30 protein-coding genes are annotated in these 42,687 nt (G+C 33.7%); 29 read left to right on the top strand and 1 reads right to left on the bottom strand.

Going from position 1 to position 42,687, the window contains the following annotated elements; all coding sequences use genetic code 11:
• The 7 genes from ACKI30_RS00850 to ACKI30_RS00820 all read left to right on the top strand — a co-directional run.
• A partial coding sequence (locus tag ACKI30_RS00850) for an Ig-like domain repeat protein (RefSeq protein WP_407409070.1) occupies positions 1-3,244 on the top strand: 3,244 nt, incomplete at its 5' end.
• Between the two features lie 31 nt (positions 3,245-3,275).
• On the top strand, positions 3,276-5,963 hold the full coding sequence (locus ACKI30_RS00845) for an Ig-like domain-containing protein (RefSeq protein WP_407409068.1): 2,688 nt from the start codon (positions 3,276-3,278) through the stop codon (positions 5,961-5,963).
• 23 nt (positions 5,964-5,986) lie between these two features.
• Positions 5,987-9,214 carry an Ig-like domain repeat protein gene (locus ACKI30_RS00840; protein WP_407409066.1) on the top strand — a complete coding sequence of 1,076 codons (3,228 nt, stop codon included), beginning with the start codon at positions 5,987-5,989 and terminating at the stop codon, positions 9,212-9,214.
• A gap of 42 nt (positions 9,215-9,256) precedes the next feature.
• Positions 9,257-19,723: a hypothetical protein gene (locus ACKI30_RS00835; RefSeq protein ID WP_407409064.1), complete on the top strand. Its 10,467-nt coding sequence runs from the start codon at positions 9,257-9,259 to the stop codon at positions 19,721-19,723.
• A 258-nt stretch (positions 19,724-19,981) separates the two neighbouring features.
• Positions 19,982-20,116 (top strand): hypothetical protein, encoded by a 135-nt coding sequence (locus tag ACKI30_RS00830; protein WP_407409072.1) that lies wholly within the window; start codon positions 19,982-19,984, stop codon positions 20,114-20,116.
• 38 nt (positions 20,117-20,154) lie between these two features.
• Positions 20,155-20,607 carry a hypothetical protein gene (locus tag ACKI30_RS00825; protein WP_407409062.1) on the top strand — a complete coding sequence of 151 codons (453 nt, stop codon included), beginning with the start codon at positions 20,155-20,157 and terminating at the stop codon, positions 20,605-20,607.
• Positions 20,608-20,615: 8 nt separating this feature from the next.
• Positions 20,616-21,257 carry a DUF116 domain-containing protein gene (locus tag ACKI30_RS00820; protein ID WP_407409060.1) on the top strand — a complete coding sequence of 214 codons (642 nt, stop codon included), beginning with the start codon at positions 20,616-20,618 and terminating at the stop codon, positions 21,255-21,257.
• 64 nt (positions 21,258-21,321) lie between these two features.
• Here ACKI30_RS00820 and ACKI30_RS00815 read toward each other — a convergent pair whose 3' ends face one another.
• A complete protein-coding gene (locus ACKI30_RS00815) occupies positions 21,322-22,332 on the bottom strand; it encodes a hypothetical protein (RefSeq protein WP_407409058.1) in 1,011 nt (336 codons plus the stop codon).
• A 121-nt stretch (positions 22,333-22,453) separates the two neighbouring features.
• Between ACKI30_RS00815 and thsA the strand changes: the two genes are divergently transcribed.
• From thsA to argH, 22 genes are all read left to right on the top strand, one after another.
• Positions 22,454-24,103 carry a thermosome subunit alpha gene (gene thsA / locus ACKI30_RS00810; protein WP_407409056.1) on the top strand — a complete coding sequence of 550 codons (1,650 nt, stop codon included), beginning with the start codon at positions 22,454-22,456 and terminating at the stop codon, positions 24,101-24,103.
• Positions 24,104-24,524: 421 nt separating this feature from the next.
• Positions 24,525-28,583 carry a pseudomurein-binding repeat-containing protein gene (locus ACKI30_RS00805; RefSeq protein WP_407409054.1) on the top strand — a complete coding sequence of 1,353 codons (4,059 nt, stop codon included), beginning with the start codon at positions 24,525-24,527 and terminating at the stop codon, positions 28,581-28,583.
• Between the two features lie 175 nt (positions 28,584-28,758).
• Positions 28,759-29,472 carry an iron dependent repressor, metal binding and dimerization domain protein gene (locus tag ACKI30_RS00800; RefSeq protein ID WP_407409052.1) on the top strand — a complete coding sequence of 238 codons (714 nt, stop codon included), beginning with the start codon at positions 28,759-28,761 and terminating at the stop codon, positions 29,470-29,472.
• Between the two features lie 92 nt (positions 29,473-29,564).
• A complete protein-coding gene (gene endA, locus ACKI30_RS00795) occupies positions 29,565-30,080 on the top strand; it encodes a tRNA-intron lyase (RefSeq protein ID WP_407409050.1) in 516 nt (171 codons plus the stop codon).
• 98 nt (positions 30,081-30,178) lie between these two features.
• Positions 30,179-31,276 (top strand): tryptophan--tRNA ligase, encoded by a 1,098-nt coding sequence (locus ACKI30_RS00790; RefSeq protein WP_292741974.1) that lies wholly within the window; start codon positions 30,179-30,181, stop codon positions 31,274-31,276.
• Positions 31,276-31,893 carry a stage II sporulation protein M gene (locus ACKI30_RS00785; protein WP_407409049.1) on the top strand — a complete coding sequence of 206 codons (618 nt, stop codon included), beginning with the start codon at positions 31,276-31,278 and terminating at the stop codon, positions 31,891-31,893. The genes ACKI30_RS00790 and ACKI30_RS00785 overlap by 1 nt, the downstream gene beginning before the upstream one ends.
• A 46-nt stretch (positions 31,894-31,939) precedes the next feature.
• Complete coding sequence (gene thrC / locus ACKI30_RS00780; protein ID WP_407409047.1) at positions 31,940-33,136, top strand: threonine synthase; 1,197 nt, start codon at positions 31,940-31,942, stop codon at positions 33,134-33,136.
• Between the two features lie 254 nt (positions 33,137-33,390).
• A complete protein-coding gene (locus ACKI30_RS00775) occupies positions 33,391-33,591 on the top strand; it encodes a histone family protein (protein WP_292741980.1) in 201 nt (66 codons plus the stop codon).
• A 467-nt stretch (positions 33,592-34,058) separates the two neighbouring features.
• Positions 34,059-34,427 carry a 50S ribosomal protein L7Ae gene (gene rpl7ae, locus ACKI30_RS00770; RefSeq protein WP_292747298.1) on the top strand — a complete coding sequence of 123 codons (369 nt, stop codon included), beginning with the start codon at positions 34,059-34,061 and terminating at the stop codon, positions 34,425-34,427.
• Positions 34,428-34,461: 34 nt separating this feature from the next.
• Positions 34,462-34,668 carry a 30S ribosomal protein S28e gene (locus ACKI30_RS00765; RefSeq protein WP_116669816.1) on the top strand — a complete coding sequence of 69 codons (207 nt, stop codon included), beginning with the start codon at positions 34,462-34,464 and terminating at the stop codon, positions 34,666-34,668.
• Between the two features lie 14 nt (positions 34,669-34,682).
• A complete protein-coding gene (locus ACKI30_RS00760) occupies positions 34,683-34,844 on the top strand; it encodes a 50S ribosomal protein L24e (protein ID WP_004034240.1) in 162 nt (53 codons plus the stop codon).
• Positions 34,841-35,293 (top strand): nucleoside-diphosphate kinase, encoded by a 453-nt coding sequence (gene ndk, locus ACKI30_RS00755; protein WP_292747301.1) that lies wholly within the window; start codon positions 34,841-34,843, stop codon positions 35,291-35,293. Before ACKI30_RS00760 ends, ndk begins: the two co-directional genes overlap by 4 nt.
• 34 nt (positions 35,294-35,327) lie before the next feature.
• Entirely contained in the window at positions 35,328-37,118 is a 1,791-nt protein-coding gene (infB, locus tag ACKI30_RS00750; RefSeq protein WP_407409043.1) for a translation initiation factor IF-2, read from the top strand.
• A gap of 38 nt (positions 37,119-37,156) precedes the next feature.
• A complete protein-coding gene (locus ACKI30_RS00745) occupies positions 37,157-37,540 on the top strand; it encodes a 30S ribosomal protein S6e (protein WP_292742375.1) in 384 nt (127 codons plus the stop codon).
• A gap of 62 nt (positions 37,541-37,602) precedes the next feature.
• Positions 37,603-38,817 (top strand): translation initiation factor IF-2 subunit gamma, encoded by a 1,215-nt coding sequence (locus ACKI30_RS00740; protein WP_292742376.1) that lies wholly within the window; start codon positions 37,603-37,605, stop codon positions 38,815-38,817.
• A gap of 10 nt (positions 38,818-38,827) precedes the next feature.
• The gene (locus tag ACKI30_RS00735) at positions 38,828-39,220 is read left to right on the top strand and encodes a PIN domain-containing protein (protein ID WP_407409041.1); all 393 of its coding nucleotides are present in this window, start codon (positions 38,828-38,830) and stop codon (positions 39,218-39,220) included.
• A 35-nt stretch (positions 39,221-39,255) separates the two neighbouring features.
• Positions 39,256-39,840 (top strand): DNA-directed RNA polymerase, encoded by a 585-nt coding sequence (locus ACKI30_RS00730; RefSeq protein ID WP_407409039.1) that lies wholly within the window; start codon positions 39,256-39,258, stop codon positions 39,838-39,840.
• Positions 39,837-40,013, top strand: a complete 177-nt coding sequence (gene spt4 / locus ACKI30_RS00725) for a transcription elongation factor subunit Spt4 (RefSeq protein ID WP_292742379.1) — start codon at positions 39,837-39,839, stop codon at positions 40,011-40,013. The genes ACKI30_RS00730 and spt4 overlap by 4 nt, the downstream gene beginning before the upstream one ends.
• Before the next feature lie 10 nt (positions 40,014-40,023).
• On the top strand, positions 40,024-40,533 hold the full coding sequence (locus tag ACKI30_RS00720; protein WP_407409037.1) for a GTP-dependent dephospho-CoA kinase family protein: 510 nt from the start codon (positions 40,024-40,026) through the stop codon (positions 40,531-40,533).
• A 19-nt stretch (positions 40,534-40,552) separates the two neighbouring features.
• Complete coding sequence (locus tag ACKI30_RS00715; protein ID WP_407409035.1) at positions 40,553-40,867, top strand: 30S ribosomal protein S24e; 315 nt, start codon at positions 40,553-40,555, stop codon at positions 40,865-40,867.
• A gap of 9 nt (positions 40,868-40,876) precedes the next feature.
• Positions 40,877-41,029: a 30S ribosomal protein S27ae gene (locus tag ACKI30_RS00710; RefSeq protein ID WP_407409033.1), complete on the top strand. Its 153-nt coding sequence runs from the start codon at positions 40,877-40,879 to the stop codon at positions 41,027-41,029.
• A 70-nt stretch (positions 41,030-41,099) separates the two neighbouring features.
• Positions 41,100-42,521: an argininosuccinate lyase gene (gene argH / locus ACKI30_RS00705; RefSeq protein ID WP_407409031.1), complete on the top strand. Its 1,422-nt coding sequence runs from the start codon at positions 41,100-41,102 to the stop codon at positions 42,519-42,521.
• Positions 42,522-42,687 lie beyond the last annotated feature (166 nt).

Below are 42,687 nucleotides of genomic sequence, written 5' to 3'. Positions count from 1 at the left end.
TGTTGTTTATGGTAATGATGTTGTTATTCAGGTTGTTGCTGATGTTGATGGTGTTTATACTCTTGATTTGAATGGTGAGGTCACTGAAATTGAGGTTGTTAATGGTAAGTATTCCAGATCATTGCGCCTGGCTCCTGGTAAGTATTATGCTAATGTGACCTTTGATAACGAAAATTATTCTAATGTTATTACTAATGCCGTGTTTGAGGTTTATAAGGCTGTAAATAATGTTAAAGTCATTGCTAATAATGTTGCTTATGGAAACGTGGCTGTGATTTATGTTTCTGCTGATGTTGACGGTGTTTATACTGTTGACGTTAATGGCACTATTGAAACAGTTAACGTTGTAGATAATATGGGTAACTTTACATTGTCTTTAGGTGTTGGAAGGTATTATGCTAATGTGACCTTTGATAATGGTAATTATTCAAATGTTATTACCAATGCTGTATTTGAAGTTTATCCTGTTGAAAATAATGTTAAAGTCATTGTTAATAGTGTAACTTACGGAAAAGATGTTGTTCTTCAGGTTGTTGCTGATGTTGACGGCGTTTACACTCTTGATTTTAATGGAGAAATCAGTACAATTAATGTAGTTGACGGCAAATATTCCAGAACAATGCGTCTTGCTGCAGGCAAGTATTATGCTAATGTAACCTTTGATGACGGTAATTATTCTAATATTATTACTAATGCCGTATTTGAGGTTTACCCTGCTGTAAATAATGTTAAAGTTATTGCTAAGAGTGTTACTTATGGCAAAGAAACTATGATTATTGTTTCCGCAGATGTTGACGGTGTTTATACTGTTGATGTCAATGGAACTGTTAAGTCAGTCAATGTTGTAAATAATAAGGGTAACTTTACATTGTCTTTAGGTGCTGGCAAGTATTATGCTAATGTGACCTTTGATAACGGTAATTATTCAAGTGTCATTACCAATGCAGTATTTGAGGTTTATCCTGCTGTGAATAATGTGAAAGTTGTTGTAAATAATGTTATTTATGGTAATGATGCAGTGATTTTGATTGGTGCTGATGTTGACGGTGTTTATACTGTTGATGTGAACGGCACTATCAGAACTGTTAATGTTGTTAATAAGAGAGGTAACTTTACCTTGTCTTTAGGTGTTGGAAGGTATTATGCTAATGTGACCTTTGATAACGGTAATTATTCAAATATAATTACCAATGATGAATTTGAAGTTTATCCTGCTGTAAACAATGTTAAAGTCATTGTTAATAATGTTGTTTATGGTAATGATGTTGTGATTATGATCGGTGCTGATGTAGATGGCGTTTACACTGTGGACGTTAACGGAACTATAAGGACAGTTAATGTTGTTAATAAAAGAGGCAGCTTTAAATTGTCCTTAGGTGCAGGAAGTTATTATGCTAATGTGACCTTTGATAACGCCAATTATTCAAGTGTCATTACCAATGCTTTGTTTGAGGTTTATCCTGCTGTGAATAATGTTAAAGTCATTGTTAATAGTGTAACTTACGGTAAAGATGTTGTGATTATGGTTGGTGCTGATGTAGATGGCGTTTACACTGTGGACGTTAACGGAACTATAAGGACAGTCAATGTTGTTAATAATAGAGGTAGCTTTACCATATCTTTAGGTGTTGGCAGGTATTATGCTAATGTGACCTTTGCTGACGGTAATTATTCAAATGTCATTACAAATGCTGTGTTTGAGGTTTATAAGGCTGTAAACAATGTTAAAGTTACTGCAAATAGTGTCACTTATGGTAATGATGTAGTTCTTGAGGTTGTTGCTGATGTTGACGGCGTTTATACTCTTGATTTGAATGGCGAGATCACTACAATTGAAATAGTCAACGGCAGATATTCAAGGACTTTGAGTTTGGATGTCGGTGAGTATTATGCCAATGTGACCTTTGAAAACGATAATTATAATACTACAGTTACCAATACAGTGTTTGAGGTTTATAAGATTGTGAATAATGTTAAAGTTATTGCTAAGACTGTTACTTATGGCAATGATGTGGTTCTTAAGGTTTTCGCTGATGTTGACGGTGTTTATGTGCTTGATTTAAACGGAAATATCAGTACAATCAATGTTGTAAACGGAATATACTCCATTTCATTGAGCCTTGATGTGGGCAAGTATTATGCTAATGTTTCATTCGCTGATTCACACTATGATTCAATCATATCAAATGCAACATTCAGTGTTTTGCCGGCTGAAGACTATGATATGATTGCTGGTGCAACATATAACAATGAGCTTTGCGTTTATGTCATACTTCCAAATCAAGCAACCGGAACCGTAACAATAAATGTTGCAGGTAAAGATTATTCCAAAGAGCTTAATAATGGAATTGCATTGTTTACAATTTCTGATGTGGCTCCTGGTGATTATAATATTTCAGTTCACTATTCCGGTGACAGTCACTTTGCTCCAAAAAGTACAAATTTCACTTTCCATGTTAAAAAGATAATGATTGATGCATATGATGCCAAATACGGATGGGCTAATTCCGTTACCTATTCAGTAAAATTGATTGATGAATATGGAAATGCTGTTTATGATAAAGATGTATTGTTTTCCATTAATGGAAAAACATTTAAATCAACCACTGATGCAAACGGTATTGCTAAGGTTACATTATCCTTAGCTATTGGAACTTATGATATCAAAATTTCCTGCCAGTCTGAAAATGTTACCAGAAATATTACTATCGTTTCCAGATTCAGCGGTAACAAGAACATCAACATGTACTACTTCGATGGAACCAAATACTCTTTCAGAGTTTACGGCAATGACGGAAATCCTGTCGGTGCAAATCAGAAAGTTGTAGTTACATTAAATAAAAAGACTTACACTGTTAAAACAAATGTAAATGGATATGCAAGTCTTCAAATTCCAAATACAGTGTATAAAAAAGGATCATACACTATTACTGCAACATACAAAGGACAGACAGTTAAAAATGTAGTGAAAATAAAAGAAATTCTGAATGGCAGAAAGTCAGTCACTGTTAAAAAGACAGCCAAACAGTTGGTATTGAAAGCAAATCTTAAAAAGAAACTTAAAGGTAAAACAATCGTGTTCAAGTTCTATGGTAAAAAATATACAGTAAAAACAGATAAATACGGTAAAGCTAAAGTTAAAATTACTAAAAATGTTATTAATAAGCTCAAAAAAGGTAAAAAATATACCGTGCTAATATCCTACTATAAAAGGAGTGTTAAAACAATCGTTTATGTTAAATAATTAATTATTCAAAATGATGGGAGGTAAATTTATGAAAATAATTAATACATGTTTGATGGCATTTCTGATTCTGTTGTTGGGAATAGGTTTTGTTTCCGCAGCAGAAGATGGAATAAACAGCAATATTGATGCTACGGTTTCAGATGTTGCAGAAGTTGAAGGTATTTCTGCAAATGGAGCTGATGATGTACTTAATGCAGTAGATGATGAGGAGGTTATTGGTGAAGTTAAAAGTCATGTTGAAGTGAATTCATACGATTTGGCTGACTTGAATCCTCATTCTGTTAATATAAATAATGATTCTGATTATGTTGCTTATGTATATGCACCTAATGAATCTGGAGGAAGTGTTTCTGTTGTCATTGGTGAAGATGACGATGCAGTGGAGATTTTTAATAAAGATATTCAATCCTTAGATAAGAAAGCTGATGAAAATGATAAGGAGTATTCTTATTTCTTTATCAGACCTACCGACATTAGCTATTCCATAGCTCCGGATTTATATTATGTCACTGTCGTATATAAGTACGGCTTAACATTAAGTGAGACAAATGACGGTCTTGTTCGTTTTGTTGAAAATGCAGATCATGTAACTGTTGATGTTCCTCCCCAAATAGTTATTGGCGATGCATTTGACCGATTTATGAGTATACATGTTGAAGGCACTTTAGGAAACCTTCGCGTTTTAATAGATGGTAAAGAGATAATGAACGGACCGGTTTTTGATTTAAAATATGATGAGGAATCAAACGAATTAAAACAGGTTATTCTAGTTGATTTGAATGACTTGTCCATAGGTCAGCACACATATGAAGTTTCGTATTATGACGGTAACTGGGAAGATGTAACCTTCAGCGATAAATTTAATGTCACATATCTTTTTGACGTTGCTGTAGGTGCGGACAATGTTTATTATGGTGATGAAGTTAATTTCACAGTTGCTTTGCCTAAGGATGCAAGCAGTAATGAGATTAAAGTTAACAATGAAATTCACAGTATTGATTTGGAAAACGGCCTTGCAAGCTTAACATTATCAGATTTTAATTTAGGTGAAAATGTCTTGAATTTCACTTATAATGATGTTAAATATGGTGAAAAAACATTCCAGATGGAGTTAATTGTCAATCCTGCAATATATGTTCCAAGCAGTGTGAGATATGGCAGTGATGAAAAAATCAGAGTTGATTTCCCAAGTGATGCTCAGGGCAAATTGCGCATCTTTTTAGATAATATAATAATTGCTGATCTTGATGCTGCAGACTCTGTTGTTACTTACTCATTGGATTCATTGCAAGTCGGTTCACATAAAGTTGCACTGCTGTATGATGATGAAAAGTATTATGTTAACAAGGAAGTTACTATTGACGTCATTCCTAATGTCGAGTTTAAGAATGTTTTGACTATTGGCGAAGACGCTTTTATTAGTGTTGATGTAGGTGCAGAAGGCAATGTTACTGTATTTTGCAATGGCCAAAATATATCAACCGAAAAACTTGTAAACGGTAAAATGAGCATTTCAATTCCATCTTCCAGTCTTCATTTAGGTGAAAATATCATCACACTGAAATATGACGGTGATGAATTTGATAAAGATCCATTTTATTATTATGATAACGAAACCGGTGAGAATGTCGCATATCAATATAAAGTAACCGTGGGTCCAAACGACTTGGAAATTCCAGACGAATTTTCTCAAGATGGTGAAGGTAATATAATTTTGGGCCTGCCTGAAGGATTTGACGGCAATGTTAAAGTTTACGTTAATAAGAAGCTATTGTCAACCAATGCTGTTTTAGGCGGAATAAATAACATTCCTGTATCCGGTTTAAATCCACAATCCAATAACGTAAGTGTCGTTTTAACTGATAGTGCGGGAAATTCTTTCGAGACCAATAAAGAGGTTTATGTTCCAAAAATTGAACCTCAAGTTGATATTGTATCTCCGGTCGTCAGTACTGTTCCAACATTCACTATTGTCATGCCGGATGATGCCACTGGTAGGATTCTGGTCATATTGAATAATTATTCTACAGTAGAAGATGCGGAAAATGGAAATATAACTGTGACAATTCCTGGTTTGGAGGATGGAGTTTATAATTCTACAATTTTATATGAAGGAGATTCCAAATACTCAAGTTTCATTAAAAATGTCATTATAACAATCAGAACTGTTGAATTAAAGAATCCTCAATTGAAAATATCCGTTCCAAGCAATTATCTGGGTCAAAAATCAGTCATTACAGTTACTACTAACAGCGCTTTTACAGGCATTGTTAAAGTTAAAATCAAGTCCACTACATATTCTGTTAGTGTAGTTAACGGTAAAGGAACCAAATCAATTTCAGGCCTTAAAGTAGGCACATATAGTGCAGTCGCTACATTTGCGGCTAACAGTGTTTTCAAATCCGATACAAAATCTGTTAGTTTTAAGGTAAATGAGAATGTTAAGTTAACTCTTGGTGCGGTTACAGTTAAAAAATCAGCCAAAAAGTTAGTTATTAAGGCTTCTTTGAAAATCAATGGTAAAATAGCTAAAAGTAAGACTATCAAGTTCAAATTCAACAATAAAATTTATAAAGCTAAAACCAATAAGAAAGGTGTTGCAAGCATTACAATTAAGAGCAGCATACTCAATAAGCTTAAAGTAGGTAAAAATATAAAATATAGTGCAACTTACAGTAAAAAAACAGTTCAAAAAACAGTCAAGGTTAAAAAATAATTACAATTAGTTAGGTGAGAGAAATGAAGAAATATCAAATCATTTTAATATCATTTGCAGCATTGCTGCTGATAATGGGTGCGGCAAGCGCAGCCGAAGTTGATGATATTACAAATGACACAATAGTTAGTGACATAAGTGTTTCTGATGATATTTTATGCGCTAATAATTATTCGGATGTTGTGAGATTAAATAAGGAATTTAACGGCAATACGTTCTCAGAACTTCAAAATGAAATTGATGGCTGTAGCGATAGTGATACAATTATATTGAATAAGGATATTATTCAGGATGAATCAAATAAAATTTCCATTAAAAAGGCATTGACCATTAATGGAAATGGACATACTATTGATGCTCAGCAAAAATCTGGCATTTTCTACATAGAAGGTGCAGCAGAGGTGATATTGAAAAATATTACCTTTAAAAACGCTAAAGAAAATAATGGAGCAGTGATTCAAGCTACTTCCGGAATTTTGCATGTGGATAATTGTACTTTTATGGATAATGTAGCTGAAAATTACGGTGGCGCCATTTATACACAAGCTATTTCCTATATAACTGATTGTAATTTTACCGGCAACTCCGCTAAATACGGTGGAGCAATTTATAGTGACGGCGCTGATGAAAAATTATATTTCAACAATTTTATCAATAACACTGCTAAAAATGACGGTGGAGCAGTATTTTTAAACTCATTGAATCAGAATGACATTGAATACAATTCATTTATCAATAACAGTGCCGATAAAGGCGGAGCATTGTATGTCAATAATTCTAATGCTGATATTGTTTCAACCCTCTTTTTGAATAATACTGCAGTAAAAGGAGGTGCAATATCTTCCATCAATTCAACTTGCATGGTGGAATATTGCGATTTTGAATATAATTCCGCTGATGAAGGTGGTGCAATACTTTTAAATAATTCACAAGGCAGTATTGACGGTTCATATTTTGACTTTAACACTGCTTACAAAAAAGGAAGTGCAATTTATTGGGCTCCGTTAACTGCTAATTTGAATTGCAGCGTAACCGGTTCTGAATTCTTTAACAATAAGGTAAAATCCTACTCTTTAAAAGCAAATTTGACTAAAGGCAGTTTATTTTTAGAGCTGACCGGATGGAATAATTTCTTTAATGCAATTTATGCAGATTCAGATATCAAATTTAGAGATGTGAGATATTGGAACGGCAACAGGACCAACAGTGATTTGGAATCATATCATACCGGTGCTAGCGGGCAGAATATTACTTTAGAAATTTATGATTCCAAGAAAAATCTTTTAGTAAATACTACTTTGACAACAAACGTTTTTGGTCAACAGTATTATAATATGTTCCTTTTCAATGATGCAGATTACACATATAAGGCATATCTTTCAAATGAGGATTATTATACCTATATTGCATGCAGCGGTAAATTTACATTAAAAAGGTTTGCAAGTTCAATCAGTCTAAATATCTCAGATTGTGAGGAATTTACATACGGTAAGTGTGTTGTGCCGTTTGATGTTGTTAACCGTACTGATGTCAGAGCGGTCATTACAAATGAGGATGAATCAGTTGTTTATTTCAACAGCACTGTCAATGAATATTCAAGACGTGTACTTGTTGATTTGCCTGCCAGTGATGAATACTATAAAATCACTGTCTATAATCTTCCAAATAGCAGAAATCTGGGAAGTCAGGATTCCAGACTGTTCAAGATTTCAAGGACATCCTCATCAATTTCAATAGACCCTATAAAAGATTTTAATTATGGAAGAAGCCCTGTGGTTTCATTCAATGTGGAAAACATGACTTATATTCTTGTAACTGTCTATGATGAAGACGGAAGAGGCGTTTATGCAACAACCGCAGATACAGATTATATTTTTATTCCAGTATTGAATGTAGGCAAATATAATTTATATGCGGAAAATATGAAAGATGAAAACATATCCAGTTCAACCAGTTCTGCTACTTTCAATATATTAAAAGAGAAAAATTGGATTAATGTTTCTGCAAATAAATCCGATTATGGAAATCGTGTTATTTTAACCGTTAAGGCATGGGTTGACGGTAAGTATACTATTGATGTTAATGGAACTTTAATGAATGTTAGTGTAGTTAGAGGTAATGGTGAAATCAGTTTGTATCTTCCTGCCGGACAATATTATGCAAATGCAATTTTCAATAATCCGAATTATGATACAGTTATAACAAATGCAAATTTCACTGTTCTTCCAGAGAGCAATATGCAAGTGGACTATAATGAAGATGTTGTCAATGGTGAAAGCATAACATTTAATGTGGCTGTTAATAACGGCGCAACAGGCAACATAAAACTTTTATTCGGCAATGATGAGTACACAGCAGCTATTGATAACGGTAATGCTGTTATTGAAGTTTCAAATGTAAGTTCAGGAAATCATGATGTGTCAGTCATATATGAGGGTGACGAAAATTATGCTGCCGATAAAATCGACAATAGTGTTCATGTCAAGACATATGGCATTATGCTTGGCGCGATGCAATCAGATGAATGTTCAGTAAGATTATATGATGAGGACGGAAATGGCGTTTCCAATAGGGAAGTGCTGTTTTCCATTGACGGACAAACTTTAAAATCAGTCACTGATAGTGAGGGTATTGCAAGTATTAATCCTTATTTAAACCCAGGATTCCATACTATTGAAGTTATCTACCTCACTTTAAATATAACTAAGCATATTTCTGTTGCACCAGCATTCAGTGGAAATAAAAACATCAATATGTACTATTTCGATGGAACCAAATACTCTTTCAGGGTTTACGATGATAATGGAAATCCTGTTGGTGCAGATCAAAAAGTGGTAGTTACATTAAATAAACAGACTTATACAGTCAAAACAAATGCAAATGGATATGCAAGTTTACAAATTCCAAATACTGTAAAGACTGGAACTTATACTATTACTGCGACATATAGAGGAGAAACTATTAAAAATACAGTTAAAGTAAAACAGATTTTAAGTTCTAAAAAGACAGTTAATGTTAAAAAGACAGCTAAAAAGTTAGTGTTGCAAGTTAAGCTTTATAAAAAACTTAAAGGTAAAAGCATATCTTTCAAATTTTATGGTAAAACCTACAAAGTGAAAACCGATAAAAATGGAATTGCAAAGGTTACAATTAAGAAAAGTGTGATAAATAAACTCAAGAAAGGAAAATCATATACAGTTAATATTTATTACTCTAAAATCAGCTTAAAAACCAAGGTTAAGGCAATATAAAAACGGTGATACAATTAATAACAATTTAGACGGGGATTGATTATGAATAAGATGTATAAATGTTTATTTGTGTTTATGATATTGTTGGTAAGTGTGGGCGCTGCCTATGCATCTGACGATATTGCATCGAATAATGAAACTAGCGTTTTAAGTATTGATGAAACTGCTAGTGTTGTTAATGATGCTTCAGAAATCGAAGAAAATGATACTTGGGAGGGTTTGCCAGGAGATTTAGATGAGCAATCTCTGGTGAACTCTTCAAATATAAAACATTATGAAATTATTACAGGTGATATTTCCAAGTATGATTTCCATGATAATTATAAAGTTAAAGTAGTTAATGAATCAGGAATAGCTGTTTATGGGGGGCATGTTGATTTCTATGTAAATCACAAGCTTGCAAATACAAGCAAAGTTGATTATTTTGGTTATGCCTCTTTTAACTTAAATTCATATATAACATCTAACGGAACATATGAGATATCTTCAATATATTCAAATGATGATGACTATGGAAGTGCTGTAACCCGTCAAAGCATAGTTGTCGATGATGTTCCTATGAATCAACGTGATGTCCAGATTATATTTGAAAATATCAAGTTATATGAGTTGGGTGAAAAATACAGCGTTAAGGTGTTAAATAAAAATGGCACTCCTGTCCGCAAGGGTAATGTTGTTTTTATTGCTTATGACAGGATTATTTTCGCTAATATTGATGAAAACGGTATTGCCAGTTTTTATCTTCCAAGTAATTTGAATATTACAGGCAACTTGATGATTTGGACTATGTATTCAGATGGTGAGTTCACCGATTTGTCTGCCCGTGAACAGATTACCGTCGGTACCCGTACTATTGCTGCTCTAGACAAAAGCAGTTTAGGCGCCCGTATGATGCATAGCTGGAACAATTATAATTTTACTTATCACGAAGAAGGAAAGTATATTGCTCCTATCAAGGATAATGTTTATCTTGTATTGGATGTATTTGGTAAATGTTATCTTTTGTATGAAAACACTATCAATAACAGTGCTCAATTGTCAAATCAGTTCTCTTCTTTAGGCTCATCTTTTAATTATGATGTTGTTAAGCTTAATCTTGTAGAGGGCACTACCTACACTTTAAAAGATCAGGTATGGGAAGATCAGGAATGGTATTATGCAAGCAGAATTGCCAACGGTCAGCTGATTGTTAATGGTAACGGTGCTACTATAACTCCTCATGAGGATGCCAGTGATCTGTTGAATTTCATGTATATCGGTAGAGAAGCCAATGTCAATTTTGTTAATGTTAACTTAAATAAGTTTAATCATGTTTTCATCAATCAGGGTAATCTTTTGTGTGAAAACTGTATTTTTAGAGAGAATAGGGCTTATAAACTGGATGTTAAACTCTCAGGCTCAGGTACAATAGTTCATAATTACAACACAGTATTTTTTGATAACTGCGGATTTTATGATAATAAAGCTGAGTATTGGGGTTGGTTCACTCAGGAAATGGATGCTTCCATTTTATATGCAGAACCGTATTCTGTAAATATTTTCAATGGATTTTACGGTAAATTCCAATCAGATTCATTATATTGCTGCAATTTCACCACTACAATCTTTTATGGTGTTGACAATAATTTGGTTAAGGATAAATTGTCTGATTCAGTATTTGCTCAGAATTCATATTTTGCAACAGTAGACCGTGAGCTTATTAATGAAAACAAGGAATTGATTATTGATGTCCACTCCAAATCAGAGTTAATCAATGCATTTTACATGTTAAACACATTTATCACTGCAAACAAGGTAACTATCAATCTGGCCCATGGAACATATGAGTTCAACACTGATGATTATAATAAAATTAGGTCTTATAACTACAGGCATATGGAACAAGACCCTCCAGGTCCAGATTATACTCCTGTTCAAGATCAGTATCTGCTGGATGTAGGTTATTGTCCGGTAATAATCAATGGTAACGGTGCGACTATTAAGATGACAGGTAATGATGACGATGATGATTATCATTTAGCTTATATAGGTAAGTATGGATCTTTGAAAATATCTGGTTTAGTTGTTGAGAGGTTCAATACTGCATTTTTCGTTACAGGTAGTTTTGAGGCATATACATCTACTTTTGTGGATAATGTCATAGATTATTCTACTGTTAACGGCGATTATGGTGGAGTATTCCGCTCACATGGTGGTAAAGTCACATGTCACAGTTGCTGGTTTAAAGGTAACAGGGCAGATAATATCGGTGATTATTCAACTTCCGATTTTTATGCGGACATGTCATCTTCAGTTGATTTAAGAATTTGTAACGGTAAACCTCAAGGTTACATGGCTGGAAATTCATATCTTAAAAGTGACGCTTTCTCAATGCAAAATGTTCATGGATATACTTATTATGAAAAATTTGAAGAGAATTATCAGACTGATGATTTTAAAATTTTCAATGTAAGTGATACCAACTCCTATAATAATCTTAGAAACTATTTCAGTAATCATAAGGTTAAGAGTTTGTATATTAATTTCACAGGAGATTATGATTTTGATTTACATCCTGTTTTTGATAGGGCTATGGCTATTGTGTTCAACAGCAACGGTCATAAAGTCAAATTCAACAGGATGACAATTGAATCTCCGAGTACCATGACTTTCATCGGATTTGACTTCGAAAATCTAATGGTTAATATTAAGGGGTCAGTTACTTATATCGATTGTAAGTTCCACAACAATAAGCAAGGAGAGGATTACTTCTTCTCAAATGAGGGTTCATGTACATTAGTTAACTGTGACTTTTATGATAATGAGGGTGATGATTCCATTATCTATAATAAAGGGTCTTTAACAATTTATGACAGTTCATTTAGGAATAATGAATTCGATGATGATTATGGTGTTATTTATAATTATGGCGGGTCTGTCAACTGTATAAATACTACTTTCAGCGGCAACACTGAAGGTAAATATATTTTCAATTTCGAAAGTGGAAACTGTGCATACAGCGGTTCAGGCATTACTTCATCTAATGTTGAGTTTGATGAGGCATGGGCTAATTGGAAAGCCGGTCTTGTTCAAGGCGCATTTTTGGTTGCTACTGCTGCACTTACTTATGGTGCAGGTACAGCTATTGGTTCAGTTATGCCTGGTGTTGCAGGACTTGTTGTTTCTAGTATTGCAGGTGCAGGTATTGGTGCTGCCAGCGGTTTAACTTACGGTCTTATAGAAGGTAATGTTTATCATGATTACAGCAATGTCTGGAAACATACATTGACTTTTGCATTTATAGGTTTAGGTTTAGCTCAGTCAGGATTTGCAGCTCAAGCTAATTTCATAAGACAGGTTGATCAGGCTTTCAATAATCGTGCAAACCCTGGTGATGGTGGTGTAGCTCCACAAAACCCTCCGGCTCCTAGAAATCCTCAAGGAGGTCAGGGTGCTGGTGGTCTGGATGCTCTAAATGAGAATCCTGCTTTCCAGGCTCAATTGAAAGGTTCTCTTGAGGCTGATTTAGAAGCTCTCATAAACTCATTTGGTAATCAGTATAATCAGTTTATTAATACAATTAGAAACGTTTTACCTACATTGTCAGGTCCTAATGTTAATATGCAAGAAGTGTTAGCTTTATATTCTACTATGCAAACTATTTTAGCTAGACAACAAGTTCTGGCTCCGGATGAGGTTCCGATTAATATTATTGACAGGGTATCAAATAATCAAAATCCTGTTGCGGAAGGCGAACGATTGCCTCCTGCTGCTGATATTGTTCCATTGGATGCAGGAAATGTATTCATTAATAATATAATTGATCCGAATGGATATATTCTACGCACTATTGAAAATAATCCGAATGTTAATTATATAAGGAATATGCTTAGTTTGAATTCATATAGATTTGCTAATAATAATCAGACTCATGCTGAGAGGGTTATGAATTTGCTTATTAATTTCAATACCTTGTATAATCGTGCTCGTAATTTGGGTTGGAATCAATTAAGTCAAAATATGCGTAATTACATGGAGTTCTACAATCAAAATATAGGTCCTCAGGGTCATGCTCGTACTGTTAATGCTCTGTTTAACTATAATATTAATCACATGTCAATTACAGCATGGGAGAACATTTATGAAAGTGCTTCAAATGAATTGAATAGACTTATAAATTCGTCCAATATAGGCGGATTTGATTTGGACGGTCAAGTTAACATTACTGCTCAGATTGAGTCACGTATTTCAAATCTTATTAATCAGTTGGATAAGAAGTTTGAAAATGACCCTGATAATCTTGACAAATATAAAACTTTAATTGACCTTTATAAAAATAGCGATCATAATGACCTTGAAGTAATGTTGAAGGTTTATGCAGGATTATCTAATCTGACCAAGTTTCCTAAAATGAATATGAGTGAGTATTATGATGCGATTTCATTTAATTATCCTGACTTAATTAAAACTAACGTATATTACAGCGTTTTCAGTAGGATTAATACTTTTAATAACAGAGCGGATTTCTATGATATGCTTAATGATATTGAAAAAGAGCTGAAGTTATTGCGTGAAATCAACGTCACAGTATATAATGAGGTTATAAGCAGCGTATTTGATGGAAAAGAATATAATGCTTGGTATAAAAGTATGAAGAAACTGTATGACTCAAATCCTCAAACCGCTCTAAAAACTGCAAAAACAATATATCAGCAGGCTTATGATTACTTTAACTTATATCACAGAGATGTAAAATTAATAAATGAAGCCCATATTAATACTTATTATGTTAAAAATTTATTCACTCATTATATGCATGTGTATAATGCTCTAAGTGATTCCAATAAGATAATTCTTAATAGGTATTTCTATGACCAGTGCTGTGAGCTCATTAAAAGCTTCAATGGTATTCATATATTCCATGGAATATGGGATGAAACTGAGAATTTAAATAAATTAAGTAATATTAGTGATACCTCCGAAAGATACTTTGAAAGATTAACTGAACTTTACGTAATATTGATGGAATCTAAAGACATTGATAATATATTTAATAAGGATATATCTGGTTTAAATTCATCTCAACTCGCTGACATGATAATTGAAGACCTGATTAAATATTATAAAGGAAATTACCAACGTTTGGATCCGTCTGCTAAATTCTTGGGACAGCAAACTCCAAATTTCAATCTATTGGTCAGAATTTTGAATTGGGCTGGTAATAATTCAATTGATACTCTCCAATCATTTTACCATACTATGGCCTCTTTTAGAGAGGAGCTTCAAGCGGTATATGCTCTAGAAAGGCAGTTATTCTTTGATCAACCAATCGACATTGACTTATATCGCAGTAAAATACATAATGTTGACATTAGTCGTACATGGATATCATTTGAATTCGGGCGCAGGGTTTCATATTTGTTCAATTTCACAAATATGATGGATTATGTTGTTGCGAATAAAGATTATGTTGTGAGATGGTTTATAGACCAGCTGGATCTTCCTGGCACTCGTGCGGAACAAGAACTTCAAAGGCTTCACAGAAGAACTATACTTTATATGACAGTTTTCAATAAGTATTATTTGAAAGATAGCAGTATAGATAAAACAAGATTGAATCTAATAGATCTGCTGTTAGCTGAAGCATCTTCTACATATTCATTTAATAAGGCATTCGGTGATCAATATTCATCTCTTATCAATTTGGAATTGGGTATTGATCTGGAAACTGCAAAGCAAATGCAACGGAATAAAGAACCTAGTGATCAGTTTTCAGATATTGATGTTGCTAATATAACACAGAAGTTAAAATTACTTAAGACTTCATCTCCTATTGCATATTGGATTTTAATGGACCAATACCGCGAAAAGTATGACGTGCCTTTGATAAGTGAAACTAAATGGACATTTAATAATAAGGAAAGTCAGTATTACGTTAAGGATGCTAACGGCGTATCTGTATCTTATTATGATTTCGCCACAAGTGTTGTGAATTCCATTAACGACATTCTTTCAAGGATTGGTGTTATTGAGGGAAATCAAATAATATTAAAAAGCATGAATACTAATATTGCCAGGTTGGTGGATAATGCCAATATTTATAACAATATTTTCAACAAGAAGGCATATTACAATCAGATGGAACTAACCGATGCCAATGTTAAACAGATGATTAAGGATATAGAGTATGACTTTAATTATCTCAAGGCTCATGATACTATCACATATGACGCAATAATCAATTCACTTTTTGATGGAAAGGAGTTTCCTGAAGTGGCAGATGAATATGATGGTCAAAATCTTTTAATCATGTATAATATAATATTTGATGCTTTAGAGGAATATAGGAATAACACAAAAGTATTGGAAAATGAAGTTAATGTGATGATTAATCAATTGAATAACAATACTGTTAAGAATTTAAAAAATAATAACCTGACAAGCCAAATACGCTCTAATCTATTATATTTCATCTTCTTCTGGGAGTATTTACACAAAAACAAAGATGAAAACAACCTTATCTTTTCTGATGGAGACCCTGGACTTATAATGTCATATCATTTATTTAATGCTCCTCTTCAGGATATTTACAACAGATACAATGAAATATTAAATAGAATAATATTCTTCAGCGTGTTTAATGATGATGTGGATTTAAATGCGTTAAACCTCACTGAAATGAAAGATCTGTTCAATAATAATCTTTATAGGGCATATCACAGTCCAAACAGATATGCTGAGGTTTTCGAATATCTCAATACTCAAAGTGTAGATTTCAGAACTTTCCAACAAGGCAACGATTTCAGAGCTTATGAGAATTATATTAATTCCATCAATGACAAAGCTCTTTTAATCAAATGGTATAACGCTATTCACAATAAAATCCATTATAATGGAAATGCAAATGTCAATCCTAAGCCTAATCCTATACCTGTTTCAGGTCCTGTTCTGACTCCTGAAATATTGAAAGATATTGAAAAGATTATCCGTGATAACAGTATTTACGATAATGATCCTAGTAATATCTACAATTCCCAAGAACAAGGATATTTCATGGGTTCCTGGAAAGCATTTGTTGAAAAATATGGTGAAATTTCCAACATTGTTTTAAAAGACCTTATGAAAGGAGATTTGGACAAGTTTATAGATGATAACGAATATAATTTCCCTGATATTCGTCAGGCAATTGTTAATTTCCTTAAAAACTACAAACCAGGTAATAATCAACCTGCTGAAGAAGATTCCAGTATAACAAAATCCCAGTTTGAAGACATTAAAAAGATTATGGAAAACACAAATCTTGAGCCTGAAAAACAATATGATATAATCAATCCATATATGGTAAGGCTGTATGGTTCCTGGGAAAAGATAGAGGATAATTATCCTGTTGTTTCTAAATTTGTATCAGAATTTTTATTTAATAATGTTGATTTGGCGACATATGCCAATAAGCATGGTGACTTTAAAAATAACTATAAAAATATCAGAGAAAACATCATCGAGTTCATTCGCCTTAATCTTTTAAAAGAGGATGCGCCGAATGTAGTGGAAATAAAGAATATTGAAGACGTTAGTAAAGTGGATATTTTAATCAACGGTAAAAAAGTTTCTGAGTGTAATATTGAAGAAATAAATGCATATACTATCAAAAAGATTCAAACAACCAATATTGACTCTGCTTTAATGAACTCACTTGTACTTAAGGCAACAGCTATTTACCAAGGTTACCTACAATATGTTGACAGCATGAAATCTGCTAACGTACCTGAAAATGAGTATACAAAAGGATTTAATCAATTCAAAAATAGATACGTTGATATCTTAAAACAGATTAATTCTAAGGATTTGAATACTTATGGAACTTTAATTGTTATTACAGCTATCTTAAAGGATAACTCTCTTCAGCCGGATGAAATAATGACTGATATTTCAGAGGAGTATCATAAATTTTTACTTTCCTGGATTAAACTTGAAAATGAGTATCCTGATGTTGCAAGATTTATTCTTGAAACCAATTTCCAAAATGATATGAATAAGATGAAAGAATTCTATGAAAGATTCAGTACTGATGAAAAGGCCCGTTTGAAATTTGCTGAACTTGCTCAGAATTATTTCTATAATAATCCTAATTCAAATGCAAATAATAATTATATTTTGATTGAAAAGGAAAATGTTAAAGATGCTTCTTTAGATGACGTTATAGGTTATATGCAAAATACTCTTGAAAAGGCAAACGGTTATGTTGAGCAGATTAGAAAAGAAGATCCTAAATCAGCTGATTCATTGAAAAATAAAATTGATGATTTATATGAGGAATATATGATTAAAATTACAACTTATTCCCATAAATTACATTATATTATATTTATTGATGAATTAAATAAATTGTTTAAAGACAAAAACATTAAAAATCAGCCTGTAAATGAAAATCCTCAAAAAGAAAAATACCATATTCAAAAAGATAATGTAATCGTATTAAGTCCAGTAAAAGCTGCACAATTAATGCTAAATGCTATGGATTCTGTTAAAAGCAATGTGGATAAAATAATGAAAACCAATAAAAAGCTGGGTCAATGGGTATTGGACAAGGCTTCAGAATTGGCTAGCAAGTATAGTGACGGTATTAACGCTGGTGACATAGAAAGTTACACTAACTTTATAAATGAATTAAATAAACTCTTTAAGGATTCAGTCGGATTTTCCAGTCCGGTTAAAATTCAGGATGAAGTACTGAAAACTATGGAAAATGAGGATATTAAAAATTTAATAAGGTTGAAATTCCATTTAAATCCTGATTTAGAATTTTCACAACAAATCCTGGAAAATCTGGATAAACCGAATTTAACTAAAAATGATTTAATAAATATTTATAATGTTGCAAACCAGTATATAATCAAAGAATCAAATATAAAAACTAAAAATAAGATTTTGACTACAGGTTCCACATTCTTTAAAATTAAATCAAGTGATTTATCCGATATAAACAAAGTGAAAAAGTCCATTAGCACTAATTTAAATGTTCTTAAAGTCTTTTTCCCTAATGCATATTACAGTATTTCTAAAGTATTCCAGAATGATTTAAGCAGATTATCAGAATTATCTCTTGATGAATGTGTTAATTTGAATAACCGCTTATCCGTTTACTCTAAAAATTACTTTAACTTATTCAAAAATTCAAATTCTTTCCAAGAGGAATATGAATCAAGAAATGATATGGACGATGATACTCATAATCATAAAATTCGCATATTAGAGGATAATACATTTAAATTTTTCGACAGCAGCTATGTTAATTTCCTTTTAAGTCTTGATAATAGTAATGCTGAAACAATCAAAACTGTAATTGAAACTGAAATGTTTTACCTTGGTTTGACAAACAGAAACCTGCATGAATATTATTTGAATAAATATTTTGAAGGTTTATCCCCGGAATCATATTTCGAATCTGTCGAGGGCAACATTTCACCGGATAAGAAAGATAAATTTTTCCAAGATTTCTATAAAAATATTCTAAATGATTTTAACTCCCTGAGGAAAACTCTTGACGTTATCGATAATCTCAGAACCGATAAGGAGAAGAAAGATTATTACATTAAAAGTTTTGAGAAGACCTATGGTGTTGACTTAAGTTCAGATGCAGCCAAATTTACAAGGACTTTGGTATTTGCATTAATGAACCTCCATATGGAAAATCAGTATAATTTCACACAATACCTTATTTATGGATTAAATGAGGATGGCAGTCTTAAAGAGGATATTAAACAAAAGATACTCAACAAGATTTGCAGTGAATTATTCGTCGCATTTGATGGTATTTTCATTTTAAATGAAGCTGATTTCGAAATGCTTGTTGACATCATGACTTTAAATTACCAACAAAGTTTCAATATCCAAATAATGAATGATTTCAATAAGCTCGTTTCTGATGAAGGAGGTAAAGTTACCCAGGAAACTAAAAATCTGGCCAGATATAATTTAATATTGTCCTTGATCTTAAAGAATAAAATATTGTTTGACAATGAAAATGCTGTATTATATCCGGAAGAACTGGATTTATTAAATAACTTAAGTGCCCTTAAGTGTTATAACCTTATAAGTCAGATTCTACAAATGAAACTCAGGAGTGAATTTTCAAATAAAAACACTGTTGTAGAAGGACTCATTCCGGGACTTAATAAAATACTGAATTCAATGGAATATAAACTTTTAAATCACATGAAAGCTAAAGCAGGCGATCCGCATATAACACAGTATTATACTATCTTTAATAATGCTAATAACCTCCCTGATAATCTACAGGACATGATTAATTTCATGGAAAATGAGTTAGCACAGTTGAGAGAGTTTGATGCTAACTTGCACCAGGATATTCTGGTTAGATTCTTCATGGGAAGGACTCTTTCAGACCTTCAGGATGAATATGAAGGTAAAATTACATTAGGCGGATTGAAAAAAACATATAAGGATATTATGAACTGGTTTGACTTTTGGAGGAACAAGGCCATTTTAAATGAGGTGATAAAGGTATAATTTCAAAAGTATTGTGCATTTACTTAAATGAGTTTAACAGATTGATTTCAATGAACAGTTAAAGATAACTGCATGATGAGGTCAATCATAAACTTATTTATATTATTTTTAACTACAATATAATTGTTGAAATATTAACAAACAGGAATATAATCTGGGATAACTTGGAAATTCTCACTAATGTGAGTATAACATGCCAAGAATTATCACTAGATATTTCTAAACAGGTGATTTAAAATGTGTTCTAGTGGAGGGCCAATGGCTGATATTGATTTGAAAAAATTGAAAACAAAAAAATACCGTTGCAACGACTGTGGAAATACCTTTAAAGGTATCGGAAGAAAAGTAGTTTGTCCTTCTTGCCAAAGTGACAACGTTGAACTTGCAGAGTAAATAAAATTTACTCTATTTTTTATTTTTTTAGTGATTTTATGAACATTGATTTTAAAAACGATGAAATTCTATTTATTGAAGGCGAAACCGGAATGGTAGGTGTCGTTAAAGTGGCCTATGAAAATAAAATGCTATTTATAGCGACCCAGGACAACGAGGAAATAGTTCAGTTTTTGGAATCAGACGACATTATTGCAGTATCAAATTTCAAGAAAGACAAAAGGGCAATACGTTCACAGGCTTATCTTAGCCGTGAAGAGTCATCCCCTCTAGTAATTTTAAACAAGGATCATCCGTCAACCAAACGTTTGGAAACTGTCATATCAATTGGAGATGAAGTTAATCTGAATTGCAACATAACTCCAGGAACCCATCCTGAACAGAATGTGCTGTGTTCCTGTGATAGTCTGTCAGGACTTGAAATTGTAAAAACACCGACCGGAGTTAAATTAAACCGTCAATTCGATGATTATTCAATAGAAAAATTTTAGGTTAAAAAATGTTATTTGTTGACTCATTTTACATGTTTTTAGGGCAGTTAGTGGTTATTGTAGTTGGTATAATACTCATTTTACTGATTATTGTGCTTATTTTAGGAGTCCTGATTGCAAAGAAAAACCAGATAAAATTCCCGAGATTCCTTTTGTATATAGTTGATTTGCTATATTCTCCACTGAAGACAATAGCTCACTTTTTAAAATTGGATGACAATATCATTGATGACATTGCCATAAAAGTCCGTGATGAAATCAACAAGGAAAAATTCAAAGAGATTCCCGCTGAAAAAACACTTGTATTCCTGCCGCATTGCCTTAGACATGGAGATTGTCCTGCAACACTTCAAAAGGAAGGTCTTAACTGTACCGAATGCGGATTATGTTCCATAGGTGTCATCAAAAAGAAATCCGAACCTTTGGGCTATAAGTTATATATCGTTCCGGGTTCAAGTTTTGTCAAAAAGATAGTTATGGAAAACAAATTTCAGGCTGTGCTTGGTGTGGCATGCCATGAAGATTTAAATCAGATGATGATGCTTTTGTCTGACTTTTGCCCTCAAGGGGTATTGCTTGAAAAAACAGGATGTTTTGAGACAAAAGTAAATGTTAAAAAAGTATTTGAAAAACTGGATTCCAAATACTGATCTGACATTCTTTTTTTGATTCATTTTTACTATTAAATAAATGATTTGCTGTCATTTGTAAAGACTACAGCAGGTCTTGAATATTTTTGATTTTTTCATATGTTTCCTCATCCTTTAAAATGTCAAATTTGATATTCAGGAAATACAGTTCCTGGCTAAACAGCTTATTTTCTTCATATTCTTCAATAAGTTTATCCAATGTGGTTAAAATGAATGGATTCAAACCAATCTGGATATTTTTATTCTTAAGAATATCGATACTTTCTTCCAGGGTCAAATCGACTTGAGGATTTTTGCTTTTGATGTAGTTGATTTCGGAATATGCCATTGGGCTCAATTCAAAGTTCATGCTGTATCTGAAGAGTGCAAATGCGGTTTCAAGCTGGTCTTCCTCTACATAATAATACCCAAGTGTCCTGTAGCATCTTGCAATGTCTTGAGGGTAATATGCATATTTAAGGGCATCAGTTGCATGCATGTAATATTTATTGTATGTGTAGGTGTGCACTTTGTAAATCTCGCACAGCTCCAGTATTACTCTTGAAGAAACAGGGTTTATCTTAATGGCTTTTTTCAGGTATATCTCAGCTTCTTCGTATTGTTTCGCTTCAAGAAGTAAAAATCCGTAGATGTAGTATAAATCCAGCAGTGGCTGATTGTCCGGAATGTATCTTAAAGTCTTTTCAGCCCCAATATATGTGTTGAATAATATTTCTTCTAAAGGGTTTGTGAAAAAGTGATATTCGCTTACTTTGTCATCTTCAAACATTCCAGGAAAACTTTCCATGAAGTTGTCTAATTTTTCCAATGCGGTGTCATATTCGCCACCTTCTATATCATAGGAAATGTCATTCAAAATATCGATTATTGGATTTTCCTTATCGGATATTTCAATAAATTCATTCTTTTCATCTTCGCTAAGACAGTCCCACATCATACGGGAGATTTCCTTGATTATCTCTTTGTTGTAGGGATGATCAGCATATTTCTCAATCTGTGAGGATAAATACTGCTTGTTTAAATCGGGGTTTTCACCTAAATTAGATTTGATTTCATTTATTATGTCTTCGTACATTAACACACCAAAAGTTACTTTAATTGACAAGGTTTTTATATAACCTCTTACCTATTTATATATGTATAAAAATTTAGTTTTATATATATTTTTATTTAAAAAAAATTAAGGTGATTATGAAATGGCAAATCAACCAATATTTATTCTTCCTGAAGGGACAGAAAGATATTCTAAAAGAGATGCTTTAAGAATGAATATCACTGCAGCTAAAGTATTAGCTGGTATTGTAAGAACCACTTTAGGTCCTAAAGGTATGGATAAGATGTTAGTCAACTCATTAGGTGATGTCACTGTCACCAATGACGGCGCAACTATCATGAGAGAAATGGAAATCAATCAACCTGCAGCTAGAATGCTTGTAGAAACCGCTAAAAAACAAGAAGAAATTGTCGGTGACGGAACCACTTCCGTTGTTGTTATTGCAGGTGAATTATTAGCTAAAGCTGAAGAATTATTAGATGATGGAATCGCTACATCTGTTGTAGTAAAAGGATTCAGAAACGCTACAGCAAAAGCAATCGAGCTTTTAAATGGAATTGCAATTGATGCTGATGATGAAGAAACCCTTAAAAAAGTGGCAGTCACTGCTATGAGCGGTAAAGGATCAGACTATGCAAAAGAACATTTGGCTGACCTTGTTGTAAAAGCTGCATTAAGGATTGAGGAAGACGGAAAATCCGACATTGACAACATTAATATTCAAAGGGTTTCCGGAGATTCTGTAGAAGATTCATTTTTAGCTGAAGGAATTGTCATCGATAAGGCTCCTGTTTCCAAAAACATGCCTAAAGATGTTGAAAACGCTAAAATTGCAATCATGAAATATCCAATTGAGTTAAAAGATATTAACACTGATACCAAAATTGACATTACCAGTCCTGAACAATTTGAAATCTTCTTACAAAACGAAGAACAGATGATTAAGGATTTAGTTCAAAAAATTATCGATTCTGGAGCTAATGTATTATTCTGTCAAAAAGGTATTGACGACATGGCAGAACACTACCTGAAAAAAGCAGGAATCATGGCTTACAAAAGGGTTAAAAAATCTGACATGGAAAGAATCGAAAAGGCTACCGGCGCAAAACTCGTCACTGACATTGAAGATTTAACTGAAGACAAGTTAGGTACTGCTGGTCACGTATATCTTGACAAATTATTCGACCATGAATTGACCTTCATTGAAGAATGTGAAAATCCAAAAGCTTCTTCCATTGTTTTAAGGGGAAGTACCCGTTATGTAACCGAACAAATCGCAAGAGCATTGGATGATGCTTTAGGCGTAGTTGCAGCAACCATTGAAGAAGGAAAAGTTCTCATTGGTGGAGGAGCTTGTGAAATTGATTTGGTAAAACAATTAAGAGAATATGGTGAATCCGTAAGTGGAAGAGAACAATTAGCTATCTTAAAATATGCTGAAGCTTTAGAAGTTATTCCAAGGACCTTGATTGAAAATGCAGGTTTGGACACCATCAACTTAATTGCTGATTTAAAAGCTGCTCATGAAGACTCCAAATTCATTGGAATCAACGTATTTTCAGGTGAAGTAGTGGACATGAAAGACGCTGGAGTTATTGAACCTTTAAGAGTTAAAATCCAAGCGCTTCAATCTGCTGGTGAAGCATCTGAAATGATTTTACGTATTGATGATATGATTGCAGCAAGAAATGCATTGAATTCCACCGGACCTGATGAGTCTGGTAATGATGCAAGTGGTATGCCTCCAATGCCAGGTGCTGGCGGTATGGGCGGTATGCCTCCAATGATGTAAAATTTTTAAAAAATTTTTACATTTTTCTTTTTTTTATTTTTCGCGCTTATTTTTGATTATACTCTATTATTTCATTTGATTTTTATTCTAACTCAAATAAAATCTATGTTTTTAGTTGAAAAAGGTTTAAATCATAGGGTATTTTATATGATAAGCACTACAATTACTGTTTATATTATAATATAGTCAAGTAACTTTAATTTTCATTTCATATAGTTTAATCCTTTTAGAGCAATATTCAAGTATAATTTTGCTTAACTTTTAATTTTCATTAAGTTTTAAACTTATTTTTTAAAAATAAACAAGTATAATCCTTTTTTCTAAATAAAAAGGTTTATATAACATCTTTGAAATAAATATTGTTGAAGTGAGAATGTAAGCTCACGGAATGTTTAAAAAATTGTTATGGAGGTAAAATATTTTGAACAAACAATTATTACTCACTGCTTTTTTGGCGCTTATCGTAGTATTTTCTCTTAGCGCTGTATGTGCAAGTGAAGTAAGTGTTACAGATTCATATACTACTAGCTTAGTAGATGACACATCAGATGCTTCAGTCCCATTGGAGAAAACTGCTGATTCATCAGAAATTTCTGTATCTAGTGATTCAAATGTTGATAATGATTCATCTAAAGTTTCTCTATCAAGTGAAGAAGTTTTAGGATCTGAAAATTCAAATACTTTATCAACAGTAACGTATTCTAATGACGATGGTGAAAATGGGGTTACCAGTTTATCTGTATCATCCGATGATGTATATGGGGACTCTGGTAATGTTTCTTCTACTGTAGACATTGCAGATACCATCAAATCAAATGATATTTCTAAATATTATAAAGGAAGCACAAAATACACTGCAACCTTTACAGACAAGGAAGGTAATTTATTGGCTAACACCAATGTTAAGATTGTATTGAATGGTGTTACAAAAACTGTAAAGACTAATGCAAAAGGTGTGGCTTCCCTCGCAGTTAATCTTAAACCAGGTACTTATAAGGTTGTTGCAACTAATCCGGTGACTGGTTATCAGAAAACCAACACTTTCAAGGTTTTAACAACAATTAAGGCAAGCGATGTTACTAAGGTTTATACCGATGCTAAAAAATTCACAGCAACATTTTTAAAAAGTAACGGAAAAGCTTTAGCTAACAAAAACGTTAAGTTTAAGATTAATGGTAAAACTTATACTGTAAAAACTAATAGTAACGGTGTAGCTAGTCTGTCAATGACCAATCTCAAGAAAGGTACATATAAGATGATTTCTTACAATACTGACGGATTAACCAAGACCAATACCGTAAAAGTAGTTAAATCAACTACTTCAAAATTAACTGCTAGTGCATATAACTTCCTCAAAAGTACCAGCACTAAAAAAATCAAAGTTACTTTACTCAACGGTTTAGGTTATGCACCGGGATCTGGTAAAATTATTAAATTTACTGTAAACGGTAAAACTTACACTTCTAAAACTAATAGTAAAGGTAATGCTTATCTGACATTGCCTAATTTAGCTAACGGTGTTTATACTGTAAAATATAAATTTGATGGAAATGCTTTTTATAAGGCATCAAGTACTTCAAGCAAAGTTACCATCCTTCCAAGTAAAACACCTACTTTCACAGTTAAAAGTGGAACTACTTTTGGAAACGGTGCTGGAAATTCATTTAAAGTTGCTTTAACATCCGGTAGTGTTCCATTAGCTAGTAAAACTGTTACTTTAACTTTAAATGGAAATACATATACTAAAACTACTGATAGCAATGGAGTGGTTTCACTGCCTATCTCCCTGGCTGTTGGTAAATATACTATAACATATAATTATAAAGGAGACTCATTTTTAAATGCAAAAACTGCATCATCTGAAATAACCGTTAAGGAAAGGGCTCCTACTACCATTACATGGAGTAAAGGAACTTTTGAAGCAGGATCTCAAACTTTCAGAGTAATCTTAAAAGATTCTGAAGGTAACGGTATGGGCGGTGAAACTGTCAAGTTAACAGTTAACGGCAAGACCTATTCTGTAACCACTTTCACAAACGGATGCGCTGCATTCGATGTATACTTGCCTGCAGGAAACTATACTGCAACATTTAAATATGAAGCAACCGGCGATAACGATAACGCTCCAAGTAGCTATAGTAAATCAATAAGTATCATTGCATCTGAAAATGGTTTAGCAGGTTACGGTTACTGGCTTTTCGGTGGAGATATGAAAAGTGTCGATTTAAGTAGTTTGGCTTCTAAAGGAACTTCAGACATATTCCTAAATTTCTTTGCTGTTGAAAAATGGGGTAAATCCGCTGTTCAATCATGGGTTGCTTCTGCAAATAAATATGGAATAAGAGTTCACATCTGGATGCAAGCCTTCTATGACGGTGGCTGGATCAATCCGGTTAAAAACGGCAGTCCTAACACAGCATACTTCAATCAGATAATCAATGAAGCTAAAGAATATGCTTCTATTGCTGGTATTGCTGGTATTCACTTTGATTATATGAGATATCCTGGTACTGCTTATAAAACTACTGGCGGTACTGCAGCTATCAGTCAATTTGCTAAATTAGCATCACAGGCACTTCATGCATTGGATCCACATCTCATCGTATCCTGTGCGGTCATGCCTGAAACTACAAGTAATGCATATTACTATGGTCAGGACATCTCAGCAATCAGTTCATACATGGATGTAGTTATTCCTATGATCTATAAAGGAAATTACGGTAAATCCACTTCATGGATTACCACCGTAACCAAATGGTTTGTTGATAACTCCAATGGTGCTGAAATCTGGGCAGGAATACAATCATATAAATCTGATGATGATGTTACAAAATTATCTACTAGTGATTTAACCAAGGATGCTCAGGCAGGAGTCAACGGTAAGGCAACTGGTGTTGTGATATTCAGATGGGGTATAACTAACTTTGTTGACTTTAATTCATTAACTGGTAAAGTGACTCCTAGTTCTTCCAGTTCCAGTTCATCTAGTTCCAGTTCTTCAAGTTCTAGTTCCAGTTCAACCAGTTCTTCAACTGTAACATTAGCAAATATTTTAACCGCAGCTGATACCTTGAAAAGCACAATAGCATCAACCGGTGCGGTACCTTCAAAAGTAACTGTTGGTGGAGTAAGTTACACAACTCCTCAATTCTTATACATGATGGCACAGGCTGTAGTAAACCTTAATAATGGAAAAAATTCTGCAGTTCCGGTATTGTCCGCTTCAGCACCGGCTAATTCTGCAGGTGACTCTGAAGGTAAATTAAGTTTAGAGGATTATGTTGATGTGGCAACTAGATTGGCCAAATATATCTCAACCAATAAGCAGGCTCCTAACTATGCAGGTTCAACATTGGGTAACATCAAGTATGAAAACTTAGTTGATGCATTCTCCAGAATTGTTGCATATTATAAAAATCACTCACAGTTACCAAATTACGTAACTATCAGTGAAATTAAAAAGTCCAGTTCAAGCACAACTACTCCTACTACTGATACAAGCACTGCAACATCCAAGACAATTTCAATTAAGAATGTCTTGACCGGTGCTACCAATCTGAAAACATATTATGCCAATAACGGTAAGCTCCCTGCAACAGTCACTGCCGGTGGAATCACATTCACTTTACCTGAATTCCTGTATGTGATGAGTCAGGCTATTTACCAAATTGGAAATTCAAATACTAAGGACATCAGTTACATTAGTGGAGTAAGCGCTCCTGAATCTCCATACGGTGATACAATCAGTTCAGAGCAATTGACCAAAGATAACTATATTACTGTAGCAAACAACGTTGCAAAATTCATTAGTACCAATAAATTAGCTCCAAACTATGCTTCTTCAGATGTTGGAAAAATAATTTATTCAGAATTAGTCGATTCATTTTCACGTGTATTGGCTTATTACAACACTAATAATGAATTGCCAAATTACGTAGTTGTCACTTACGGATCAAGCAGCAGCGGCAGTTCATCCTTGACTGGAACTGGTACAGGTTTAAATGAAGCAAACAAGGTTAGTGACCTTACAGCATATTTAAAATCTTCAACCAATTGTCAAGTGGGTAACAGCGCTATCAAATCTATTGTTAACTCTGTAACCAGCGGTTTAACTTCAGATTATGACAAGGCGGTTGCAATCTACAACTATGTGAGAGATAAAGTATCCTACAGTTTCTACTATAATACCAAATATGGTGCAGCAGGTACATTATCTGCTAAGACCGGAAACTGTGTTGACCAATCTCATTTGCTTGTTGCAATGGCTAGAACTGCAGGTCTTGCGGCCAGATATGTTCACGGTACCTGTTATTTCACATTAAGTGGAAGTACTTACGGTCACGTATGGACTCAGATATTGGTTGACGGCAAATGGTATGTTGCTGATGCAACCAGTAATAGAAACTCATTTGGTAAAGTAGTAAATTGGAATACAAATTCATATTCCCTTAATGGAATTTATTCAGGTATTTCCTTCTAATAAATTCCTTTTTTATTTTATTTTTTTTTAAAAATCTTTGCACGGTTGTTTAAGTGCAATATTCAATTGGAATTCTTTTTTTACATCATTTTCCTTGATTTTTATTTAGGTTTACCCAAACTTTTTTATAGTCTTAATTACAGAAATTAAACTAATAATATTTCAGGTGAATCTCATGGCTGATGACAAGATAAGTGAAAATATTGAGGAATATTTGGAAGTTCTCTATCGTAACGGAAGTAATGGAGAACAGGTTTCAACAACAATGCTGTCAAAAGATCTCGAAATCGCTCCGGGCAGTGTAACTCAAATGCTTAAAAAATTAGAAACATTGGGTTATATTGTTTACACACCTTATAAAGGCGCTACATTAACCCATGACGGTATGAAAATAGCTCAAAAAATCACTAGAAAACATAGGATTTTAGAGAAGTTTTTAACTGATGTTTTAAAAATCAAACATGAGAATGTCCATGAGCAGGCTTGTGAAATGGAACACACATTATCAGATGAAGCCGAAAGGGCTTTATGCAATCTGTTGAATAATCCTGATTTATGTCCTGATAATCATATTATCCCTGCCTGTAACTTTGACTTTAAAAACTGTCAGGAATGCGGTTCCCAACATGATTTTGACCATGTTGTTTACAGGTCATTTAATTTATTGTCCATATCCGAGTTGACTTCCAACAGTGAAGGTGTAATTTCATTTATTCGCGGAAGTCCGGAGCTATTGGATGATATCTCTGACTTGAATATTAAAATCGGTTCACATTTAAGCTATGAGTTCAATGAAAACAGGTTAAGTAACTACTTCCTGGTTACAATTGATGATAAGGAGTTAAATATTCCATTGGAAATGGCTAATAATATTTTTATTAGAATTTAACTTTCTTTTTTTCTTTTTTTCATAAATTTTATATAATATTTGTTTCAAATTTAATAGCATTAAATATAATTTATTTCTTTTTTGGTGTTTTAATGCGTGGAAATTTATCTAATGAAATAGTGTCTGTTAAAATTGAAGAAGGTAGTAAAAGACCGATTGCCTTGCATGAAAAAAGCAAGTTCGGTAAAATTGAAGCTGATTGTCTTCAACTTTCTTTGATGGAAGCATGCTATTTGTTGGAAAAAGGGCGTTTAAATATTTATGAAGATGACGTTGAGTGCAGCATAGGTTATCTGATTGATATATTGAAGGAACAGGATAATTATGCTAAATATATAGTCTACCGTGACCTGAAGGACAGGGGATATATAATTAAAACAGGATTCAAATACGGTTCTGAATTCAGGCTGTATGACCGTGGCAGATCTCCTGGTCAGGGACATTCAGATTATTTGGTAAAAATCATTTTTGAAAACTATGATATCAATGCACTTGATTTTGCAAGTTATGTCAGGGTTTCACATGGTGTAAATAAAAAACTTCTTTTGGCTATTGTGGATGATGATTTTGATATTACATACTATAATATCGAATGGACAAGACCTTAATTTAAATTAAAGAAATCAGTTATATTTTGGCATGATTATTGTTCAAATGTTATAATCATTGAAGTGATATTTAATTTAGTGTGTGTGAGAGTGATAATGTGGAAAATTTAATCGACCCATGGGCATCATTTAGCCTGGATTATGATAAGTTAGTTAATCAGTTTGGAATCGGCAAGATTTCAGACATTGTTGATGATATTAAAAACCCTCAAAGACTGATGAAAAGAGGGGTAATTTTCGGTCACAGGGAATTCAATGAGATAAATAATTTAATCAATCAGGATAAGGACTTTGCTGTTGTAACCGGCATGATGCCGAGCGGTCAGATGCATATCGGCCACAAGATGGTTGTAGACCAGCTTAAATGGTATCAGGAAAAAGGAGCAATGCTTTCTTTACCGATTGCAGATTTGGAATCATATGCCGCACGTGGAATGAGCTTTGAAAAAGGCCGTCAGATTGCAGTGGATGAATACCTGACCAACTGGATTGCACTGGGTCTCGACCTTGAAAAGGACAATGTTAATGTGTATCTCCAGTCTCAAAATAAATTACTGCAGGATCTTGCATTCAAGGCATCCAGCAAAACCAATTTCAATCAGCTGAAAGCTATTTATGGGTTCACCCCTTCAACCAACATTGCACACATTCAGGCACCTTTAGTTCAGGTTGCTGACATATTGCTTCCGCAAATTGAAGAGTTTGGAGGTCCAAAGAAGGTTGTTGTGCCTGTCGGAATTGACCAGGACCCTCATATCAGACTTACAAGAGACATAGCTCAAAAACTCCATGAAGAGCTAGGATTTTTAACTCCGGCTTCAACATATCACAGATTCCTGACCGGATTGACCGGAGACAAGATGAGCAGTTCCAAACCTAACACTGCAATTTATCTCAATGACGAAACCAAAGACGCAGTCAAAAAAGTCAAATCCGCCAAAACCGGTGGAAGAGAAAGCCTAAAAGAGCAGCAGGAATTGGGCGGTGAAGTTGATAAGTGTGTAATTTATGAAATGCTTCTCTACCATTTCATTGACGATGATGAAGAGCTTAAAAAAATCAGAACTGACTGCCTAAACGGCACTTTACGCTGTGGAGACTGTAAGGTCAGAACCGCTGAATTGATGGAAGAGTTCTTCGATGACCTGCACGAAAAGCAGGTTGAAGCTCGTGAAATTGCTAAAACTTTGATATAATGATTGGGGAAATCAAATTAGCGTTCAGCGAAAACAGGTTAGCCATTCTTTTATCAGTGGCTATACTTTTCATTTCCCTGATTTTAGGTTATGTTTTGGAACCCAACCTGTATGCTTACTTAAACCCCTTGGTTGAGGATTTAACTCAAAAGGTACAGGCAGGCGTTATCAGATTAACATTTGCAGACATATTTTTCAACAACATTAGAATTGTGTTTCAGATGTTCCTTTATGGAATGGCATTCTGTTTTTCTGCAGTGATACTGGCATTCAACGGATTTTTCGTCGGCTATTATGTTGCAGCTTCAGATAATCTCCTATACACAGTACTTTTGATTGTTCCCCACGGGATTTTTGAATTCTCATCATGCATTCTGGCATGTTCAAGCGGTTTGGTTCTGTTTAATTTCATTTATAGGTTCTTAAGAGCCCTTTGGAGCGAAAAAGATAGTTCTGTTAAACTTAGTTTGTCAAATTCATTCAATGCAAGTAGCGATAAGTTAAAACAGGCTGTAATATTGTTTGTCATCGCTTCGATTCTGATGGCAATCGCCGGTTTTGTTGAAGTGTATTTGACATTGCCAATCGCCAAATCGATTATTTCATTATTGGCTTAAACTTTTATATAATACAAATTTTAAAAAAATAATATAGTGTGATTTTATGATTAGATGTGTTTCATGTGGACAAGAATATGATGACGATGAAGTAATCTACACTTGTGAAAAATGTGGATCCGTACTTGAACTCGTCAATGAAATTGATGTTTCTAAAGATACTTTTGACGGTAGAAAAGACAATTTATGGAAATTTAAGGAATGCATTCCTGTCGATGAGAAAAAAATCGTTTCTCTTGACGAAGGTGGAACTCCATTCTGCAAATGTGATAAATTAGGAGAAGAGCTTGGTGTAAACTTATATGTTAAAGTTGAAGGTTCCAACCCGACAGGCAGTTTTAAGGACAGAGGTATGACTGTCGGTATGACCAAAGCTATGGAACTCGGAGTAAGCACAGTCGGATGTGCTTCAACAGGTAACACTTCAGCTTCCCTATCAGCTTATGCTGCCCGTGCAGGATTAAGATGCATTGTATTTTTACCTTCAGGTAAAGTTGCACTCGGTAAACTGGCTCAGGCTATGTTCCATGGTGCTGAAGTAATGTCTATTAACGGTAACTTTGATGAAGCACTTGAAGCTATGACTGCACTTGCATTGGAAAAACATCTTTACCTGTTGAATTCAATCAACCCTTACAGACTGGAAGGGCAAAAAACAATCGGATATGAAATTGTCCGTGATTTAGGCTGGCAGGCTCCTGACAGGATAATCTTGCCTGTTGGAAATGCCGGAAACATTTCAGCTATCTGGAAAGGTGTTAAAGAGTTTTATGATGCAGGATTTATCAAGGATCTTCCAATGATGACCGGTATTCAGGCGGAAGGGGCATGCCCTGTTACTAATGCATTCAAAAAAGGAGATAAAAGGGTCGTTCCTGTAGAAAATCCTGAAACCATTGCTACTGCAATCCGTATCGGTGCTCCTGTAAGTGACATCAAGGCATTAAATGCAATCTATGATTCCAACGGTTATTCTGAAACCGTAACTGATGAAGAAATTCTCGATGCTCAAAAGTTGCTTGCAAGAACAGAAGGTATTGGTGTTGAACCGGCTTCTGCAGCTTCCATTGCAGGTCTTAAAAAACTTGTTGATGAAGGTGTAGTCGATAAAGGTGAAACAATTACCTGCGTTGTCACCGGACATTTACTTAAAGATCCTAACACTGCTATTGATGCATGTACCCAGCCTACACAGGTTGATGCGGATATAGACACTTTAAGAAAAATTTTGATGAATAAATAAGATTTTTAAAATAATCTTATTTTCCTTTTATTTTGCTATATTGCTTTTTATTTCTCATTCTTTTTATTTTAATTAACACTTTTTTTAATTAAAGTATTGTATGAAAAACATTTTCAAAGACAATACTTGCACTTTTTAGGTTATTACAATTTGCTTTTTAATGTTGAAATTTTCAAAAATCAACACTATTAAACCAATATATTTATATATAAGCAAATTAAAATTAATTATTAACAAATTAATGAGGTGAAATAATGAGTGAATTACCAATAGCTCCTGTAGGAAGAATCTTAAAAAATGCTGGTGCACAAAGAGTAAGTGATGATGCAAAAATCGCATTAACCGAAGCTATCGAAGACTGCGGTAATGAAATTGCAGCAAAAGCTGTAGGATTCGCACGCCACGCTGGTAGAAAAACTGTAAAAGCAGAAGACATCAAATTAGCAATCAAATAGATATGCTTTTTTTATGTAGATAGTAATTTTTTTACTATCTCTTTTACACTTTTTAGATTTTTATTTTCGATTATTGAATTGTTTATTCCTTATTTTTGACTTATTTTTGAAAACATTTATATACTATGCTAACCAATTTATTATTGTCTAGTCCTCTAGAATTATTTCATTAATTACTAAATTTTTATTTTTAGTTTTGCTAAAAATTATATGAAATTCAGAAGTATTTGTATTGAAAGTCTAATCCCTCTTATTTTTTTCTCGGAATTATATTTAGTGATATATGAATTATTCAAGAATTAGTATTATTAAAAACTATATTAAATTATTCATCTATTGAATAATTTGAGTAATTTCTATAGTTAAAAAATAATATAACTATATATAATTACATTATATTATGATTCAAAAGAATTATAATATCTGCCGATGGATGGCATAGCCAGATGAAAAAGGAGGTATATTTTATGGCAAACATTTATGTAAAATTTGACACACCTGAAGAATTAGCTAAACAAGCTGAAGAAGCATTAGAAACCGCACAAGCTACCGGTAAAGTAGCAAAAGGTACTAACGAAGTAACCAAATTCATCGAAAGAGGAGACGCAGCATTAGTCGTTATCGCAGAAGACGTAGATCCTGCTGAAATCGTTGCTCACATTCCTGTATTAGCTGATGAAAAAGAAATTCCTTACGTATACTTACCTACCAAAGAACAAGTTGGTGGAGCTGCTGGATTAACCGTTGGTACTGCATCTGCATGTATTGTAGACGCTGGTGACGCTGAAGCTGCTGTTGCTGAAATCGTAGAAAAAGTTGCTGAATTAAAAGAATAAATAAATTCTTTTAAAGGAATTTTACGGTGATAAAATGGAAGAAGGAACTCCTGCTGAAGTCATTGAAGTTTTAAAAAGAACTGGTATGACTGGTGAGGTAATGCAAATTAAATGCAGAATCCTCGATGGTAGAGATAAAGGAAGAATTTTAACAAGAAACATTATGGGACCTGTAAGAGAAGGCGACATCTTAATGTTACTTGATACTATTAGAGAAGCTAAGGAAATTAAGACTCCATAAGAAGGTGTAACAACATGAGAACTTGTTCATTCTGTAATAAAGAAATTGAAGAAGGTACAGGAAAAATGTACGTTAAAAAAGATGGATCAATATATTTCTTTTGTAGCAGTAAATGTGAAAAAAATATGATTAAACTCGGAAGAGTTCCAAGAAAAGTTAAATGGGTTAAAGAATGATTCAAAAAAGTTTTGTAATGATGAAACCAGACGCTGTTCAAAGACGTCTTATGGGTAAAATATTATCCCGTTTTGAAGAAAAAGGTCTTCAAATCGTTGCTTGTAAATTAATTCAAATAGATGAAGATTTAGCAAAAACTCATTATGGAGAACATGCTGAAAAACCATTTTTCCCAAGTTTAGTAGAATACATCACTTCATCCCCATCATTAGCTATGGTAATTGAAGGAGAAGAAGCTATTACTACTATCAGGAAATTAGTTGGTGCAACTAATCCTTTAGAAGCAGATCTTGGAACCATTAGAGGAGACTTTGGTATGGATACCGGTAGAAACATTATTCATGCTTCAGACGCTCCAGAATCTGCAGAAAGAGAAATTGCTCTTTTCTTTAATGAAGATGAAATTTGCGATTACAAAATCGTTGACAATGATTTAATTTACGAATAAATAGATTTACAAATTTATTATAAAAAAAGATACTATGAAAATCAGATCCCCGATTGTATCAGTTTTAGGTCATGTAGACCATGGAAAAACAACATTATTAGATTATATTAGAGGCAGTACTATAGCTGATAGGGAAGCTGGAGGTATTACTCAACATATTGGTGCTACTGAAATACCTAACGATACTATTGAAGAAATCTGTGGAAATTTTATCTCTAGATTAACTATCAAAGATTTAATTCCAGGTTTGTTCTTTATTGATACCCCTGGACACGCAGCGTTCACCAGCTTAAGAAAACGTGGTGGAGCTTTAGCGGACTTAGCAGTATTGATTCTTGATATTAATGAAGGTTTTAAGCCTCAAACCTATGAAGCGTTAAACATTTTGAAAATGTATAAAACTCCTTTCATTGTGGTAGCTAACAAGATAGATATGATTTTCGGTTGGGAAACACATGAAGGTGCTTCCTTTAAGGAAACTTTTACACAACAGGCACCTAGTGTCCAGCAGGAATTGGATTATAAGGTTTATGAAATTGTTGGTGAACTTCACAAAGAGGGTTTCCAGTCTGAAAGATTTGACCGTGTAAGCAACTTCGCTTCACAGATTACAATCATTCCGATTAGCGCTAAATCCGGAGAAGGAATTATTGAAGTATTGGCAATGCTTTTAGGTCTTGCTCAGGAATATTTAACCGAGCAGCTTGAAATCAATGAGGATGCTCCTGCAAAAGGTACTGTTCTCGAAATCAAGGAAGAAGTAGGATTAGGTCTTACCATTGATAGTATTATTTATGACGGTGTTTTACGAACTAATGATGAAATAGCTTTAATGACTTCTTCAAATGACGTGTTAACAACTAAAATAAGATCTATTTTAAGGCCACTTCCTTTGGAGGAAATGAGGGATTCCAAAAAGAAATTCCAAAAATTTGATGAAGTTGTGGCTGCTGCAGGTATCAAGATTGCGGCTCCTAATTTAGATGATGTTGTTTCCGGCTCACCGCTTAGAGTTTTAAGCGATGATGCGAATGTTGAAGAGGAAATCTTGAAAGAAATCGAAGATATTACCATCAGCACAGAAGATGAGGGTATTTTAGTTAAGGCTGACACATTAGGTTCTCTTGAGGCAATCGTTAAGCTGTTAAGGGAACTTGAAATTCCTATTCGTGAAGCAAACATCGGTGATGTTAACCGTAGAGATATCATTAATTCATCTATTGCATTAAGTGAAAATGATACACATGGTGCAATCATTGCCTTTAATGTAGATGTTCATCCTAATTCTGTTGAGGATCTTAATAATTCCGATGTCAAGCTCTTTAAGGGAGACGTCATCTATCAGATTATTGAAGATTATGAAGCATGGATTGATGAAATTGAGAAAGCCAAGAAAAAGGCATTTTATAATGCAATTATCAAACCTGCAAAATTCATGTCTTTGCCAAAACTTGTTTTCCGTCAAAGCAAACCAGCAATTATTGGAATAGAATCACTTAGCGGTACAGTCAAACAAGGTCAGACTGTCATCAACAAAAACGGTGAGTATGTTGGAGTTATTGCAAGTATGGAAGATAAGGGTGAAACATTGCCTGACATTTCCAGAGGTCAGAGGGTTGCTATGGCTATCAATGATGCTATTGTTGGCAAACATTTCGAAGAAGGGGATGAATTATATATTGATGTTCCTGAAAAGCATTACAAATTCATTGAAAGGGAATTTAAGGATAAATTAACTGAAGATGAATATGAAACTTTATATGAATTTTTAGAGATTAAACGTAAACAGGATCCAGATTGGGGTAAATTTGGTCTTTTCGAATAATAAATTAAGGGTTATAGAAAAAATTAAGGAGGAATACCATGGCATTCAAAGTAGTTGTGTCTGATAAAGCTGACTCTTATCAAGTTGAAGTCGATGAAACTAAAGCTTTCAACGGTTTAGTCATCGGTGATGAATTTGATGGTGGACTTGTTGGTTTAGACGGTTACACTTTAAAAATTACTGGTGGTAGTGATAAAAACGGTTTTACTATGAAAAAAGATGTTTCAGGTACCAGAAGAATCAAAAGTTTATTAACTGGTGGTATCGGTTATCATCCTAAAGCAGATGGTGTTAAAAGGAGAAAAACCGTAAGAGGAAACACTATTGCTGAAGATATTGTACAAATCAACACTGTAGTTACTAAAGCTGGTAGTAAATCAATAGCTGATATTCTTGGTGCTGATGAAGAAGAGGAAGAATAGTTTAACTATTTTTCTTATTTTACTTTTAAGTTGAATTAAAATTATAAAAAAGGTGGTTATCTGTGAACGTACAGTCAGATGTTAACATAGGTTTAGTTGGTCATGTAGACCACGGTAAGACTACTCTTACCAAAGCATTATCAGGAATATGGACTGATACTCACAGTGAGGAAACAAAAAGAGGTATTTCAATCCGTTTAGGTTATGCAGACATTGAATTCAGAAAATGTCCTGAATGCGGAGAACCTGAATGCTACACTACTTCTGAAACTTGTGAAATCTGTGGGAGCGAAACTGAATTAATTAGGAAAGTATCTTTTGTTGATGCTCCTGGTCACGAAACTCTTATGGCAACTATGTTATCTGGTGCTGCAATTATGGATGGTGCAGTGTTAGTAATTGCTGCAAATGAGTCTTGTCCACAACCACAAACAAAAGAACATCTCATGGCACTCGACGTTATCGGTGTTAAGGATGTTATCGTAGTTCAAAATAAAATTGATATTGTTTCAAAAGAAAGAGCTATTGAAAGTTATAATGAAATTAAGGAATTTGTTAAAGGCACTTGTGCTGAAGATGCTTTAATAATACCTGTATCTGCTCAACAAGGTGCAAATATTGATATCCTAATTGAAGCAATGCTCAAACAAATTCAACCTCCAGAAAGGAATATTGATGACACTACATTAATGCATGTAGCAAGGTCATTCGATATTAACAAGCCTGGTTCCGGTGCTGATAAGATTAAAGGAGGAGTTATTGGTGGAACATTAGTTCAAGGTACCTTCAAATTAGGAGATACCATTGAAATAAGACCTGGTCCTACTAATAACGGTGAAAGACTCACTTTAAAATCTGAAATTATCGGACTCGAAGCTAATGGAGAACAAGTTGAAGAAATAGGTCCTGGTGGTCTTGTAGGTATTGCAACCAAATTGGATCCGTCATTGACTAAATCAGATTCATTATCCGGAACTGTTGCCGGTGAGGAAGGCACATTGCCTGACGTATTGGACAGTTTCACTATGGAAGCTAATTTGCTTGACCGTGTTGTAGGTACTAAAGAAGAGCGTGATGTCGCTCCAATTAAACTTAAAGAACCGTTAATGATTAATTGTGGTACAACAACTACAATTGGTGTTGTTACTTCAACCAAGAAAAATGATGTTGACGTTGCTCTTAAATTGCCTGTCTGTGCAAGTCCTGGCGATAGAGTTGCTTTAAGTCGTAGAGTTGGAGCTCGTTGGAGATTAATAGGTTACGGTATTATTAAATAGAGGGCAAATAATGGACTCTAAAGAAGTTGTAATAGATACCAATTTTTTTATGGTTCCTTTTCAGTTCAATGTGGATATTATCACTGAACTTGAAAACTTATTACCTTCTTATAAATTAACTACTCCAAGCTTTGTTATCAATGAATTGAAGGGTTTGAAAAGAAATAATAAAGGAAAAACAAGGTTAAATGCAAATTTGGCTTTGAAGTTAGCTAATTCTTCAAAAATTGAAATAAAGGATATTTCATTATTAGAAAATGAAACTGTGGATGATGCGTTACTTAGAGTTTCAGAAGTTTTAGCTACAAACGATATTGAATTGAAAAATCGTGCAAAAGATAAAGGAATAACAGTTGCATATTTGAGACAAAAAAAATATATTGCTGTTGAAGGTAAAATATAATATTAATTAAACTTATTAATAAATGAGGGATTATTTTGTATTATAAAACAAAAATCGAGGACACTGTAAGAATTCCACCTTACAGATTTGATGATCCTCTTGAAGAAGTCGCTATTCAAACTTTAAACAAGAAGTATGAAGGTCGTTTAGACAAAAAACTTGGTTTACTTATCTGTGTTAACGATATTGATGAAATCAGCGAAGGAAGACTCATAATGGGTGACGGTGCTTCTTACCATAATGTTGTCTTTGAAGCAATTTTCTTCAAACCGGAACAACATGAAATATTTGATGGTGAAGTAATCGATATTGTTGATTACGGTGCTTTCGTAAGAATCGGACCTATGGACGGTTTGATACATGTTTCTCAAGTAACTGATGATTATATTAATTATGACGCTAAAAGAGGAGCATTGCTTGCAAAAGAATCTAATAAAACCTTGGATGAAGGTGACTTAGTAAGAGCTAGAGCAGTTAGCGTATCCATTAAGGATGAATCTACCAATAACATTGAAAATAACAGGAATTCCAAAATTCCTCTTACAATGAGACAAACCAATTTAGGTAGATTTGAATGGATTCAAGAAGCAAAAGAAAAAAGTAGGAAGGCGAAACAATGAAAGCATGTACTGTCTGTAAAATGATTTCAAATAAAGATCATTGCCCTAGTTGTGGAAGCCCTACTTCTGATAACTGGAGTGGTCTTTTAATCATAACTGATCCTGAAGAATCTGAATTAGCTCGCGAATTAAATATCGAAATTCCAGGAGAATACTGTTTAAGAGTTAGATAGAGGTTTTATCGTGTTGAAATTAGACGCAGAATTAAATAAAGATATAATTATTGAGCTTAAAAAACCGTTAGGTAAATTATATCCTGACTTTGAAGATGCAATTGAAGAAATCAAGTCTTCCGAGTTTTTAATTTCTGTAGGAGATGAAACTTTCAAAAATCTTACTGAACATGAATTGTATCCAGATATTGGTATTATTGATAATTTAATTCAAAGAAAAAATCATACTCATGATGTTATACGCGCAGACCATATTTTAAAAGCGGACAATCCTGCCGGATATATCACAGATGATCTATGGGAAACCATAGGCCAGGCTCTTGAATTATCTGACAATGGCGAATGTTATGTAATTGAAGTAGCCGGGGAAGAAGATCTTGCAGTTCTTCCTTGCATCATCATGGCGAATCCGGAAACTACAATCTTATACGGTCAACCAAATGAAGGGTTAGTGCTTTTAAAAGTTTCTGACGTTAAAAATAAGGCTCAAAGGCTTATTGATGGATTTATTAAAGAATAAATTTAACTGAGGTTTAATCATGGAAATCGAATTTATTGAAGAAAAAGAAAACAAACTGTTTAACAGAAAAGAAATTAAATTTTATGTTGATTATGATGGAGAAGCAACTCCTAAAGTTTTAGACATCAAATCTAAATTAGTTGCTTTATTAAATACTAAAAAAGATTTAATCGTAGTCGACAATGTACAACCACACTACGGTGAACCTAAAGCATTAGGTTATGCAAAAGTCTACGGCACTGTTGATGATTTAAAATACATTGAAACTGAACATGTTTTAGCTAAAAATGCAGAACCTGAAGAAGAACCTGCAGAAGAAGAAGCTGAAGAATAGGTGATTTATATGGTAAGAAAATCTGATTTATATGAAGTAGATGGAGACAAAATTGTTAGAAAAAACCAAATTTGTCCTCGTTGTGGTGAAGGTGTATTCATGGCTGACCATGGTGACAGAGTTGCTTGTGGTAAATGCGCATACACTGAAATGAAAAAATAAGATTTTTTAAATCTTTATTTTCTTTTTTTTATTATTTTAATTTTTAACTTACTTTTTAGAAGGGATTTTTTTGGATAATATTAGAAATGGTCGTTTTAAGACTGGAATGACTGATGAAGCAGCAGAATATACTTCATCACTTGAAGCTGACATGTTACTTTTTGAAGCTGATATAAAAACTAATTTTGCACACACTTCCATGCTGAAGCATGAGGGAATTATCGATGAGGAAATTGCAGATAAGATCTTATGCGCTTTGGACAATCTTAAGGAGGAAGGTTTTGAGGCTTTGGTTTTCGATGCATCAATTGAAGACGTTCATATGGCAATTGAAAATTATGTAACTTCCAAGATTGGTCCTGAAGCCGGTTTTATGCATACCGCAAAATCACGTAACGATCAGGTTGCATGTGATGTGAGATTAGTTCTTCGTGAAATGATTGAGGAAATTCAGATAGGCATTTTGGAGTTTATGGAAGGGTTAGTTGAAATGGCAGGCGAACACCTGGAAGATGTTTTCATTGGTTTTACCCACTTGCAGCACGCTCAGCCAATTACCATAGCACATCATTTAATGGCTCATGTTCAGGCTCTTAAAAGGGATTATGAACGTTTGGCCGATACTTATAAACGTGTAAATCTGAATCCTTTAGGTTCAGCGGCTATGGCCACTACCAGTTTCCCGATAAACAGGCAATTGACTACTGATTTATTGGGCTTTGACGCTTATTTGGAAAACTCCATGGACGGCGTTTCAGCACGTGACTTTATCACAGAAACCGTCTTTGATTTGGTGTCCTTATCATCCACTCTTGCTAAAATCTGTGAAGAGCTGGTTTTATGGAGCACCTATGAGTTCGGAATCATTGACATGGCAGATGAATACTCATCAACTTCTTCTATTATGCCTCAGAAGAAAAATCCTGATGTAGCGGAGCTTGCAAGAGGAAAAACCAGCATCGCTACCGGTGAGTTAATTACTATCCTTACTATTTTAAAGGCCATTCCATACACTTATAACAGGGATTTGCAGGAAATCACCCCTCATTTATGGAACGCCGTTAAAGTAACCAAGGACACCTTGTCCATTGTAACAAAAATGTTGCTTTCAGTTGAATTTAAAGTTGACAGATGTGCTGAGCTAGCAGGTAAAAACTTTGCAACTGCAACAGATCTTGCAGACATTATGGTACGTGAGAAAAAGATACCGTTCAGAACCGCTCACAAGATTGTGGGAAGAATTGTCAATGAAGCCACCTCCAATGAGATGGCTGAAGAGGATATCACTTCCAAATTCATTGATGACATTGCAGTCGAGCTTGGTTTTGATGAATTGAATCTTGCAGATGATTTAATTCAAAGGGCATTGAATCCTGCTGAAAATGTTAGAATCAGAGCTGTTCCGGGAGGTCCTGCTCCTGAAATGGTCGAAATTGCTCGCAGTAACATTAAAGATTTCTTGAATGAAGAATTTGAAAAGAAAGGAATTTAATTCCTTTTTCTACTTTTTTTAAAATTTGAGTCTGTAAAATTTTATAGGCTTATTTAATTTTTATGTGTTTTTGGGTCCAGTTTTGCATTTGGAAGTCTAAAAAGGTTAGAATTCCATTTTTGGTCTTGTATAATTTCTTTATTTTTTCTGGATTGGTTTGTCTGTA

The organism is Methanobrevibacter sp. (assembly GCF_045539575.1).
Lineage (GTDB): Archaea > Methanobacteriota > Methanobacteria > Methanobacteriales > Methanobacteriaceae > Methanocatella.
This window is presented reverse-complemented; position numbering and strand designations above follow the sequence as displayed.

Coding starts and splice junctions, on each gene's coding strand:
- ACKI30_RS00825 (WP_407409062.1), top strand. CDS start 20,155: ATGAACATTGATTTTAAAAACGATGAAATTCTATTTATTGAAGGCGAA.
- rpl7ae (WP_292747298.1), top strand. CDS start 34,059: ATGGCAAACATTTATGTAAAATTTGACACACCTGAAGAATTAGCTAAA.
- ACKI30_RS00800 (WP_407409052.1), top strand. CDS start 28,759: ATGGCTGATGACAAGATAAGTGAAAATATTGAGGAATATTTGGAAGTT.
- thsA (WP_407409056.1), top strand. CDS start 22,454: ATGGCAAATCAACCAATATTTATTCTTCCTGAAGGGACAGAAAGATAT.
- thrC (WP_407409047.1), top strand. CDS start 31,940: ATGATTAGATGTGTTTCATGTGGACAAGAATATGATGACGATGAAGTA.
- ACKI30_RS00760 (WP_004034240.1), top strand. CDS start 34,683: ATGAGAACTTGTTCATTCTGTAATAAAGAAATTGAAGAAGGTACAGGA.
- ACKI30_RS00765 (WP_116669816.1), top strand. CDS start 34,462: ATGGAAGAAGGAACTCCTGCTGAAGTCATTGAAGTTTTAAAAAGAACT.
- ACKI30_RS00735 (WP_407409041.1), top strand. CDS start 38,828: ATGGACTCTAAAGAAGTTGTAATAGATACCAATTTTTTTATGGTTCCT.
- ACKI30_RS00815 (WP_407409058.1), bottom strand. CDS start 22,332: ATGTACGAAGACATAATAAATGAAATCAAATCTAATTTAGGTGAAAAC.
- ACKI30_RS00745 (WP_292742375.1), top strand. CDS start 37,157: ATGGCATTCAAAGTAGTTGTGTCTGATAAAGCTGACTCTTATCAAGTT.
- spt4 (WP_292742379.1), top strand. CDS start 39,837: ATGAAAGCATGTACTGTCTGTAAAATGATTTCAAATAAAGATCATTGC.
- ACKI30_RS00845 (WP_407409068.1), top strand. CDS start 3,276: ATGAAAATAATTAATACATGTTTGATGGCATTTCTGATTCTGTTGTTG.
- ACKI30_RS00830 (WP_407409072.1), top strand. CDS start 19,982: ATGGCTGATATTGATTTGAAAAAATTGAAAACAAAAAAATACCGTTGC.
- ACKI30_RS00710 (WP_407409033.1), top strand. CDS start 40,877: ATGGTAAGAAAATCTGATTTATATGAAGTAGATGGAGACAAAATTGTT.
- ACKI30_RS00835 (WP_407409064.1), top strand. CDS start 9,257: ATGAATAAGATGTATAAATGTTTATTTGTGTTTATGATATTGTTGGTA.
- ACKI30_RS00840 (WP_407409066.1), top strand. CDS start 5,987: ATGAAGAAATATCAAATCATTTTAATATCATTTGCAGCATTGCTGCTG.
- ACKI30_RS00715 (WP_407409035.1), top strand. CDS start 40,553: ATGGAAATCGAATTTATTGAAGAAAAAGAAAACAAACTGTTTAACAGA.
- ACKI30_RS00820 (WP_407409060.1), top strand. CDS start 20,616: ATGTTATTTGTTGACTCATTTTACATGTTTTTAGGGCAGTTAGTGGTT.
- infB (WP_407409043.1), top strand. CDS start 35,328: ATGAAAATCAGATCCCCGATTGTATCAGTTTTAGGTCATGTAGACCAT.
- ACKI30_RS00775 (WP_292741980.1), top strand. CDS start 33,391: ATGAGTGAATTACCAATAGCTCCTGTAGGAAGAATCTTAAAAAATGCT.
- ACKI30_RS00785 (WP_407409049.1), top strand. CDS start 31,276: ATGATTGGGGAAATCAAATTAGCGTTCAGCGAAAACAGGTTAGCCATT.
- ndk (WP_292747301.1), top strand. CDS start 34,841: ATGATTCAAAAAAGTTTTGTAATGATGAAACCAGACGCTGTTCAAAGA.
- endA (WP_407409050.1), top strand. CDS start 29,565: ATGCGTGGAAATTTATCTAATGAAATAGTGTCTGTTAAAATTGAAGAA.